The sequence below is a fragment of the Streptomyces sp. NPDC037100 genome (assembly GCF_055606225.1).
Genome location: NZ_JBVJSX010000014.1, coordinates 1 through 56,325 on the forward strand (window position 1 = coordinate 1; position 56,325 = coordinate 56,325).

Genomic DNA, 56,325 nt, shown 5'->3' on the forward strand with positions numbered 1-56,325 from the left:
AGTACCAGATCAGGCACCGCGACTGGGAGGCCGCCGAACGCGAGGGCCGCACCATCGTCCCGCTGCTGACCCGGCTCAACACCCTCCGGCGGGAGCATCCCGCGCTGCGCCGGCTCAGGAACCTCCGCTTCCACCACACCGACAACAACGAGGTCATCGCGTACAGCAAGCGCAGCGGATCCGATGTGGTCCTGGTGGTCGCCAACCTCGACCCCCACCACACCCAGGAGGCCACGGTCTCGCTGGACATGCCGCAACTCGGCCTGGACCGGCACGAATCGGTGCCGGTGCGCGACGAGCTCACCGGCGAGACCTACCACTGGAGCAGGAACAACTACGTGCGGTTGGAGCCGGGGCGGGCTCCCGCGCACGTCTTTCACGTCCAGTCCCCGCCCGCTGCGCAAGCGAACGGAGGGGCACAAACGTCATGACCGTGAACGAGCCCGTGCTGGACACCTTCGAGGACACTCCTGCCAGGGACCGAGACCCCGAGTGGTTCAAGCGCGCCGTCTTCTACGAGGTGCTCGTCCGCTCGTTCCAGGACAGCGACGGCGACGGCGTCGGCGATCTGAAGGGCCTCACCTCCAAGCTCGACTACCTCCAGTGGCTGGGCGTCGACTGCCTGTGGCTGCCGCCCTTCTTCAAGTCACCGCTGCGCGACGGCGGCTACGACGTCTCCGACTACACGGCCGTCCTGCCCGAGTTCGGCGACCTCGCGGACTTCGTGGAGTTCGTCGACGCCGCCCACCAGCGCGGCATGCGCGTGATCATCGACTTCGTCATGAACCACACCAGCGACCAGCACCCGTGGTTCCAGGAGTCGCGCAAGGACCCCGACGGGCCCTACGGCGACTACTACATGTGGGCCGACGACGACAAGGGCTACCCGGACGCGCGGATCATCTTCGTCGACACGGAGACCTCGAACTGGACCTTCGACCCGGTGCGCGGCCAGTACTTCTTCCATCGTTTCTTCTCCCACCAGCCGGACCTCAACTACGAGAACCCGGCCGTGCAGGAGGAGATCCTGGCCGCGCTGAAGTTCTGGCTGGATCTGGGCATCGACGGCTTCCGGCTGGACGCGGTGCCCTATCTCTACGCGGCCGAGGAAACCAACTGCGAGAACCTGCCCGCCACGCACGCGTTCCTCAAGCGTGTCCGCCGCGAGATCGACGCGCAGTACCCGGACACGGTGCTGCTGGCGGAGGCCAACCAGTGGCCCGAGGACGTCGTCGACTACTTCGGCGACTACGCGAACGGCGGCGACGAGTGCCACATGGCGTTCCACTTCCCCGTCATGCCGCGCATCTTCATGGCCGTACGCCGGGAATCGCGCTACCCGGTCTCGGAAATCCTGGCCAAGACCCCGGCCATCCCGTCGAACTGCCAGTGGGGGATGTTCCTGCGCAACCATGACGAGCTGACGCTCGAGATGGTCACCGACGAAGAGCGCGACTACATGTGGGCCGAGTACGCCAAGGACCCCCGCATGCGCGCCAACATCGGCATCCGCAGGCGCCTCGCCCCGCTGCTGGACAACGACCGGCACACCATCGAACTGTTCACCGCGCTGCTGCTGGCCCTGCCCGGCTCGCCGATCCTGTACTACGGCGACGAGATCGGCATGGGCGACAACATCTGGCTCGGCGACCGGGACGCGGTGCGCACGCCGATGCAGTGGACGCCCGACCGCAACGCCGGCTTCTCGACCTCCGACCCGGGCCGTCTCTTCCTGCCCGCGATCATGGACCCGGTCTACGGCCACCAGGTGACCAACGTCGAGGCGTCGATGTCGTCGCCGTCGTCGCTGCTGCACTGGACCCGCCGCATGATCGAGATCCGCAAGCAGAACCCGGCCTTCGGACTCGGCTCCTACACCGAACTGCCCTCCTCCAACCCCGCGGTGCTGGCGTTCCTGCGGGAGTACGAGGACGACCTGGTGCTGTGCGTCAACAACTTCGCGCGGTTCGCCCAGCCCACGGAGCTGGACCTGCGCGAGTTCGCGGGGCGGCACCCGGTGGAGCTGTTCGGCGGGGTCCGCTTCCCGGCCATCGGCGAGCTGCCGTACCTGCTGACCCTCGGGGGCCACGGCTTCTACTGGTTCCGGCTCACCCGAGTCGCCTCCCGCATCGGCCGGCGACTGTGAGCCTGCGCCGACGAAAGGAGGCGTGACCATGCCGAAGACCGCATTCCTCCGCCCCGACCTCCGGCGCCTGGCCGAGCCCATGGAGTCGCTCGGCGGGCTGCTGCGCGAGTGGCTGCCCCGGCAGCGCTGGTTCGCGGGCAAGGACCGGCCCGTCACGGAGCTCGGCCTGCTGTCGATGACCGAACTCTTCCCTGGCTGTCTGCATCTGCTGGTCCACGCCGGACACGCCGGACACACGGGCGTGCCCTCGCCCGGCGGGGGTCCCTCGTCAGGCGACTGCTACCAGCTCCTGCTCGGCGTGCGGGAGCACCCGTCGCCGCGCCTCGGGCGGGCGCTCATCGGACGGGTGCAGGAGGGACCGCTGGCCGGGCTGACGGTGTACGACGCGCTGCACGACCCCCGTTCGGCCCAGCTCCTGCTGGACCGGCTGCGGCAACCGGGCACCGTGGGCCCCCTGCGCTTCGACTGCGACCCGGACCAGCGGGTGCCTGCCGGACTGGTGCCGCGGCTGCTGGACGCCGAGCAGTCCAACTCCTCGCTGGTGTACGGCGACGAGTACATCCTGAAGGTCTTCCGGCGCATCCAGCCCGGCGTCAACCCGGACCTGGAGGTGCCGGGCGCGCTGGCCCGGCAGGGCTGTCACCGCGTTCCCGCGCCGGTGGCCTGGTTCCAGACCCGGCATCCGTTCAAGGCCACGCTCGGCGTGCTGCAGCCGTATCTGCGGGACGCCTCCGACGGCTGGACGCTGGGGCTCGACGCGCTGGCGGCCGGGGACGACTTCACGGCCCAGGCCCGCGCGCTGGGCGGGGCCACCGCGGAGGTGCACCTCGCACTGGCGTCGGCGTTCCCCGTCGGCGGGCCCGGGGAGAACGGGCAGACGGCGGCCGCGATGACCGAGCGGCTGGACGCCGCCGCGCACTGCGTGCCCGCGCTGCAAGCGTTCGTGCCGGGCCTGCGGACCGCGTTCGCCGCCCTCACGAGTTGCGACCCGGGTCCGCCCGCCCAGCGCATCCACGGCGACCTGCACCTGGGTCAGGTGCTGCGGGCCGGGCGCGAGTGGTTCGTCATCGACTTCGAGGGCGAGCCGTCCCGGCCGCTCTCGGAACGGCGCAGCGCCCACTCCCCGGTGCGGGACATCGCCGGGATGCTGCGCTCCTTCGACTACGCCGCCCGGCAGCGTCGCCCCTGGCGCCCCGAGTGGGCCCGGCGCTGCCGCGAGGCCTACTGCGCGGGCTATGCCGCCCGCGCCGGCTGGGACCCCCGCAAGAAACACGGACTGCTCCGCGCCTATGAGACGGACCGGGCCGTGTACGAGGTGCTGTACGAGGCACGGCACCGCCCCGACTGGCTGCCTGTACCGATGGCGGCGATCGAGCGCCTCGCTGTGAGAGGAGACTGAGCCGTGGCCCTGCGCGACACCTCAATCCCGGAGCCGTCCGGCCCGGTCCCGGGCACGACCGCCCCAGCCCTGAGCCCGGAGGACCGCGGGCGCCTGCTTGCGGGTGCCCATCACGATCCGCACGCGCTGCTGGGTGCCCACCCGGTGCCCGGCGGCGTGGTGTTCCGGGCGCTTCGCCCCTTCGCCCGCGCGGTGAGCGTGGTGATCGGCGGCAAGCGCACGGCCCTCGTCTCGGAGGGCGACGGCCTCTTCTCGGGCGTGCTGCCACTGGACGCGATCCCCGCCTACACGCTGCACGTGGCGTACGAGGAGGGCGAGCAGGAGACGCACGACCCGTACCGCTTCCTGCCGGCGCTGGGCGAACTCGACCTGCACCTGATCCGCGAGGGCCGGCACGAGCAGCTGTGGCAGGCGCTCGGCGCACAGCCCATGACCCACGAGGGCGTGACCGGTACGCGCTTCACGGTGTGGGCGCCGAACGCGCAGGGCGTGCGGGTCGCCACGGACTTCACCCACTGGGACGGGACGCAGTTCCCGATGCGGTCGCTGGGCGCCTCGGGCGTATGGGAGCTGTTCCTGCCGGGCGTCGGCGAGGGAACGCCGTACAAGTTCGAGATCCACTCCCGGTACGGCCACCGTTTCCTCAAGGCGGACCCGATGGCGCGGCGCTGCGAGGAGCCGCCCAACACGGCGTCGATCGTGACAGCATCGCACTACGAGTGGGGCGACACCGAGTGGATGGCGCACCGCGCCGACACACCCGTGCACGAGGCACCGTTCTCGGTGTACGAGGTGCACCTGGCCTCGTGGCGGCCGGGGCTGACCTACCGGCAGCTCGCCGAGGAACTCCCGAAGTACGTCAAGGACCTGGGCTTCACGCACATCGAGCTGATGCCGGTCGCCGAGCACCCCTTCCACGGGTCCTGGGGATACCAGGTCACCGGGTTCTACGCCCCGACGGCCCGGCTCGGCACGCCGGACGACTTCCGCTTCTTCGTCGACGCCTGCCACCGGGCCGGCCTCGGCGTGATCATGGACTGGGTGCCGGCGCACTTCCCGAAGGACGACTGGGCACTGGCCCGGTTCGACGGGGAACCCCTGTACGAGCCGGGCGACGACCGGCGCGCGGAGCACCCGGACTGGGGCACGTACGAGTTCGACTTCGGCCGCACCGAGGTGCGCAACTTCCTCGTCGCGAACGCCGTGTACTGGTGCGAGGAGTTCCACATCGACGGCCTGCGCGTGGACGCGGTCGCCTCGATGCTGTACCTGGACTACTCACGCGAGGACGGGCAGTGGGAGGCCAACGCGTACGGCGGCCGTGAGGACCTGGCGGCTATGCGGTTCCTGCAGGAGATGAACGCGACCGTGTACCGGCGCGCTCCCGGGGTGGTGACCATCGCCGAGGAGTCCACCGCCTGGGGCGGGGTGACCCGGCCGACCGACACCGGCGGGCTCGGCTTCGGCCTGAAGTGGAACATGGGCTGGATGCACGACTCGCTGGAGTACATCGCCCACGAGCCGGTGCACCGCAAGTATCACCACCACGAGATGACGTTCTCGATGGTGTACGCCTACAGCGAGAACTACGTGCTGCCGATCTCCCACGACGAGGTCGTGCACGGCAAGCAGGCCCTGGTGTCGAAGATGCCCGGGGACTGGTGGCAGCGGCGCGCCACCCACCGGGCCTACCTCGGCTTCATGTGGGGCCACCCCGGCAAGCAGCTGCTCTTCATGGGGCAGGAGTTCGCGCAGGGAGCGGAGTGGTCGGTGGAGCACGGCCCGGAGTGGTGGCTCCTCGACGACGGGTACCACTCCGCGGGCGACCACCGGGGCGTGCTCGACCTGGTCCGTGACCTGAACAGCGCGTACCGGGCGACGCCGGCCCTGTGGCAGTGCGACACCCGCCCGGAGGGCTTCCGGTGGGTGGCGGTGGACTCGGCCGACGACAACGTCTTCGCGTTCCTCCGCCACGACGCCGAGGGGAATCCGCTCCTGGCGGTGTCGAACTTCTCCCCCGTCGTCCGGCAGGACTACGGCCTGTGGGTGCCGGGTGACGTCGTCGCCTGGGAGGAACGACTCAACACCGACGACGCGCGCTACGGCGGCAGCGGCCTCACCAACCCGGATCCGGTCAAGCCGGAGGCCGGATGTGTCCGGATCACGCTGCCTCCGCTCGCCACGGTGTGGCTGACGCCGTTCGCCGTGTGAAGTCCCGCGGCCCCACCAGGTGTCCTGCCCGCCTGGAGGGGCACTGGGGGTCGTACCACCGGGAGGACCCGGTGGTACGACTCGGCAGGGCCAGAAGGGCGGGCATCAGGTGCGCACCGTGGGAGTGGAGGAGGAACTCCTCCTGGTGGATCCGGAGACCGGAGAGCCGCGGGCGCTGTCCGCGGCGGTACTCGCCCGGGCGGAGAAGGACGACGCGGATCAGGACGTTTTCGAGAAGGAACTCCACGAGCAGATGCTGGAGTTCGCCACCCATCCGCAGTCGTCCATGGAGAGTCTGCGCGACGAGATCGTCCGCTGCCGCAAGGAGGCCGCCCGGCACGCGGGCGAGATCGGCTGCACCGTGGCAGCGCTCGCCACCTCGCCGCTGCCGGTCAGCCCGGCCGTCGGCGTCGGCCGGCGCTACCAGTGGATGGCCGACCAGTACGGCATCGCCACCCGGGAGCAGCTCGTCATGGGCTGTCATGTGCATGTGTCGGTCGAGTCGGACGAGGAGGGCGTCGCGGTCGTCGACCGGCTCCGGCCGTGGCTGCCGGTCCTGCGGGCGCTGAGTGCGAACTCGCCGTTCTGGCAGGGCAAGGACTCCGGGTACAGCAGCTACCGCAGCCGGGTGTGGCTGCGCTGGCCGTCGGCCGGCCCGACGGAGATCTTCGGCTCGCCCGAGCGGTACCACCGGCTGATCGCGGACATGGTGGCCACCGGTGCCCTCCTGGACGAGGGGATGATCTATTTCGACGCGCGGCTGTCCCAGCGGTACCCGACGGTGGAGCTGCGTGTCGCGGACGTCTGTCTGCACTCCGGCACGGCCGTGCTGGTCGCCACGCTCGTCCGTGGGCTGGTCGAGACGGCCGCGCGCGAGTGGCGGGCCGGCCGTGAGCCGCTCGGCCACAGTGTCAGCCTGCTGCGGCTGGCCGATTGGCAGGCCGCCCGGTCCGGCCTTTCGGGCGAGCTGCTGCACCCGGCGACCATGCGGCGCATGCCCGCCGAAGCCGTCGTGCGTGCCCTGTTGGACCACGTCGAGGAGGCCCTCGACAGCACGGGCGACCTGGAGCGGGCCCGGACCGCCTGCGACGAGCTGCTGCGGGAGGGCAACGGCGCTCAGGTGCAGCGCGCGCTGATGGAGCGCGCGGGGAGCTTGCGGGACGTCGTCACCGAGTGCGTCCGTCACACGCAGGCGTGAGGCGTCCCGCCGGTTTCGGGCAGGCAGGGGCTCAGAGGATCAGGGCGAGGGCGTAGGCCAGGAAGAACGCCGCGATCAGCACCGCGAGGACGATGATCACGGTCAGCGGTGCCTTGGCCCAGCCCTTGGGCGGGTTGTGGGTCTCCCGGGGCAGCGTCTCGGGCATGCTGCTCTCCGCGGGTGGGGTCTCGCCCGGCGGTACGCCGCCGCCGGGTTCCAGACCGGGGGTGCGTTCTGGTTCGGGATCGGGACTGATGTGACTCATGCCGTCCGGGTCCCCCGATCACGCCGAGATCATCAGCGGGTCGACTTCCGTATTTTCCGACCCCGAAGGGTCTCGACTCGACTACATTCGAGCACCGCCGATGACGGTACCCGTCGGCAACGTCACACCCCGTACACGTCAGGAGCCTGTGCATGCGCGACCTCGCCCTCGCTCCCCCGGCCGTGGCGCCTCTGACCGGCGGGCTCGCCGACAGCGTCTTCGAGACGGCGGATCGCGAACCGGCCAGGCCGATGCTCGCCCGGCGGGCCGACCCCACCTCCGCGACCTGGGAGGAGGTGACGGCGATCGAGCTGCGCGACGCGGTGGTGGACGTGGCCAAGGGGCTGATCGCCTCGGGGATCGCGCCGGGCCACCGCGTGGCGATCATGGCGCGCACCCGGTTCGAGTGGACGGTCCTGTGCTACGCGCTGTGGGCCGTGGGCGCCGAGGTGGTCCCGGTCTACCCGACGGCCTCGCGCGATCAGGTCGAGTGGATCCTGCGGGACGCCGGCTGCGTGGCCGCGGTCGTGGAGGACGAGCAGGGCGTCATGACCGTCGGCTCGGTGTGCGCTTCGCTGCCGCTGCTGCGGCACGTCTGGCAGCTGGACGCGGGCGCCCTCGAGGAGCTGACGGTGCAGGGGGAGTTCATCCCGATCGCCACGGTCGACTCGATGCGCCGCATCGTGCTGCCGGACTCCACGGCCGTCATCGCCTACACCTCGGGCACCTCCGGCCACGCCATGGGCTGCGCGCTCAGCCACCGCAATCTGGCCGGCCCCTGCGACACGCTGCTGACGGGCTGGGGGCACACGGCGGCGCCGCGCGGGGAACAGGGCTCCGTGCTCGCGTTCCTGCCCTTCTCGCACGTCTACGGGCTGATGATCCAGGGGCTGTGCGTGCGCGGCGGGCTGCTGATGGGGCACCAGGCCGATCTGAGCGGGGAGGCGCTGGCGGCGGCGCTGCGCTCGTTCCGGCCGACGTACCTCTACGCGGTCCCCTCGGTCCTGGAGAAGATCTACAAGAACTTCCTGCGCACGGCTCAGCAGGGGGGTCACGGCGGGCTGTTCGAGCGGGCCGCCGAAACCGCCCGGGACTTCGCCGCGGCCCTGGAGCGCCAGCGGCTGGGCCGCGGCCGCGGGCCCGGCTTCGACCTGCGGCTCCAGCACGCCCTGTACGAGCGGACGGTGTACCGCAGGCTGCGGGCGGCCCTGGGCGGCAGGGTGCAGCGGGCGACGTCCGGCGGTTCGCCCCTCAGCCGCGACCTGTCCCTCTTCTACGAGGGCATCGGCATCTACGTGCACGACGGATACGGCCTGACGGAGACCGCCGGCGGGGTGACGATGCAGCCGCTGGGCCGGGAGAAGTCCGGGACGGTCGGGCAGGCCCTGCCGGGCATGGAGATCCAGGTGGCCGAGGACGGGGAGATCCTGGTGCGCGGCCCGTCGGTGTTCCAGGGGTATGTGGGCGACCAGGCCGCAACCCGGGCCGCGCTGCGCGGCGGATGGCTCGCCACCGGGGACCTCGGACAGCTGGACACCGAGGGCTATCTGACCATCACCGGCCGCAAGAAGGACATCATCATCACCAGCAGCGGCAAGAGTGTCGCCCCGCTGGCCCTGGAGCAGCGGCTGCGGATGCATCCGCTCATCCACCAGGCGGTGGTCGTGGGGGACAACCGGCCCTGCGTCGGAGCCCTGATCACGCTGGACCCGGACTTCCTCGCGCACTGGCGGGCCGGGCTGGCCGTGCAGGGCGAAATGCGGGAGGCGCGGGAGGAGAACGCGCTGCGGGAGGAGGTCGCGCGGGCCGTGGCCGCGGCCAACAGCGTCGTGTCGCCCGCGGAGTCGATCCGGGTGTTCCGGGTCCTGCCGGAGGCGTTCGACGTGACGAACGGGATGCTGACGCCGTCGATGAAGCTGCGCCGGGACGAGATCGTGCGGCACTACGCCTCCGAGATCGACGCGATGTACCAGTCCCGCAGGCGTCCCGGACGGCCGAGTGTCCCGGCCGAACCGTCGAGCTGGGAGGATTCCGACAATGTGTTCCGCTGAGCGGCCGCCGGACGCGTAGGCCTCGCCCCCTCGGGAACACGCAACAGTGGCGACGCATGAGAAAGGACGACAGCCCTGACGACAGCCGTAGCTGACGCCCGGGCCGGAAAGGCGATATGTCAACCGAGCCGCGTGGGGACGATGCCCTGACCTCCGAGGAGATCCCGAGCCGCACGAACAGCTTCGTGGGCGAGCCGCATGACGTGACCGGTGCGCGCTTGGCCGCGGAGGAGTTCCTGCGCGATCTCGCGCGCTCCTCCCCGCCCTCTGCCCCCGAGTACTGGGACGACATCCTGCTGGTGGTGACGGAACTGGCCGCCAACGCGGTGCAGTACGCCCCGGGTCCCTTCGCGCTGCGGATGCGCCGGACCTTCGACGGGGTGCATGTGGTCCTGCACGACACCAGCACCACCGAGCCCGCCCCTCGCCCCTTCGATCCGCGCAGCGGCGGCGGGGGCATCGGCTGGCACCTGATCCACACGCTGTGCGACCAGGTCAGCGTGGTGGCCGACGACAGGGGCAAGGACGTGCACGTGTTCATGCCCTGGTGAGCCGGAAGCGTCACGGGCGCGAGGCGCCCGTGACCGGCTCGGACCGTGGCCCTCTCAGGACGTGACCGGCTCAGACCACGGGCGTCTCAGACCGTGGTCGTCTCGCGCGGCGGCAGCCTGTCGTAGTAGTCACCCACGGCCCGGAGGTACTCCTGGTCCCTTGTCTCACTGTCGGTCTGGAAGCGGGGGGCCGCCTTGGCATCCGCCCTGCTGCAGGCCAGTGTGACCTTTCTCCCCTGGGGGTCGACACCGGTGACGACTCCGGCCGGCACCAGGACGCTGCGGCCGAACACCCAGACGCCGGTGTCGACGACCAGGTGCCGCATGGCGTGCGGGGCGGCCTCCCGGTCCACGTGCCCGATCGTGCCGTCGGTCGCGGCGACGGCGAAACCGGTCAGGTCCTGCCCCTCGGTGTGACCGCTGTCCGGCGCGTACGACCAGATTCTGTCGATGGCCACGCTGTTCCATCCTCCCTGGCGATGTGCGGATCGCGTTTTCCTCCGGCGGACGCCCGCGCCCGCCCCGTTCCACAGCAGCAATTACCCTGCTGCCGCAAGCGCATTCGGCGCACACACCTCCCACCGCAGGGGACTTCCGGCGGCCGGCCCCGGCGATGTTCGGCCGAGGAGGCATGGAGAGTGGTTTCCGGGGTAATCGCGGGGGCGCGGTGACATCCGAAGCCCGTCAGTGAAGGGAGGCGCATGACAAACGGCATTCGAGTCCGGACAACGACCGGGATCCCCTCGCACCGCGGTCATCCCCAGAGGTGACCAGCCCAGGCCGTAGCACTTGTTGGAGGTATCCGTGCCCCTCGCCCAGAACCCGCTGTCCGTGGAAGTCGAGCTGCCCCGGGAAGACGTGGCCCTGATCACGGTCGACGGTTACCTGGACGTCGACACCGCGACCGAGTTCCAGGCCCATCTGGCCAACCAACTCCACCACGGCCGACGGCACTTCCTGCTCGATCTCTCGTCCGTCCCCTTCATGGACTCGTCCGGGATGAACATCATTCTGCGGGTGTACCAGGAGACCCGTAAGACCGAGGGCAGCGTGCACGTCATCAGTCCGACGCCGGCCGTGCGGCGCATCCTCGATCTGACCGGAGTCAGCATCACGGTGCCGATATCGGAGAGTGTCGACGAGGCCCTGACCCGTGTCGACGAAGGACCGGAGCGCCCCGAGGAGCCCGGGGGGCAGAGCGTCTGACGGCCAGAGTGCCCATTCGGGCCAGGCGTCGGCGAAGACCGGCGGCCCGGTCCCTCGCTCCGCCCTGCCCGCACGACGGCTCACCCCTCGCACACCTGGCGACGGCGGTACCAACCGCCGTTCCCCTGGACGGGATCACTTGCACCGGAGCAGGTGTCGTACGAGGTCGGCGCATGGTTAGAGTTGTCGCCCGGCAAGTGTCACATCGCCGTCTCGTTGCCAGAAGCGGGCTCGGTCGACGCAACGCGGATGAGGAGAGAACCAGGTGCCGGAGCACGAAGCGGACGGACAGCTCGCCACGCCCAGCCAGGAGGTCAGGGACTTCCTGCACCGCCGGCGTGAGCAGATCGCCCAGCGGTGGGCGGACGAGCCCTTGTTCCGCACCGTGTTCACCGTCTCGCGCGACGAGGCGGTGGAAGCAGGCAAGGTCGTCGTGGACGCGCTGGCCCAAGTGGCCGACTCGGAGCAGGTGGAGGACCCGGACGCCGCGGGATTCAGCGGCGTGCGCGAGCAGCTGGCCCGGATGGGCGTGGCGCGCTCCCGTGCCGGGCTGTCCAACACCCAGGTCTCCAGTGAGCTGGCCGCACTGCGGCCGCCCGTGGAGAACCTGCTGGCCGCCGATCTGGAGCAGACGCCCCCCGAGCACCTGCGGGCGTGTTCGACCGCGCTGACGGTGCTGATGGGCACCCTGCGACTGGTGGCCATGCAGACGGCGCTCAGCGAGTGGCAGGCGCTCAGCGATCGGCAGCGGCTGCAGCTGATGGAGGTGGCCACGCCCGTCATCCGGCTGTGGGACGGCATCGTGGCCGTGCCGCTCATCGGCACGCTCGACAGCGCCCGCAGCCAGATCGTGATGGAGACGCTGCTGAACGCCGTCGTCGAGCAGCACGCGCGGTTCGCGATCCTCGACATCACCGGGGTTCCGACGGTCGACTCGCTGGTGGCGCAGCACCTGATGAAGACGGTCGCCGCGGCGCGCCTCATGGGCGCCGAGTGCATCGTCTCCGGCATCCGCCCCGCCATCGCGCAGACCATCGTGCATCTCGGTCTGGACCTGGACGTGATCACCCGCGCCAGCCTCGCCGACGCGCTGGGGTATGCGCTGCACCAGCTCGGCGCGGACATCGTGAAGCCGGGTGCAGGTCAGCGGTGAACGACGCGTACCCCCCTCCCGTGACCGGCCATGTGCCGGTGCTCCGGCTCGGCGACGTCCTGCTGGTCACGCTCCAGGGGGACCTGCACGACAGCACGGCGCAGCAGCTCCAGCAGGACCTCGCCGAGACCATCTCCCGTACCGGGGTGCGCGGGGTCCTCATCGACATCTCCGGTATCGAGATCGTCGACTCCTTCCTCGGCCGGGTACTGGCCGAGATCGCCGCGCAGGCCAAGCTGCTGGCCGCGCGCACCGTGGTGGCCGGGATGCGTCCGGCGGTCGCCATCACCCTGGTCGAACTGGGTCTGACACTGCCGGGGCTGAGCACCGCGCTCAGCACCGAGGCGGGCATGGAGCTCCTCGCGCAGCAGGCCCCGGTGCCCCGTCCCGGCAGCCCGCGTCAGGAGAGTCCGTGATGCACACCGCCTCGGGCGTGGAGGCCTGCCTGCCCATCCGGTCGGACATGGACCTGGTGTGGGTGCGCCAGCACGTACGGCAGGCCGCTGCCCGGCTCGGCTTCGGCCTGGTGGACCAGACCAAGCTCATCACCGCGGCCAGCGAGCTGGCACGCAACACCCTGGTACACGGCGGTGGCGGACGGATGGAGGCGAGGCAGGTCGGCGGCGTGGGCGCCGCGCAGGGGCTGCAGCTGGCCTTCACCGACGAAGGGCCGGGCATCGCCGACCTGGACCTGGCGCTGAGCGACGGCTACACCTCCGGTGGCGGTCTGGGCATGGGGTTGAGCGGTGCGCGGCGCCTGGTGCACGACTTCGACATCGACACCACGCCCGGATCGGGCACCACGGTGCGGGTGACGTGCTGGGTGGGACGGCCGCCGCGTCCGCGCGAGGAGGTCTGATGCCACGCGTGTGGGACGTGCCGGTACGCGACTCGACCCGGGTGCGCGACGCGCGGGTCGCGGCGGAGGGCGCCGCCGCGCTGGCCGGGCTCGACGAGCGGCGGACCGCGGCGGCCGCGCTGGTCGCGACCGAGCTCGCCACGAACCTGCTGAAGCATGCCGAGGGTGGTCAGGTGCTCATCGACGTCGTGGCCCCGCCCGTGTTGCGGGAGGGGTCGTGGGGGGCACGGGTGGTGCAGATCGCCGCGGTCGACCACGGCCCGGGCATCCCCGACGTGCCCGCGGCGCTGCGCGACGGCTTCTCCACCTCCCGCTCGCTCGGCGCCGGCCTCGGCACGTGTCTGCGCCTCTCCGACGATTTCGCCCTGCACAGTGTCCCCGGCCGCGGCACGGTCGCGGTGGCCCGCGTGAGCTCGACGCCCCGGGCCACCGAGGGGCCGGCCGGACCCGAGGGCCGGGTATCGGCAGGGGGTCGGTGGCCGGGCGGCGCACCGCCGTTCGGCGCGGTGGCATGCGGCGGCCTGACGGGCCACGCGGCGGTGCCGGCCGGTGCGCCCGGTCACACCGGACAGACCCAGGCGATTCCTGGCGGCCCCACTCAACCGGCCGCCCACGCCCGGGGCACCGACCCGGCACTCTACGCAGCCCCCGGCCACGACCTCCCGGCCACCGGCACGCCGGGAAGCGGCCCCGGGCCCCGAACGTCACCGGCCCACGGCTCGACGGACGCCGACGCCCCGAGCAACGACTCCGCGTCCCGGACAGCACCGGCCCACGGCGTCGCGGGCACCGGCACCCCGGGGACCGACTCGGCCTCCCCGACGACAACGGCCCACGGCTCGACGGACGCCGACGCCCCGAGCAACGACTCCGCGGCCCGGACAGCACCGGCCCGCGGCGTCGCGGGCACCGGCAACCCGGGGACCGACTCGGCCTCCCCGACGACACCGGCCCACGCACTCGCCGACCTCGGTGATCCGGGGACCGAATGGTCCCCCCGTACCCCGGCGGCCCACGGCCCCGCGGGCGCACGGGCCACCGGCGGTGGCCCCTGGTCGATTCCGGGAGAGCACCGCGGGGCGACGGTCCGCGGTCTTCCGGCCACCGGGGTCGCCGCGCAGAACCGTTCGTTGCCGGTTTCCGGGGTGCGGGCCGGTGGGGTGAACATTCCCTACGGCGGAGCCGAGTACTCGGGAGACGCCTGGGCCTGGGTCCGGGCCGGAGACCGCGTGACGTTGATGCTGGCGGACGGGCTGGGACACGGGCCGGAGGCCGCGCGGGCCTCGTCCGCCGCGGTCACGGCGCTGCACCGCTGGGCCCACCTCTCCCCCGCCGAGTCGCTGCGGCGGCTGCACGAGGCCCTGCGGGACACGCGGGGCGCGGCCGTCGCCCTGGCCCAGCTCGACCTGACGGCCGGGCGGCTGCGGTTCGCCGGCATCGGCAACGTCGGGGCCCGGCTGCGCACCGACGGCACCTGGCACCCGCTGCTGTCGCGGCCCGGCATAGTCGGAGTCCACCGGCCGGGCACCCTCCGCGAGGAGGAGGCCGACTGGGTGGGCGACCCGATACTCATCCTGCACACCGACGGCCTGCCCAGCCGCTGGACGCCGCCGTCCGACCCCGGTCTGCCCGCCACCGACCCGGCCGTGACGGCCGCCGTGACGATACGTGACGCCAGCAGTCCCGCCCGACCGGTGCGGGACGACACCGCCGTGGCCGTGCTGACCTCGAACCCGCCGGAACGCCCATGATGCGCACTTGGCAGATCACCACCGTCACCGACGCGGCCCGCGCCCGCATCTCGCTCGCGCGCCTGGCCGCCGCGTACGGTGTGCCCACCGTCGAACGGACCCGGCTCGCCGCCGACCTCAGCGCCCACCTGCGGCAGTGCCTCACCAAGGGCGGTACCTGGCGGCTCACCATGGACCTGGCGGGCTCCCCCGCCGAGGAGGGCCTGCTGCACGTCGTGGTGACTCCGTCTCCGGAGGCGTGCGCCGCCGGCGAGCCGCTCTGGGAAGTCACGGTCACCTGTCCCGAGTCGGCCGAGGCCACCGAGGACGGCACCGTCCCCGACGACCCGGCCGCCCTGTCGGAGGCCCTGCTCGGCGCCGACGAGGACACGGCCGTGGTGCTGGACAAGCTCACCGAGCAGGAGGACCTGGTCGCCTTCCACCGCGAGGAGCTGCACCAGACCAACCAGGGCGTCCTGGCACTGCACGCCGAGCTGGACGCGGCCGGGCGGGCCCAGCGCGAGGCCTTCGCCGCAGAGCGCAGCGCCCGCAACGAGGCGGAGAGCGCCCGGCGCAGACTGACGTTCCTCGCGGACGCGAGCGCGGTGCTGACGGCGTCGCTCAACCACGAGGAGATCGTGCGCCGGCTGCCGGATCTGCTGGTGCCGGAGTACGCGAGCAGCGTCGACGTCTGGCTGTTCGAGCACGAGGACGACAAGGGCCAGCCGACGTCGCACCCGGCCGCCGCCGTGGTCGCGGCCCGTACCGGGCGGCCCCAGTACGCCGCCGATCATCCCGGTGGCCTGCCCGGTGTGGACGACCACCCGCCGTCGACGCTCGACCCCGGGCGGCCGCTGCTGTGCGTTCCGCTGCCGACGCGGCGGGCTCCGCTGGGCGTCCTGACGCTCTCGCCGCCCGGCGAACGCTGGGACCCTGACGACGCGGTGATGCTGATCGAGCTCACCCGGCGGGCCAGCATCGCGATCGACAACGCCCGGCGCTTCGAGCACAACCGCGACATCGCCGAGACGCTGCAGCGCGCCCTGCTGACGGATCTGCCGGCCACGCCGGGCCTGAGCCTGGCGGCGCGGTATCTTCCGGCCACCCACGGGCTGAACATCGGCGGCGACTGGTACGACGCGTTCCCGCAGCGGGACGGCGGTCTCATCACCGTCATCGGCGACGTGACCGGACACGGTCTGCACGCGGCGGTCATGATGAGCCAGCTGCGCACCGCGCTGCGGGCGTACGCCGTCGACGGCGACAGCCCGGGCCGGCTGCTGACCCGGCTGCACCGGTTCCTGCACCATCTCCAGCCGGATCTGTACGCCACCGCCGTCATCGCCCGGTTCCACCCGGACGAGCCCACGCTGACCTGGGCCGCCGCGGGGCATCCGCCGCCTGTGCTGCGCCTGCCCGACGGCACCGTGCGCACCCTCGACGCCAAACCCGGTGCGATGCTCGGCATCCCGCTCACCCAGGAGATCGCCGACCACACGGAGGATCTGGAGCCCGGCTCCACCCTCGCGCTGTACACGGACGGGCTGGTGGAGCGGCGTGCCCAGGGGATAGACCCCGGGATCGAGCGGCTGGCCACGGCCCTCGCCGGATTCCGGTCCGCGGAACTGGACGCGGACCTGGAGGATTCCGCGGACCGGCTGCTGCATCCGCTGCTGAGCGATTCCGAGCGGGACGACGACGTGTGTCTGTTGCTGTGTCACGTCCAGGGTGGCGCGGACTCCTGACGGCGGGTCGGCCGTCCGGGTGTGCACGCGTTCTTCACTCCCGCCTGGTGCTTTTCGGCCACGGTGCGGGCATGGTGGTGATCGACGCGTTCGTCTGCCCGCCGCGTCCGGCTGGCGCGCCGGCCGGAGACACGGTGGGATCGAAAGGGTGCGAACCAGCGATCCATGGGCAGTCGGAAGGCGTTCGAGGCAGACCGCCTGGAGCCGCAGAAAGGGATGAACACCGTGACACGACCCAGGATCCTGGTGGTTGGCGCAGGCTTCGCCGGTGTGGAGTGCGTCCGCCGTCTGGAACGGAAACTCTCCCCGGACGAGGCGGACGTCACGCTGGTGACGCCGTTCGCCTACCAGCTCTACCTGCCGCTGCTCCCCCAGGTCGCCTCCGGCGTGCTGACGCCGCAGTCGATCGCCGTCTCCCTGCGCCGCAGCAAGAAGTACCGCACGCGCATCATTCCGGGCGGCGCCATCGGCGTGGACCTGAAGTCCAAGGTGTGTGTCATCCGGACCATCACCGACGAGATCGTCAACGAGCCGTACGACTACATCGTGCTGGCGCCCGGCAGCATCACCCGGACCTTCGACATCCCGGGGCTGACGGACCACGCGTTCGGGATGAAGACGCTCGCGGAGGCGGCGTACATCCGTGACCACGTCATCTCGCAGCTGGACCTGGCCGACGCGAGCCAGGACCCGGTGGAGCGGGCCTCGCGGCTGCAGTTCGTGGTGGTAGGCGGCGGTTACGCGGGCACCGAAACGGCGGCGTGCCTGCAGCGGCTGACGCACGCCGCGGTCAAGCGCTATCCGCGGCTGGACCCGAGTCTGATCAAGTGGCATCTGATCGACATCGCGCCGAAGCTGATGCCGGAGCTGGGCGACAAGCTCGGCAGCAGCGCGCAGGACATCCTGCGCCGGCGGGGCATCGAGATCTCCCTGGGCACCTCCATCGCCAAGGCCGGTCCCGAGGAGGTCACCTTCACCGATGGACGGGTGATCCCGACCCGCACGCTCATCTGGACCGCCGGAGTCGTCGCCAGCCCGCTCATCGCCACGCTCGGCGCGGAGACCGTCAAGGGCCGTCTCGCGGTGGCCCCGGAGATGAACCTGCCGGGCGACGACGGGGTGTTCGCGCTCGGCGACTCGGCCGCCGTGCCCGACCTGGCCAAGGGGGACGGGGCCATGTGCCCGCCCACCGCGCAGCACGCCCTGCGGCAGGGCAAGCACGTCGCCGACAACGTCATCGCGTCACTGCGCGGCCAGGCGATGAAGCCGTACGTGCACAAGGACCTCGGGCTCGTCGTCGACCTCGGCGGCACCGACGCGGTCTCCAAGCCGCTGGGCATCGAACTGCGCGGGCTGCCCGCCCAGGCCGTGGCCCGCGGCTACCACTGGTCGGCGCTGCGCACCAACGTGGCCAAGACGCGGGTGATGACGAACTGGCTGCTCAACGCGGTCGCCGGTGACGACTTCGTGCGGACGGGGTTCCAGGCCCGCAAGGCGGCGCGGCTGAAGGACTTCGAATACACGGACGCCTATCTGACGCCGGAGCAGGTGCGGGCGCAGGTCGAGGGGGCCGGCGGACCTGAGTAGGACCGGCCCGGACGGGACCTCCCGCTCGCGGCATGTCATGCTGAGATACGGATCTTGGTGTGAGTGGTGAGCAGGGAGAGAGTGCGGCGGCGTGAGGGCAGCGGGACGCGCGGTGCGGGCACGACTCCGGGACCGGATCGCAGCGTCCGACCCCGGCCTGCTGCGTCTGACGGCCGGGTTGCGCACGGTCGGCGCGATCGCCCTCACCGTGGCCGTGCTGTCCCTGTTGCAGGCCGATGTGCACCTTCTGGTGGCGGGGGCCATGGCGGCGATGGTCGCCACCTTCGCCATCCGCGAGAAACAGCTCGGCGCGCAGGCGATGACGCTCGCGCTGGGACTGCCGGTGGCCCTGGCCTCGGTGTCCCTGGGCGCGGTGCTCAACACACGTGTCGTCGTCGGTGACGCCTTCTTCGTCGTCCTGATCTTCTGCGCGGTCTACGGCCGCCGGTTCGGCGACCGGGGCACGGCGCTCGGGCTGATCGGCTTCCAGGTCTACTTCCTGTCCCTGTTCGTCGGCGCCACCGTCGCCAAGCTGCCCGCGCTGTGCGGTGCCATGGCTCTGGCGTTCTGCTGCAGTGCCCTGATGCGCTTCGCGGTCGTGCCCGCGACGCCCACGGGTGTGCTGCTGAGGATGCGGCTGGCCTTCCGTGCGCGGCTGGCCCAGCTGGTGTCCGCGCAGCTCGAACTCCTCGACGCCCCCGCGGACGAGATGGACAAGGCGCTTCAGGCCGTGCGCGACGGCACCGCGCGGCTCCACGAGACGGCGATGATGATCCAGGACCGGCTGGAGGAGGGCACTCCGGACGAGTCTGCGGCGCGGCTGGTGCAGCGCAGGATCGCGGACGCCGAGATCGCCGCGGAGCGGCTCGGTCTGCTGCTGCTGACCGCCCGCACCGCCGAACGGGCCGACACGCTGACGCTGCACCTGCCGGGCGCGCCCGCCCCGTCGGTCGCCGGGCCGGAGATGCCGGACGAGGCGGGCGCCACGCTGCGCCGCGATCTGCGGGCGCTGCACGCCTTGGTGCTGCGGGCCGGCAGCGGCGACACGGGCACCGGCCTGGCCCATGTGCGCAATCGGCTCCTCGGCTACCGGGACGAGGAGAACCTGCCGCCCGCCTCGGCCGCCGTCCAGGACGTCTTCCGCGGCATCGGAGAGTCGGCCCGCGCGGTGCTCGGGTTGCGGATCGCCCTGGACGGTCCGCAGGACGAGTCGGACGACACTCCCGCCACGGCCCGCTCCCGGGAGGAACTGGACGCCGAGGACGCCGCGATCGACGGCGGCGGCGAGGAGGCGGCGCAGGAGGAGCAGACGGGGCTGCGACGGCCCACCACGCGCGCGGCCGTGCAGGTCGCCGTCGGGTCCGCGCTGGCCATCGTGGGCGGCGAGCTGCTGTCGACGCAGCGCTGGTACTGGGCGGTACTGACGTGCTGGATCGTCTTCCTCAACACCGCTTCCACGGGCGAGATCCTGGTCAAGGGGTACCGGCGGCTGCTGGGCACGGTGTTCGGCGTGGTGGCCGGGATCGTCCTGGCGGGGCTGGTCGGCAACCACACCTGGACGGCGTTCGCCCTGGTCCTGGTGCTGATCTTCGCGATGTTCTACTCGGCGCCCTTGTCGTACACGCTGATGTCGTTCTTCGTCACCGCGATGCTGGGGTTGCTCTACACGCTGCTGCACACCTACAGCCTCGATGTGCTCGTGCTGCGCATCGAGGAGACGGCTCTCGGCGCGGCCTGCGGAGTGGTCGCGGCGGCGCTGGTCCTGCCGGTGCAGACGGACCGCCGTACGAACGAGCTGCTGGGCACCGTGCTGGAGCGGCTGGCCGAGGTCACCGAGGCCGCGGTCGGCCAGCTCAGCGGCGGCCCCACGGACGAGCTCCTGGACAAGGCACGCGATCTGGACCAGGCACTGGCCGATCTGCGGGCCGCGACCCAGCCGCTCATCCACCCGGTCACACCCCTGCGAACCCGACGGAACACGGCCCGCTACGTGGTGGCGCTGCTGGAGACCTGCGCGTACCACGCGCGGACACTGGCGGCGACCGCCGAACTGCTGCCCACACATCCCTCGATCGCGGCGGACCCGCGACTGCGCGGGGCCGCCGGGCGCACGGTGCGCAACATCGAGTCGATCGCGGCCCGGGTCGCCGACGAGCACGCGGGCGCGCAGGTCGAGACCGGGCCGAGCATCGCCTCCCTGCTGGGATCCGACGCCGGCACGCCGCGCTACGGCCGCATCACCGATCGCGTGCTGCGGCATCTGGAGCGGCTGGACGAGGCCGTGGTGGGCCTCGCCCGGCCGCTGGACGTGCCGGTGGCGGCGCCCAAGGGGTGAGAGCCCCGTGCGCGCTCTGGCGACCGGCGCGAAGGGCTTCGGCTACAAGGGCTCGTCCTTCCACCGCGTCATCCCGGAGTTCATGCTCCAGGGCGGCGACTTCACCCGCGGTCACGGCACAGGCGGCAGAGGTGAGAGCCCCCATGGGGTGAGAGCCCTCCGAGGTGGAACGGGGAGCCGCCGCCGGTCAGAAGTCCGTGGGCAGCCCGCTCACCTCGGCGATGCCCCGCAGCTCCTCGGTCTGCTTGTGCCGGTCCCGGATGTAGTCGGCTATCTCGCCGAGGCGGATCGGGTCGGACGCGGTGGTGGCGTCCGTGACGATCCTGACCGGGCCGGTGTCGTCGACGTGGAGTTCGACCACTTCGTTGTCCAGGCGGCCGGTGACGGCGGTGGCGATGACGAGCGCCACCTCGTCACGGACCTCCTGGGGCAGTTCGTCGTCGCTCCCGGAGTCGAGCGCGAAGTCGAGGCTGGACAGGCGTTCCTCTTCGATCGCCTCGAGGACCGGTTCCACCGCGCGCATCAGAAGGCGGTAGTCCTCCGTGTCCATCCGGATGCGCAGGAGGTCCAGGTACATGTCCACGGGCCGGCCGTCGCCATGCGGAATCTCGGAATCGCTCATTGGCTTCGTGTTCCCCGAAGAACGCGGCTCAGACGCGCCGCCAGCGGGCCATGGCGAAGGAGAACACTCCGAAGAGCACCAGCCCGGCCGCGACGCACACCAGCAGCCAGGGGCCGAGCGGAGTGTCGGAGAAGGTGCGCAGGGTGTCGTCCAGGCCCTTGGCCTTGTCGGGTCGGTAGTCGATGGCCGCGCGGACGGCGAAGACACCGGCCACCGCGAACACCAGTCCTCGGGCCGCGCCGCCGGCCACGCCCGTGACGTCCACCAGCTGCCGCGTCCGGTGGCTCATCTGACCCAGCCGGAGCTTGTCGTGGAACTTGCGCAGCACTGCGCGTACGGCGATCCAGCCGCCGGCCACGACGATGCCGATCCCCGCGGCGCCGACCAGCCACTGACCACCGGGTATCTCCAGAGCCCTGGCCGTGGCGTCCCGGGACTGCTGGTCGCTGGATCCGCCGCTCTGGTGGCGGCTGACCGCGAAGGTCAGCACCGAGTAGGCGACGCAGACGTAGAACGCGAAGCGGACCGTCGCCATCAGCCGCTTGCGTGCGCTGCGGCCGTCCTTGCCGATCGAGCCGAAGAGGGCTTCGGACAGCCGCCACAGGGCCATGCCGACGAGCCCGATGCCCAGCGCCCACAGCAGCACCGCGCCGAACGGCTTCTGCGCCAGTTCCTGCAGGGCTCCCCCGCGGTCGGCCTGACGGCCGGTGTCGCCGAAGGCGATCTGCAGGGCCAGAGCTCCGACGAGCAGATAGATCACGCCCCGGGCGGCGAAACCCGCCCGTGCCGCCCCCTCGGTCACCGAACCCCGCGCCATCCGCCGGGCCCGCATCCGACCGCCCTGTGCCATCGCACTCGTGTTCATGTCGACCTCCCGGAGTGCGGATGCCCCGGGTCGGCGTTCACACACCCTGCACAACCCCCGGACCAGGGGATTCCGGTCGTGTCGCCGGGTGCTGCCGCCCCGGCGACACGGCGGCGCCGCTCCCGTCACGGGCTCAGGACCGGCGCAGTCTCGTTCCGCGAGTGGCGCGGCCGAGGGCGTGCAGGTGCTCCAGGGCGTCCTGGACCACCGTGCGGTCGTGCCAGGCGAGCCAGCGGCCCGCCTGGCCGCCGACGGTGTCCAGCGCCTTGGTCTGGGCTGTCGTCAGTCCGTTCAGGGGCCGGTCCAGGTGGGCCGAGACCATGCCGACGCACAGCCCGGACGCGGTCGTCAGGGGCACGCTGTGGCACGCTCTGCTGCCCGCCGCGAGGATGGCCCGGCGGGCCGGTTCGGAGAACACCGGGTCGCTCTCCACGTCGCGGACGGTGACCTGGGCGACGTCCCGGGCGGCCTGGGCGCAGGAGGTGCCGTCCTCACCGACATGGGCGAAGAAGTCGACGAATTCGGCCGTGAGGCCGGTGTGCTGCTCGATGCGCAGACCACCCCGCACCGGGTCGGGGAGCTGCACGTTGCCCATGTCGGTCCCGGTCACCACAAGGGTGGAACGCAGCACTGCCTTCAGGACGGCGCTCCGGCTGCCGGAACCGGACCGGTGCGCCTGCGTGAACGTCAGGTGCGGTTCCGCCTCGCGGAGCCGCCGCGGGAACCACAGGGCGTCCAAGTCGTCGGGCCGCGGTGTGGTCACCAAGACGCCCGCCAGCGTGCGCAGCTTGAGGTTGTACCGCTGGGACGCCCGCTGCATCAGGGCGAAGGCGCTCTCCCCGTCCGGCAGCGCGTACCGCTCCTGGAGAATGCCTTGCGCCTGTGAGATGAGCGGACGCACGCGGGCGCGCGCCCGCAGGTCGCGCACCTCGGCGCGCAGGCGCTCAAGCTCGCCGTCGTCGGCTTCGGCTGCCGCCTCATGCCCCGCTGTGGACATGGAACTCCCGGAGTGTCGGTGTCTGTCATGGCGCGAACGGGCCCGGCCGCGGCGTGCGCCGTCGGCCGGGCCCTCGTTCGGCATCGTCCTCCCCGTCGCTCAGTGGCACACGGGGATCAGGCGGGCTCCGTGACCGGCATACGCTGCTCGGCCATCGGCGCGGCGGGTTCGCGAACCGGTGCGGGTGCGGTCGCGAGCCACCGGTGGGCGGCCTCCAGTGCGCGCTCGACGTTCCGTGTGCCGGTGGACACGCACAGCGTGTACGCCAGGTCGCGCGCTCTGGGGTTCGGCTCCGCCGGTCCGCGGGCGGCCTCGGCGGCCACCAGGGCCTCGTACTCGTCGACGAGCCGTCGCAGCACGGCGGGGTGGGGCCTCAGCATGGTCGTATTCGCTCCTCGTGGGTCGGATGGTCAGGCCGTCGTGGAGGGGCCGCCGCTGCCCCGGTTGCCCGTCCGCTGCCCCAGGACCTCGTCGCGCACACGGGCGCAGCTGCGGCTGATGAGGCGGGAGACGTGCATCTGTGAGATGCCGAGGTGGTCGGCGATGCGGCTCTGGGTCATGTCCTCGAAGAAGCGCATGTAGAGGATGGCCCGTTCGCGTTCCGGCAGGCGGCGCAGGCCTTCCTTGGCGGACTCGCGGTCCACGACGACGTCATAGGACGAGTCGGCCGCGCCGAGGGTGTCCGCGAGGCTGTAGCCGTCGTCGTCGGCCGAGAGTTCGGCGTCCAGCGACAGGGTGCTGAAGCTGTCCAGGGCCTCGAGCCCGGCGTTGACCTCTTCCTCGCTGAGGCCGGTGTGCGTGGCGAGATCCGCCACGGAGGGCTCGGGGCTGCCCGGGTTCTGGGTGAGTTCACGGCGTGCCACCCGCACCTTGTTGCGCAGTTCCTGCACACGGCGGGGCACCCGCAGGGCCCACATGCGGTCCCGGAAGTGCCGCTTGACCTCGCCGGTGATGGTGGGGACGGCGTAACTTTCGAAGGCGCCCCGGCTCGGGTCGAACCGGTCGATGGCCTTCACCAGGCCCAGTGCGGCGACCTGCCGGAGATCCTCGATCGACTCTCCGCGGTCGCGGAAGCGGCCGGCGATCCGGTGGGCCATGGGCAGCCACAGGGTGACCAGTTCGTCGCGGACGGCCTCCCGCTCGGGACCCTCCTCCAGCTCCGCCATCCGGGCGAAGAGAGCGGCGGTGTCGGGAGCGTCGTCGTGACGCCGCCGGGAAGCGGGGGTCGTCGTTTCGGGCGTGCCGGGACGATGGGTGGGCGTTTCGATGAGCATGCGGAATCGCTCCTGAACGGTGGTTTCAGGGACTGACCGCGGGAAGGACGCTGCCCGGATCGCCTGGAGGGCCTCCGGGGGCAGCCATACCGCTCCCGCTGGCGCGCCTCCGGTCCGAAGCACGAAATTGCGTCTGCCCTGCACCCGGGGGAACAAACTCCGCTTTGCAGTGCAATCTGTGGGCACCGTTTCACGGGCGTTCAGAACAGGGGCACGACGGCGGTGATGCACTTGCCCCCGGAGGGCAGGTCCGACACCCGGACGTCGCGGGCGAGCCGGCAGACGATGGGCCAGCCGTGGCCGCCGTGCCGCAGCCGTCCGTGCGGGTCGGTGCGTGGCACGGTCACGGGCAGCGTGTCACTGCGGTCGCTGACCGAGACGCGCACGCCGGGGTCGTCGACGTCCACCTGGAAGTCGGTGACGCCCCCGCCGTGCAGGATCGCGTTGGTCGTCAGCTCCGAGGCTACGAGCAGCGCGTCGGACAGGGCGTCGGTGTCGCACCGGGTGTGGGTGGCCCGGCAGCGTTCGGCCACGGCCAGCTCCACCGCCCGGCGCGCCTCGGCGGGCTTGCACGGCCGGGCCCGGTGGGCGCCGGGCGGCTCGCCTACGGGTTCGATCATGTGCTCCTCGCACATTCTGCGGCTCCCTGACAGCATGGACGGAAAATCGGGTCCGGACCGCGTTCCGGGGCGGCCCGCAGGGGCCTGCCCGGGGCCTTCGGTCCCCTTGCTTGCTTCGGCCTGCCGCGGCGTTCGGGGCGCGCATGGCGCGAGCGCCGCGTTCTCACTCTTCGGCTCACCTCTGACCGCACCTGCAAACCTCAGGTCGGGCCCAAGGGCCCGAAAACGCCTCGAACGGCCGGGTGCGGGTGCCATTTCCGTGCGCTGGGCGGGTACGCGGGGTGCATGACCGACGTGGTGGATTCGGACGAGCTGTTGCGGCGCATCCGGCGTGCGAGGGAGTGCGCGGTGCAGGAGGAGCGGACGTGGCGGTCCAGGAGCGAGGAACTGGACGCGACCGACCCGCAGGGGGCCCGGGACGCGGCCGTGCGGCGGATGTCCTACGAGGCGGTGCTGCGGGTGCTGGACGAGATCGTGACGCCGGGCAAACACGCACCGGAGGGCTGACCGGACGGACGCGGGCGGCCGTCCGGGTGAGACCGGATTGCGGGGGCACACGCCGGGAACCCGGTGCGCATGACAGCCGACCACACGCGAGCACCGGTTCTGGAAGCCCTGGACCAGTACCGAAGCAAGGGGCATCTGTCGTTCACACCGCCCGGGCACAAGCAGGCCCGCGGCGCGGATCCGGCGGTGCGGGAGATTCTCGGTGACGCGGTGTTCCACGGGGACGTACTGGCCTCGGGCGGTCTGGACGACCGGCTGACCCGTGGGCGGGTGCTGCAACGCGCGCAGGAGCTGATGGCCGACGCGGTGCATGCCGAGCACACGTTCTTCAGCACGTGCGGCAGCTCCCTGTCGGTGAAGGCCGCGATGCTGTCGGTCGCGGGACCGCACGAGAAGCTGCTGGTCGGTCGTGACGCCCACAAGTCGGCGGTGGCGGGGCTGATCATCTCCGGTATCGAGCCCGTCTGGGTCGAGCCCCGCTGGGACGCCGAGCGGAACCTCGCCCATCCCCCGTCCGCCGAGGAGTTCGACCGGGCCTTCGACGCGCATCCGGACGCGCGCGGCGCCCTGGTCACGAGTCCCACGCCGTACGGCGGCTGCGCGGACCTGCGGGCGATCGCCGACGTGTGTCACCGGCGCTCACGTCCGCTGATCGTCGACGAGGCGTGGGGCGCGCACCTGCCCTTCCATCCCGATCTGCCGTCGTGGGCGATGGACGCGGGCGCGGACATCTGCGTGACCAGCATCCACAAGATGGGCAGCGGTCTGGAGCAGGGTTCGGTCTTCCACCTCCAGGGTGATCTGGTGCCGCCGGAGCTGCTGGGGATGCGCGCGGACCTGCTGGGCACCACCAGCCCGTCGGTGCTGATCTTCGCGGGTCTCGACGGCTGGCGGCGGCAGATGGCCCTGCACGGCAAGGAACTGATGGGCGGTGCGCTGGGCCTCGCGGCCGAGGTCCGGGCCTCCATCGAGGAGATCGACGGCCTGCACGTCAACGACCGGGACGACTTCTGCGGCCCGGGTCTGGCCGACGACCTCGACCCGCTGCCCGGCGTCATCGACCTCACCGGACTCGGGATCACGGGCTTCCAGGCGGCGGACTGGCTGCGCGAGCACCGGCAGATCGACGCGCATCTGGTGGACCACCGCCGTATCGGCGCGCAGATCACCCACGGCGACGACCGGGAGACCACCGGGCAGTTGCTGGAGGCGCTGCGCGACCTGGCGCGGGCGGCGCCGGATCTGCCCAGGGCGCCGCGGGTGGAGGTTCCGTCGCCGGCCGAGCTGCGGATGGAGCAGGCGGTGCTGCCCCGGGACGCGTTCTTCGGTCCGGCCGAGGCCGTGCCGGTGTCCGAGGCGGCCGGGCGGGTCGCGGCCGAGATGATCACGCCGTATCCCCCCGGCATCCCCGCCGTCCTTCCCGGTGAGCGCCTGACGGGGCCGGTGCTGGCGTACTTGCGGACAGGGCTGGACGCGGGCATGCACCTGCCCGACCCCGAGGACCCGAAGCTGGAGACGGTGCGGGTGCTCGCGCGGTGACCCGGGCGTGAAACGGGTCACGCAACCCGGTCTTCGGGGCGCGCCAGCCCCTCCAATGGTTTACGGTTCATATATACGTGGTGACGGGGTCGACTCATGGTCCTCCGTGCACCACCGCGTACGGCCCTGGCTGGTCCCCCCGTCCAGCCAGGGCTTCTTCATGCCCGGGCGACCTGCGGAAAGAAGTCGCGTACGCCGGGGTGCCCCAGGCACCGGCAGCGGCTGAAATGGGCTTAGGGACAGCACCGCAGTCGACCGCCCGGCGAGGAGCTCCGCGTCATGACCAAAGCGATCAAACTCCTGACCGCCCTGCCTCCGCCCCAGCGGCAGCGCCTGATGACGCTCGCCCGGGAGGTGTCCTTCCCCGAGGACACCCGGATCTTCGAGGCGGACGGCACGGCCGACCGCTTCTGGGTCATCCGCTCCGGCGCCGTCTCCCTGGACCAGCAGGTCAATTCCCTGCGGCGGGTGACCGTGGCGAGCCTCGGCGCGGGCGACCTGCTCGGCTGGTCCTGGCTGTTCCCGCCGTACACCTGGGACTTCGGCGCGGTGGCGTTCAGCCCGGTGCGGGCCTACGAGTTCGACGCACAGGCGGTGCTGGAACTGTGCCAGGAGGACCCGGAACTCGGGATGATGCTGGTCCGCAACGTCGCCGAGGTGCTCGCCCACCGACTGGAGATGACCCGGGGCAAGCTGATGGAGCAGTACACGCTGCACCGGCGCGGAGCCCTGTGAGCCGTGTGAGACCTCGGGTCCGGTAGCGGCTGAGACCTAGACCCGGTAGCGGCGCAGCGCCGGCACGGCGGTGGCCAGCACCAGCATCACCGCGACGACCAGCAGTCCGCCGCCCGCGACGGCGGTGCGGGGGCCGAAGGCGGAGCCCGCGGTGCCGTGCAGCACGTCGGCCAGGCGCGGCCCGCCCGCCACGACGACCGTGAAGACGCCCTGCATGCGCCCGCGCATCTCGTCGGTGGCGGCGGACAGCAGGATCGCCCCGCGGAAGACCATGGAGACCATGTCGGCCACCCCGGCCAGGGCGAGGAAGGCCACCGCGACCCAGAGGTTGCCGCTCAGTCCGAAGCCCGTGATGGCCACACCCCAGGCGACCACCGCCCCGATGACCATCAGTCCGTGCCGCCGGGCCCGGGAGAAGGTGCCGGAGAACAGCCCGCCCAGGACGGCGCCGACAGGGATCGCCGCGAACAGCAGGCCCAGCGCGAGCCCTTCGCCGTACGGGGCGTAGGTCTGGGAGGCGAGTTGCGGGAACAGGGCGCGGGGCATGCCGAGGACCATGGCGACGATGTCGGCGAGGAAGGACAGCAGCAGCACGGTGTGGCCGGAGATGTAGCGGAAACCCGCGGCGATCTCCTTCACGCCCGCGCGTCGCACCGCCGTGCCGGCCAGGGGCGGCAGCGAGGGCAGCCGGTACACCGCCCACACCGTCACGCACAGCGCCAGCGCGTCGATGAGGTACAGCTCGGGCAGGCCGATGACGGGGATGAGGGCACCGGCCAGCAGCGGGCCGGCCACCTGGCCGGTCTGCATCACGGTCGAGCCGAGGGCGTTCGCGGCGGGCAGCTCGTCCTCGGGGACCAGCCGGGCGATGGAGGCGTTGCGGGCCGGTGCGTTCAGGCCCCAGAAAGCCTGCTGCACAGCGAGCAGCAGCATCAACGTGGCCACCGACGCCAGGCCGGCGAAGGCCTGGAGCCAGAACAGCAGGGACGTGACGGCGATGCCGCTGTTGGTGATCAGCAGCAGCTTGCGCCGGTCCATGGCGTCGGCGATCGCCCCGCCCCACAGCGCGAACACGATCAGCGGCACGAGGCCGGCCAGGCTCGCGGCACCCACCCAGGCCGAGGAGCCCGTGATGTCGTAGATCTGCTTGGGAACGGCGACGGCGGTGAGCTGGCTGCCGACGGCCGTGACGGCGGTCGAGCCCCACAGCCGCCGGTAGGCGGGGCGGCGCAGGGGTCGGGTGTCCATCGCCCAGCGCCGCCGGGGCGCCGCCGGTTCGTGTTCCCGCTCTTGTCCTGTGTTCTCGCTCGTGTCCACGCGCCGCTTCCTGGATGCTCTCTACATCTTTCCGGGCGAGGGTCACTATCTCACCGGCCCGGCGGCGCCCCGCGGCCGAGGTGTCAGCTGCCGATGAGGAGCACGGCGCCGAGCACGATCATGGTGGCGGCGACCAGGCCGTCCAGGACGCGCCAGGCGGCGGGCCTGGCGAGAAAACGGCCGAGCACGCGGGCGCCGAACCCGAGGGTGGTGAACCAGCACAGGCTGGCGAGCACGGCGCCGAGGCCGAACGTCCAGCGCAGCGAACCGTGGTCGGCGGCGACGGACCCCAGCAGGAACACGGTGTCGAGGTAGACGTGCGGGTTGAGCCAGGTCATCGCCAGGCAGGTGAGCACGGCCCGGCGCACCGATCCGGACGCGTCCCCCTCGGTCCGCAGCGCGCCCCCGTCCGGCCGGAACACCCGGCGGGCGGCCAGGGCGCCGTAGCACAGCAGGAAGGCGCCGCCGATCCAGCCGACCACCGTGAGCGCGCCCGGCCACGTGACCACCACCGCGCCGACCCCGCCCACCCCGAGCGCGATGAGTGCCGCGTCGGACAGGGCGCAGATCCCGACGACGGCGAGGACGGCCTGGCGACGGATCCCCTGCCGCAGGACGAAGGCGTTCTGGGCGCCGATGGCGACGATGAGGGACAGTCCGGTGCCGAAACCGGCGGCGCCGGCGGTGAAGGTGCTGGTCATGGCGTCGACGCTACGGACGCTCCCGGTTCGGGTCCAGCTAAAGATTCTTACGTATCATTAGCCCACATGATGATGACGGATCTCCCGCTGGATCAGGTCCGGACTCTGCTCACCGTCGTGGACGAGGGGACGTTCGACGCGGCGGCGGCCGCTCTGCACGTGACGCCGTCGGCGATCAGCCAGCGGGTGAAGGCGCTGGAGCAGCGCACGGGGCGGGTTCTGCTGCTGCGGACCAAGCCGGTGCGGCCGACCGAGTCGGGCGAGGTCCTGGTACGCCTGGCCCGCCAAGTGGCACGGCTGGAGCACGACGCCTGCGCGGAGCTCGGACTGACCGGGGCCGGGGAGCCGACCCGGGTGTCGGTGGCGGTGAACGCCGACTCGCTGGCCACCTGGTTCCTCCCGGCGCTCACCCGCGTACCGGAGGAGCTGCGGCTCTGCTTCGAGCTGCGCCGCGAGGACGAGGACCACACGGCGGCCCTGCTGCGGGAGGGCGTGGTGATGGCGGCGGTGACCTCGTCGCCGGATCCGGTGCCGGGCTGCTCCGTGCGGTCGCTCGGCCGGATGCGCTATCTGCCCGTCGCCGCGCCGGCCTTCGCCGCGCGCCACCTCGGCGGGCCCCTGGCGCAGGCGCTCAGGGCGGTGCCCGTAGTGGTCTTCGACCGTCGCGACGATTTCCAGGACGGTTTCGTCCGCGGGCTCACCCGGGGGCGCGGCGGCGCAAGCGCGCTGCGGCACTACGTGCCGACCTCGGAGGGTTTCGTCGAGGCCGTGGCCGCCGGGCTGGGCTGGGGCCTGGTGCCGGAACCCCAGGCGGATCCTCTGCTGCGCGACGGCCGGCTCGTCGCCATCGCCCCGCGCCGCACGGTCGACGTGCCGCTGTACTGGCAGCAGTGGAAGCTCGACTCGCCGGCCCTCGCGCAGGTGGCGGAGACGGTGACGGCGACCGCGGCGGAGGCGCTGCGGTCCTGAGGCCTCGGTCCGAGCATCACGGCGCCCCGCCGGTGTTCACCGTCCTCGCGTCCGGCAGGCCTCCAGCCGGGCCGCCGCGCTGTCCAGCAGCATCTCCAGGGCCGTCGGGTAGGCGCTGGTGAGCATGCGGGTGGCGAGCAGCGGCGCCGCCTCGGCGATGCGGGGGTGGCTGGCGGCGGGCAGACGGGCGTACGTGGAGCGCCACATGTCCTCGTCGGCGTGCAGCGAGTCGCTGGGCAGGGCCAGCGAGGCGGCGTCCAGCGCGGCGAAGGCCAGGGTCTGGTCGATGAAGGCGTGGTAGATGCGCACGGTGTCGGGCAGCGGGAAACCGGCCGTGCGCAGGACGTCCAGGACGGCCTCGTCGGCGGCCAGCTCATGAGCCCGGCCCGTGACGCGGTTCGTGGTCAGCAGGGCGGCCTGCGGATGGGCGAGGTACGCGGCGTGGATGCGCAGCCCGAAGGACCGCAGGTCCGCCCGCCACTCCCCCGTGCGCCGCCAGCCTTGAAGGGCCTGGCCGATGAGCGCGTCGCCGATGGCGAGGGTCAGCTCGTCCATGCCGCGGAAGTACCGGTAGAGCGTGCTCGGGTCGGCGTCCAGGGCGAGGCCGAGCCGTCGGGCGGTCAAGCCCGCGCTGCCGTGTTCGCGCAGCATGCGCAGCGCTGTCTCGACGATCAGCTCCTCGGACAGCACGGTGCCGCTCTTGGTGGGCCTGCGCCGGCGGCGTTTCTCCTCGGGCACCACGGGCTTGGGCACGACACGCTCCCTCCTTATGCCAACGCCATTGACCTTATGCGACAGGGCGGCGTTTCATCTCTCCAAGGGCGCGTCACGTTCTTCGCAAATAGGGAGTTTCTGTCATGCGTGTACTGCTCGTGGGAGCCGGTGGTGTGGGCGGGGCCATCACCCGGATCGCGGCCCGGCGGCCGTTCTTCGAAGCCATGGTGGTGGCCGATTACGACCCGGACCGGGCGCAGGCCGCCGTCGCGGCGCTCGGCCCAGACCTGCGCTTCACGGCGGAACAGGTCGACGCGAGCGACGAGAGTGCCGTCGCGCGCCTGCTCGCCCGGCACCGCTGCGACGTCCTCCTCAACGCCACCGATCCCCGCTTCGTGATGCCTCTGTTCCGCGCGGCCCGCGCCGCGGGCGCCACCTACCTCGACATGGCGATGTCGCTGTCCCGTCCGCACGCCGAGCGTCCGTACGAGGAGTGCGGGGTCAAGCTCGGCGACGAGCAGTTCGCGCAGGCCGCGGACTGGGAGAAGGAGGGGCTGCTGGCCCTCGTCGGCATGGGCGTGGAGCCGGGCTTGTCGGACGTGTTCGCGCGGTACGCCGCCGACGAACTCTTCGACGAGATCGAGGAGATCGGCATCCGGGACGGCGCGAACCTGGCCGTCGACGGCTACGACTTCGCGCCCTCGTTCAGCATCTGGACCACCATCGAGGAGTGCCTCAACCCGCCGGTCGTCTACGAGGGCGGGAAGGGCTGGTTCACCACCGAGCCGTTCAGCGAGCCCGAGGTCTTCGACTTCCCCGAGGGCATCGGCCCGGTCGAGTGCGTGAACGTGGAGCACGAGGAGGTGCTGCTCGTCCCGCGGTGGGTCGACGCCCGCCGGGTGACCTTCAAGTACGGCCTGGGCCGGGAGTTCGTCGAGACACTGCGGACCCTGCACCTGCTGGGCCTGGACCGCACCGACCCGGTGACGGTGCCCGGGCCGGACGGGCCGGTGAAGGTCTCGCCCCGGGACGTGGTCGCCGCCTGCCTGCCCGACCCGGCGACGCTGGGCGAGCGGATGCACGGCAAGACGTGTGCGGGCACGTGGGTGCGGGGTGTGAAGGACGGTGAGCCGCGTGAGGTGTACCTGTACCACGTGGTCGACAACCAGTGGTCCATGGCCGAGTACGGTTCCCAGGCCGTGGTGTGGCAGACGGCGATCAATCCCGTGGTCGCGCTCGAACTCCTCGCGACGGGAGCCTGGTCGGGTGCCGGCGTACTGGGCCCGGAGGCCTTCCCCGCCCGGCCGTTCCTGGACCTGCTGACGGACTACGGCTCCCCCTGGGGGATGCGGGAGCAGTGAACGACTGTCCGGGAACTCCCTGTTTCACCGGGCATCGACAGGTCACCCGCAAGGGAGTAAGCATCCGAGAGAGCACATTTCTACTGCGATGCAGGTGACTTCGATGGACAACTGGCGAGACCACGCTGCCTGTCGGCACGAGGACCCCGAGCTTTTCTTCCCGATCGGTACCTCCGGCCCGGCTCTGTTGCAGACGGAGCAGGCGAAGGCCGTGTGCCGACGGCGCTGCCCCGTGCAGGAGCAGTGTCTGCAATGGGCCCTGGACACGGGGCAGTCCATCGGCGTCTGGGGCGGGACGAGCGAGAACGAACGGCGTGCGCTGAAGCGCCGCACGGCCGCCCGCCGCCGTTCCGGCTGACACCGGCCACCGCCCCTGGGGGTTTCAGCTGCGCCGCAGCGGCCCCCAGGGGTTTTCCTGCCGGGCGACCACCGCCTGGGCCTCGTCGATCACCTGCCGGTCGAGCCGACACATCGGGCGGACGTCGGTGACCAGCGGTTCGTTGTCGGGTCCGCGGGCGGTCTCCTTGCCTGTGAGTACCCAGGGGTGCACGCCCGGCCCCTTGTCGTGCGGAAGATGCGCGTAGTCGTGCAGGCGGCGGGCCACCCAGACCCGCACCGGCCGGCCCTCCCACCACTCCTCGACGCCGAGCGGGTTGGCGGACAGCCCCGGCAGGGGCACGCCCGTCAGGTCGTCGGTGCTGGACACCTCGCGGAGATCGGTCTCCGGGCCGCGCGACCAGCGGACGTACAGGCCTCTGTGCCGTTCGACGAGTTCGGCGAGTTCGTCGAGTGACCGTACGACCCGCAGATCGTCCCGTGTACTCATGTCATGACCTCCTTCCTCGACTGGTCAGGCGGACGGAGTACCCGCCCGGCAGGAGCGGAACCGGCCGTTCGGTACCGAGCGGTGCGGGCGCCCGGCCGGGGTTAGGCTCGCGGCACACCCGTACCGCCGCGGAGAGGAGCCGACCATGAGCGTGCGCGTGCGCCGTGTCTACGATCCCGCCGAGCCGGAGGACGGTGCGCGGGTCCTGGTCGACCGGCTGTGGCCGCGCGGCCTGGCCAAGGACGCGGCACGGGTGGACGAGTGGCCGAAGGCGCTCACCCCCTCGACGGAGCTGCGCCGCTGGTACCACGCGGGCGAGGGTTCGTACGGGGAGTTCGCCGAGCGGTACGAGGCGGAACTCGCCTCCGACGAGGCGTCCGCCGCGCTCGACGGTGTGCGTGAGCTGGCCCGTGAGGGCGACGTGACCCTGCTGACCGCGTCGAAGACGCCCGAGCAGAGCCATGCCACCGTGCTGGCCCGCCTCCTCGAATCCTGAGAGGGCGGACCGTCCCCCCAGGTCAGGCGGTCTGCTTGGCGGCCGCCCGCCCCGCCGCCCGGCCCGAGAAGAGGCAGCCGCCGAGGAAGGTGCCCTCCAGGGCGTTGTAGCCGTGGACGCCGCCGCCGCCGAATCCGGCGACCTCGCCGGCCGCGTACAGTCCGTCGATCGGCTTGCCGTCGGTGCCGAGGGCGCGGGAGTCCAGGTCGGTCTGGATGCCTCCGAGGGTCTTACGGGTGAGGACGTGCAGCTTGACGCCGATCAGCGGTCCGGCCGCCGGGTCGAGGATGCGGTGCGGGGTGGCGACCCGGCCGAGGCGGTCGCCGATGTAGCGCCGGGCGTTGCGGATGCCCTGTACCTGGGCGTCCTTGGCGTAGGGGTTGGCGATCTGCAGATCGCGGGCCTCGATCTGACGGCGGATGCCGGCCGCGTCCAGCAGCGGCTTGTCGGTGAGCGCGTTCATCTTCTCGACGAGCTGCTCGAGACCGGCCGCGGTCACGAAGTCGGCGCCCTTGCGCAGGAACGCGTCGACGGGTCCGGGCGCGCCCTTGCCGAGGATGCGTTCCTTGAGGAATCCGGCACGGTCCTTGGCGGTGATGTCGGGGTTCTGCTCGGAGCCCGACAGGGCGAACTCCTTCTCGATGATCTTCTGCGTGAGGATGAACCAGGAGTGGTCGTACCCGGCGATGTCCTCGGTGGTGCGCAGGTGCTTCAGGGTGCCGAGGGTGTCGTAGCCGGGCAGGAAGGGTCCGGGCAGGCGGCGGCCGAGGGCGTCGAACCACATCGACGACGGTCCGGGCAGGATGCGGATTCCGTGGCCGGGCCAGATCGGGTCCCAGTTCTGCAGGCCCTCTGTGTAGTGCCACATGCGGTCGCGGTTGACCAGTCGGACGCCCGCCTCGGCGCTGATGTCGAGCATCCGCCCGTCGACGTAGGCGGGAACGCCGGTGACCATCTCGCGCGGCGGGGTGCCGAGGCGCTCGGGCCAGTAGCGGCGGACGATGTCGTGGTTCGCGCCGATGCCGCCACTGGTGACGATGACGGCCTGGGCGGTCAGTTCGAATGCGCCGATCGCGTCGCGGCTGGAGGCGACACCCCGGGGTGAGGGGTCGTCGGCCAGGACCGTGCCGCGCACGCCCTGTGCGGTGCCGTCCTCGACCACGAGCGCGTCGACGCGGTGGCGGTGGTGGAAGGTGAGCAGCCCGTCGCGGGCGGCCTGCTTGGCGTAGCGCACGAACGGTTCGACGACGCCGGTGCCGGTGCCCCAGGCGACGTGGAAGCGGGGCACGCTGTTGCCGTGCCCGTGCGCCGTGAGGTCGCCGCGTTCGGCCCAGCCGACGGTGGGCAGGAACGTGATGCCGTGCCCGTCGAGCCAGGACCGCTTCTCCCCCGCGGCGAACTCGACGTAGGCGCGCGCCCAGCGCACGGCCCAGGAGTCCTCGTCCTCCAGCCGGTCGAAGCCCGCGCTGCCCCGCCAGTCGCTCCACGCGAGGTCGAAGGAGTCCTTGATGCCCAGGCGCCGCTGCTCCGGCGAGCCGACGAGGAACAGCCCGCCGAAGGACCAGAAGGCCTGGCCGCCGAGGTTGGCCGCGTTCTCCTGGTCGACGAGGGCGACCCGCCGGCCCTTGCTGGTCAGTTCGTGCGCCGCGACCAGGCCGGCGAGACCCGCTCCGACGACGATGACATCGGCATCCATGGCGACAGTTCCCTTCTTCAGTGCTTCGTGTGATCGGGGGTGCCGCTGCCGTCGGTGAGCAGGGCCGTGAGCAGTTGCTTCAGCCAGGCGCGGGCGTGCTCCAGGTCCCGGTCCAGCAGGAGTTGCGTGGTGACACCGTCGTACGCGGCCACGACGGCGTGGGCGGCGCCGTCGATGTCGCCCAGCACGGCGGGCAGTGCGGTGTGCCCGCGGGCCCGGCCGAGCCGGTCGGCGATGGCCTGCCGCAGCCGCGCGCGGTGTTCGAGCAGGCTCCGGGCCACCTCCGGATCGCGGGCGGCGTGTACGAGGAAGTCCGTCTTCACCAGGAGCCAGTCGCGGTCGAGGAGCAGCACGTCGGTGACGCGGTCCACGGCGGCGGGCACGTCGAGGCCGGGTCCGTCGAGGGCGAGCGCGCCGGACACCTGCTCGGCGATCAGGTCGGCCCGCTCCCGGTAAAGGGCGAAGAAGAGCTCGTCGAGACTGGAGAAGTTGGAGTAGAAGGCGCCCCTGCTGTAGCCGGCGGCCTCGCAGACCTCCTCGATCGAGACGTGACCGAAGCCCTTGGCCGCGAAGACGGAGAACGCGGCCTTGAGGAGGTTGGCGCGGGTGTGGACCCGGCGCCTGGTCACGCGCCCGGTGCTTCTGGCGACAGCCATGCCCGGCCCCCCTTTCGATACATGACTGTATTGGATACACCCATGTATCGAAAGGCCGAGTCCCCATGGAACACACATTCGATTAAGGGGTACGCTGGGGACATGCACCTCCAGGGCTCCCTCTTCGACCAGGCGGACGAACTGCACCTCGGCCCTCTGGACGGGATCGGCCGCACCCACCTCGGCTTCGGCGCCTGGCTCGACGTGCTGCCCGGATGGCTCGACGGCTCGGACGAACTGTTCGAACAGCTGGCGGCCGAGGTTCCGTGGCGGGCGGAGCGGCGCAAGATGTACGACAACGTGGTCGACGTCCCCCGCCTGCTCGCCTTCTACGGCGCCGACGACCGGCTGCCGCACCCGGTGCTGGCCGAGGCCAGGGAGGCGCTCAGCGCGTACTACGGCGAGGAACTGGGCGAGCCGTTCACCACGGCCGGGCTGTGCTACTACCGCGACGGCCGGGACAGTGTGGCCTGGCACGGCGACCGGATCGGGCGCGGTGCGCGCGAGGACACGATGGTCGCGATCCTGTCGGTCGGAGCCCCCCGGGACCTGCTGCTGCGCCCCCTCGGGGGTGGCCGGGACACCGTGCGCCGTCCGCTGGGCCACGGCGACCTCGTCGTGATGGGCGGCTCGTGCCAGCGCACCTGGGAACACGCCATCCCCAAGAGCACGCGCGCCACGGGGCCGCGCATCAGCATCCAGTTCCGGCCGCAGGGCGTGCGCTGAGGGCACGCCGACCGGCCGGCCGGCCGGCCGCACACCCGCCGTAGAGGGCATACCGAACGACCCGCCGCACACCCGCCATTGAGGCGGACCCGGCGGTTCCGTCCGTCGCCGGGTCTGCTTTTCTTCTCTCGTCGGGCCGGTAGAGAGACCACACGAGGCGGGCGATCATGCGGGCGGACGTACACCACGTCGCGGACGGCACCTATCTGGTGCACGGCTCCGACACGAACTGGGTGATCCTCACGGAAGGGGACGCCGTCACGCTGGTCGACACCGGCTACCCCGGGGACCGGGAACAGGTCCTGGCCTCGCTCGCCCAGGTGGGCAGTTCCCCGGAGGCCGTCGTGGCCGTGCTGATCACGCACGCCCACAACGACCACCTGGGCAACGCCGAGTACCTGCGCGCCGCCCACGGCACGCCCGTCCATCTGCACGAGGCCGAGGTGCCGCACGCACGCCGGGAGTTCCTCCACCAGGTGTCCGTCGGCACGGTGCTGAAGAACGGCTGGCGCCCGGGGGTGCTGCCGTGGGCGGTGCACGCACTGCGCTCGGGCGGTACGGCACACGTCCCGGTCACGGCTCCGCAGGCGTTCCCCGCCGCGGGCGCCCTGGACCTGCCCGGGCGGCCGGTGCCGGTCCACACACCGGGCCACACCGACGGGCACTGCGCCTACCACCTGCCCGGCACCGGCGTGCTGATCTCCGGGGACGCCCTGGTCAGCGGGCACCCCACCTCACACGTCGAGGGACCGCAGCTGCTGCCGGACATGTTCCACCACGAGCGGCCGCGCGCCCTGGCCTCCCTGGACGTCCTGGCGGAGCTGGAGGGCGAGCTGCTGCTCCCCGGGCACGGACCGGTCCACCGCGGGCCGGTGCGGGACGCCGCTCTCCGAGCCCGGGAACGCGCCCTCTAATAATCTGATGTGACGATCCGCGGCGAGACAAGGACACCCGGCCCATGGCACTGCAGATCAGCGCGACCAACCCGGAGCACCCCGCGCTCCTGCTCGAACTGCCGTGGGACGTGCCTCTGGAGGAGTGGCCGGAGGAGTACCTGGTGCCGCTGCCGCGCGGCATCTCCCGGCACGTGGTGCGCTACTCCCGGGCGGGCGACGGGGTGATCGCCGTCAAGGAGCTCGCCGCGCGCCCGGCGCTGCGCGAGTACGACATGCTGCGCGACCTGGACCGGCTCGGCATCCCGTCGGTGGACCCGCTGGCCGTGGTCACCGGCCGCACCGACGCGAGCGGCGCCCCGCTGGAGAGCGTCCTGGTCACCCGGCACCTGGGCGGCTCGATGCCGTACCGCTCGATGTTCGAGACGACCATGCGCCCGGCCACCATGCACCGGCTCATGGACGCGCTCGCCGTGCTGCTGGTGCGGTTGCACCTGGCCGGGTTCGCCTGGGGCGACTGCTCGCTGTCCAACACCCTCTTCCGGCGCGACGCGGGCGCCTACGCCGCCTACCTGGTGGACGCCGAGACCGGTGACCTGCATCCGCAGCTCAGCGCCGGGCAGCGGGACTACGACCTCGATCTCGCCCGGGTGAACATCAGCGGGGAGCTGCTGGACCTGGAGGCGTCGGGGGCGCTGCACCCGTCCGTCGACCCGATCGAGTTCGGCACGGAGATCTGCGCCCGCTACCGCGGACTGTGGGACGAACTGACCCGGGCCTCCGTCTACCCGGCCGGCAAGTACCACTACATAGAGCGCCGCATCCGCCGCCTGAACGACCTCGGGTTCGACGTCGCCGAGATGCAGATCGAGCACGCCTCGAACGGCGACACCGTCAGCTTCGTCCCCAAGGTCGTCGACGCGGGCCACCACCAGCGGCAGCTGCTGCGTCTGACCGGGCTGGACACGGAGGAGAACCAGGCCCGGCGGCTGCTGAACGACCTGGAGAGCTGGATGGCGACCCAGGACGACTACGCCCCCGGCGATCCCCTGGGGGCACGCCCGGAGGTTCTCGCCCACCGCTGGGTCCGCGAGGTCTTCCGGCCGACCGTGCGGGCCGTACCGCTCGAACTGCGCGGCGCGATGGACCCGGCCGAGATCTACCACCAGCTCCTCGAACACCGCTGGTACATGTCCGAGCGTGCCCAGCACGACATCGGCCTCGACGCGGTGGTCGAGGACTACATCCGGAACATCCTTCCCAAGGCCAGGAAGACACTGCAGCCGACGGAGGAGTGAGGGGCCGGCGCCCTCACACCGGCGGCACCACCGCCACCGGGCAGTCGGCATGGTGCAGCATCCCGTGCGCCACCGAGCCGATGCGCGCCCCGACGGCCGTGCGGTGGGCCCGGCGGCCCACGACCATCAGCTGAGCCGTCCCGGCCACCGACAGCAGGACCTGACTCGCGCTGCCCATCTCCACGTGCTCCTCGACCGGCACGTCGGGGAAGCGTTCCCGGAACGGCCGGACCGCGGCGGCCAGGCTCTTCTTCTCGTACGGCTCCAGTCCCCCGGCCTCGTCGAGGAGCTTCAGCGAGCCCGGGCTGTAGGCGAAGACGGGCGGCAGGTTCCAGGCCCGTACGACCCGCACGGCCGCCCCCCGCGCGGCGGCCGTCTCGAAGGCGAAGCGCAGCGCGTCGGCGCTGTCCTCCGGGTCACCCTGCTGGCCCACGACGATCTCCCGCCCGGCGGCCTCGGACGGGGGCTGGTCGCCGGCCCGCACCAGCACCACGGGCCGGGTGGCCTCGGCGATCACCTGCTGGCCGATCGAGCCGAGCAGGAATCCGACGATGCGGCCGTGCCCGCGCGAGCCGAGGACCAGCATCTCGGCGTCGGCCGCGGCGGCGACCAGGGTGTCGGCCACCGCACCCTCGATGACATCGGTCGTCACCGCGAGGTCCGGATGTCGTTCGGTGACGGTCCCGACGGCCTCGGTCACCGCGCCGTGCACCCACTCGGCCTGGCTGTCCGCGTCCGTGGCGAGGGCGCTCTCGATCAACTCCGGCGTCTGGACCCGCCAGGCGTGCACGACGCGCAGCGGCCGGTCGCGCCGTACGGCCTCCCGCGCCGCCCAGGCAAGGGCCGCGAGGCTCTCCTGCGATCCGTCGACCCCTGCGGTGATCGGGCGTGTCATCCGGCTGTCTCCCCTCATCGGAACTACTACGTGCTCATGATCAGTCTTCACTACACTGCCCGCATGTCACTGGAGTGGGAACAGGTCATGGTGGACTCGGCCGACCCTGAGGCCCTGGGGCGCTGGTGGGCGGAGGCTCTCGGCTGGACGGTGGTGAACGACGCACCCGACGAGTTCGAGATCCGGCCCGCGCCGGACCGGCTGCCGGGACTGCTCTTCACGTCGGTGCCGGAGAGCAAGACGATCAAGAACCGCCTCCACCTGGATTTCCGGCCCGACGACCAGGAGGCCGAGGTGGCCCGGCTGCTGGCGCTCGGAGCGCGGCACGCCGACATCGGTCAGGGCGAGCAGTCGTGGGTGACGCTCGCCGATCCGGAGGGCAACGAGTTCTGCGTGCTGGGGGCCGCCCGGAGCTGATCGCCGTATCCGGGCGCGGCGGCGCGATCGAACATACGATGGGCTGAGGTCGGCGCGGTGCCCCCGGGACGCCGTGCCGTGAGTCGACCGCCCGGTGTGGGGGAGGTATGGCACAGGCCGCCGATTCGGCGCGGACCGTGATCATGACCGTGGACGACGATCCGGGTGTCTCCCGGGCCGTGGCCCGGGACCTGAGGCGGAGGTACGGCGCGTCGTACCGGATCGTGCGGGCGGAGTCCGGCGCGTCCGCGCTGGAGGCGCTGCGGGAGCTGAAGCTGCGCGGCGATCTCGTGGCCGTCATCCTGGCCGACTACCGGATGCCTCAGATGAACGGCATCGAGTTCCTCGAGCAGGCCCTGGACGTCTATCCGGGCGCGCGGCGCGTGCTGCTGACCGCGTACGCGGACACCAACGCCGCGATCGACGCGATCAACGTCGTCGACGTGGACCACTATCTGCTGAAGCCGTGGGATCCGCCCGAGGAGAAGCTGTACCCGGTCCTCGACGATCTGCTCCAGGCATGGCGGACCAGCGACTTCCGGCCCGTTCCCAGCACCAAGGTCGTGGGGCACCGGTGGTCGTCGCGTTCCTCGGACGTGCGGGAGTTCCTGGCCCGCAACCAGGTGCCCTACCGCTGGTACTCCTCCGACGAGCCGGAGGGGCGGCGGCTGCTGGCCGCGGCCGGCGAGGACGGGTTGCGGCTGCCGGTGGTGATCACGCCGGACGGGACACCGCTGGTCGAGCCGGAGGCCGTCGACCTCGCCGCCCGCGTCGGGCTGGCGACGACCCCCACGGCCGACTTCTACGACCTGGTCGTCATCGGCGGCGGCCCGGCGGGGCTCGGCGCGGCCGTCTACGGTGCCTCCGAGGGGTTGCGGACCGTGCTGGTGGAGCGGTCGGCGACCGGTGGGCAGGCGGGTCAGAGCTCGCGCATCGAGAACTACCTCGGCTTCCCCGACGGCGTGTCGGGGGCGCAGCTCACCGACCGGGCCCGGCGGCAGGCGTCGAAGTTCGGTGCCGAGATCCTGTCTGCGCGCGAGGTGACGGCGCTGGAGGTCAACGGCGCCGCCCGGATCGTACGGTTCTCGGACGGCTCGGCGGTCGCCGCGCACAGCGTGATCCTGGCGACGGGGGTGTCCTACCGGCAGCTGGCGGCGCCCGGCTGCGAGGAACTGACCGGCTGCGGGGTGTATTACGGGTCGGCCCTCACGGAGGCGCCCTCCTGCCAGGACCAGGACGTGTACATCGTCGGCGGCGCCAACTCCGCGGGACAGGCGGCGATGTACCTGTCCCGCGGCGCCAAGTCGGTGACCCTGCTGGTGCGCGGCGAGTCACTGACGGCGTCGATGTCGCACTACCTGATCCAGCAGATCGAGGAGTCGCCCAACATCCAGGTCCGGGCCCGCACGGTCGTCGAGTCCGCGCACGGCGACGGCCGGCTGGAGCGGCTGACCCTGCGGGACGTGGACAGCGGACAGACCGAACAGGTCGACGCGCAGTGGGTGTTCGTGTTCATCGGCGCGGCCCCGCTCACCGACTGGCTGGACGGGACGGTGCTGCGGGACGAGCGGGGGTTCATCCTGGCCGGGCCGGACCTCAGCGCCGACGGCCGGCCGCCGGAGGACTGGGAGCTGGACCGGCCGCCGTACCACCTGGAGACCAACGTGCCCGGTGTGTTCGTGGCGGGCGACGCCCGCGCGGAGTCCGCGAAGCGGGTCGCGTCCGCCGTCGGAGAGGGAGCCATGGCCGTGATGCTCGTCCACCGGTACCTGGAACAGTCATGAGCGGGCAGTCCGCGCCCTGCAACCCGCAGGAGATCGGGGCGCTGTTCCTGTTCGAGAAGCTCACGCCCGAGCAACTCGGCAGGCTGTGCGCCGAGGGGCGGGTGGAGCGCTTCGAGCCCGGGCCGGTGTACGCCGAGGGCGAGCCCGCGACCTGCTTCTACGTGATGCTCGAAGGCACCGTGGTGCTGTACCGCCGGGTGGGCGGGGACGACGTGGAGGTGACCCGGACCTCACAGCGCGGGGTGTACGCGGGGTCCATGCAGGCGTACCTGGGCGACCGGGTGCGGCAGGTCTACAACAACTCCATGCGCGTCACGGAGCCGACGCGGTTCTTCGTGCTGCCCGCCGACACGTTCGCGGAGATCATGCAGGACTGGTTCCCGATGGCGGTGCACCTGCTGGAGGGGCTGTTCTTCGGCACCAAGAGCGCCCAGCGGGCCATCGGGCAGCGTGAACGGCTGCTGGCGCTGGGCTCGTTGTCCGCCGGGCTCACGCACGAGCTCAACAACCCGGCCGCGGCGGCCGTGCGGGCGACGGCGACCCTGCGGGAGCGGGTCGGCAAGATGCGCCACAAGCTGGCGGTCATCGCGCAGGGGTCGTACTCCCCCGAGGTCATGGCGAACCTCATCGACATCCAGGAGCGCACCGCCGAGCGGGTCGCCAAGGCACCCGCGCTGAGCCCGCTGGAGGCCTCCGACCGGGAGGACGCCCTGACCGACTGGCTGGACGACCAGGGCATCGAGGAAGGCTGGCGGCTCGCGCCGACCTTCGTCCAGGCCGGCCTCGACGTGGACTGGCTGGACCAGGTCGCGGCGGCGGTGGACGAGGACATCCTGCCCAGCGCGATCGGGTGGCTCAACTACACCGTCGAGACCGAGCTGCTGATGGACGAGATCAACGACTCGACCACCCGCATCTCGCATCTCGTCGACGCGGCGAAGCAGTACTCGCAGCTCGACCGCGCGCCCTTCCAGAACGCCGACGTGCACGAACTCCTCGACTCCACCCTGCTGATGCTGTCCGGCAAGATCGGCAAGCAGATCGAGGTCGTCAAGGACTACGACCGTACGCTGCCGAGGATCCCCGCGTATCCCGCGGAGCTCAACCAGGTGTGGACGAACCTCATCGACAACGCGGTCGCGGCGATGAACAGTGCGGGCGGGGAGGGGACGCTGACCGTGCGGACGGCCGCGGAACCCGACCGGCTGCTGGTGGAGTTCCGCGACACGGGCGTAGGCATCCCGGCACAGGACCGGGAGCGGATCTTCGATCCCTTCTTCACCACCAAGCCGGTGGGCGAGGGGACCGGACTGGGGCTCGACATCTCCTGGCGGATCGTGGTCAACAAGCACCATGGCAGCATCCGGGTGGAGTCGGAGCCCGGGGACACACGGTTCCAGGTACTGCTGCCGCTGACAGCGGTCGAGGAGGAGTCTGCATGAGTGGCGAGAACGGGATCGACCCGAGTGTGCGGCCCAGCGGCAGCGGGTGCGCCGAGTGTGACGCGGCCGGGGGGTGGTGGTTCCATCTGCGGCGGTGTGCCCAGTGCGGGCACGTGGGGTGTTGCGACAGTTCGCCGGCGAAGCACGCGACGGGGCATTTCCGGGAGACCGGGCATCCGTTCGTGCAGAGCTTCGAGCCGGGTGAGGACTGGTACTGGAACTATGAGACGAACGAGTTGTACGAGGGTGGGCCGGAGCTGGCGGAGCCGGTGAGTCATCCGGTCGATCAGCCCACGCCGGGGCCCGCGGGGCGCGTACCGGTGGACTGGGCCAAGGCGCTGCGGACCTAAGGCCTGTCGTTTGGATCACGCCACAGACGCGGGGCCTGGCACGCACATCTGCCGCGTTGCCGTCGGTTTGCCGACTCCCCCACGCTCGGCCGCGCTCGCGCGGAAGGGGCCCCCATCGCGTCGACGCCCCTCCCCCGCCTTGCAACTGCACGCACCAGACCCCGCTCACCTGCATCGGCCAGTACCGTGAGTCTCCTGTGACCTGATCCGAACGACAGACCCCAGGCCCACGCGGCGAAGCCGCACCTCGTCCCTGTCCCCCGCCCCGAAAAACGAAGGTTGGTTCTGTGCCCCAGGCTTCATCCGTCACGCCGGTTGTCGGGCGGGATCCCGAACTCGCCCGGCTCTCCGGGGTGCTGGAGCGCGCCCGTGCCGGCGACGCGCGGGCCGTGCTCGTGGGCGGGGACGCCGGAGTCGGCAAGACGCGGTTGCTGGACGAGATCGCGGAGCGGGCCGGGGACGCCGGGATGACCGTGGTCACCGGACACTGCGTGGATCTCGGGGACGTCGGGCTGCCCTATCTGCCGTTCACCGAGATCCTGGGAGTGCTCGCCGCCGACGAGCGGTTCTCGGCTGCCCTGGCCGGTCATCCCGTGGTCGAGCGGCTGCTGGGAGCCGGGACCGACCCCGTGCGGGATCTGGACGGGCGGCTGCGGCTGTTCGAAGGGATGGCGGGGCTGCTGGCCGAGGTCGCGGAGGTCGCGCCGCTGCTCCTCGTGCTGGAGGATCTGCACTGGGCGGATCAGTCGTCGCGGGACCTGCTGCGGTTCCTGCTGGGCCGCGGCGTGCTCCGGCACCGGCTGGCGGTGTTCGCCTCGTACCGGGCCGACGACCTGCACCGCAGGCATCCGCTGCGGCCGCTGCTGGCGGAGCTGGTACGACTGCCCGTCGTCGAGCGGCTGGAACTGCGGCCGCTGGCCGATCCCGACGTGGACCGGCTGGTGCGGGCCCTGGAGCCCCGGCCGCTGCCGGACGCCACGGTGCGGCGGATCGTGGAGCGGGCCGAAGGGAACGCCTTCTACGCGGAGGAGTTGCTCGCCGCCACCGACACCGAGTCGGGGGGTGTGCCCAGCGGACTCGCCGATGTGCTGCTGATCCGTTTCGAGCAGCTCTCCGAGATGGCGCAGCAGGTGCTGCGGACCGCCTCCGTCGCCGGGCGCCGGGTGGAGCACGACCTGCTGCGGGAGGCGGCCGGGCTGCCGGAGGCGGACCTGGAGTCGGCGCTGCGTGAGGCGGTGGGGCGGCAGCTGCTCGTGGCCGGCGACGGGGACACGTACTCCTTCCGGCACGCGCTCGCCCGCGAGGCCGTCTACGCCGATCTGCTGCCCGGGGAGCGGGCGAGGCTGCATGGCGCGTTCGCACGGCTGCTGGCCGGGCGCGGGCGGGCCGAGAGCGCCGCCGAGCGCGCCCACCACTACCGGGAGAGTCACGACCTCCCCGAGGCGCTGGCCGCGTCGCTGGAGGCCGCCGATCACGCCCAGCGGGTCGGTGCGCCGGCCGAGGAACAACGGCATCTCGAAGCGGCCCTGGACCTGTGGTCGGCAGTCGGTCCCGGGGCCCGGCCCCCGGGCGTCGAACGGGTGACGCTGACACTGCAGGCGTCGGCAGCGGCCGCGCACGCCGGGGAGCTGCACCGGGCGGTGTCCCTCGCCCGGTCCGCACTGGCCGGACTCGGCCAGGACGCCGAGTCAGAACTCGCCGCGCGGGTCCGCTACACCCTCGCCGGGAACCTGCTGAGCGTGGACAGCCTGAAGGCGGCGTTCGCCTACAGCAGCGAGGCACTGGCGATGATCCCGGAGGAGCCTCCGTCCCCGACGTGGGTGTGGGCGGCCGCCACCCATGTCCTGGCGGCGCGCCACGTCGGGGAGAACGAGACCGCGCTCGAGGTCGCCCGTCGGGCCCTGGGGGTGGCGGAGCGGCTGCGGATGACCGACGCCCAGGCGGACCTGCTGATCTCCCTGGCCGTTTTCGACGGCGAGGGGCGGCGCGGCCCGGAGGGCCGGCAGCGGCTGATCAAAGCCCGGGAGCTGGCCCTGAGTTCGGGCAACGCGCCCGTGGAGCTGCGCGCCCTGTTCAACCTGGCCATGGGCTGTTACGAGTCCGGTGCCCTGGCGGAGTGCGTGCCCTGGCTGACGGAGGGCCTGGACCGGGCCCGGCGCGCCGGGCTGCTGTCGTCGACGTATCCGCTGGAGATGCGCTACCTGCGGCTGTTGGTGCTGAACGTGCTGGGCCGCTGGGACGAGTGTGTGCGCGCGGCGGCGGCCGACGCCGACGTGCTGCCGGCCGCCGGCGGGTACACGATGGGGCCCGCGCTGTACGTGACGCTCGCGCGCGGTGACTTCTCGGCCGCCGACAGGGCGCGTGCCCTGCTGGAGGGGCCGTTCGACTGGATGGCCACCCTCGTCGCCGGCATCGTGCTCACCGACGCGGCGGCGCTGCGCCGGGATCCCGAGGCCGCGGTGCGGTGGATGCGGTCGACGGTCGCGGCCCTCATCGACGAGGCGGGTACCCGCCCGGACGTCACGGTGCGGCTCGCCGCGCTGGCGCTGTCGGCGGTGGCCGACGCGGCGGCCGGGCTGCGGTCGGCCGGTGACGAGGCCGGAGCCCGTCGCTGGACGGACACCGCGGGCGAACTGGTGGAACTGGCGCGGACGATGGCCACCCGCGACGACGGCACGCCCCAGGGTCCCGAGGGGCAGGCGTGGCTGGCCCGGGCCGAGGCCGAGTGGATCAGGGCCGCGTCGGGGCCGGACGCGGCCGCCTGGGCGAGGGTGGTGACGGCGTTCGGCTACGGCGACGTCTACGAGCGGGCGCGGTGCCGGCTGCGGTACGCCGAAGCCCTGGTGGCGGCCGGGCGGCGCGAAGAGGCGGCGTCCGAGGCGCGAGGGGTGCGGGAGACCGCGGACCACCTCGGCGCCACGCCGCTGCGCGAACAGGCGGACGACCTGATCCGTCGCGGCCGGCTGTCGGACAGGCCCGGCAGCGACGACCGGGCCGCCGTCCTCACCGCGCGCGAGCTGGACGTGCTGCGGCTGCTCGCCCTCGGCCGCAGCAACCGGCAGATCGGCGAGGAGCTGTTCATCAGCGGCAAGACCGCGAGCGTCCACGTCTCCAACATCCTCGCCAAGGTGGGCGCGTCGAGCCGCGGCGAGGCCGTGGCGATCGCCTACCGCGAGGGCCTGATCGCCCCGGAACCGACGACGTCCGGCTGACCGCCCGAGCAGCTGAACGACGCGCCCCCTGGGCTGGATGCGCTGTCCGGACAGGTTGGTGACGCGGCTGGCTGGAGTGTGGCCGCCGAGGCCGGTGTGGGGTCGGTGGTAGTTGCCTGCATCGACCAGTACCGTGAGTCTCCTGTGGCCTGACCCGAACGACAGACCCTAGCCGGTCCCGCAGTCGAGGTCCTCGAGGTCCACGGCGTCGGCCATCGCCCGCATCCCCTGGTCGTCGGGGTGCAGATGGTCGCCGCCGTCGAAGGCGGGGCGGATCCGCTCGGGGTCGTCGGGGCTGCGCAGGACGCGGTCGAAGTCGGCGACCCCGTCGAACTCGCCGCTGTCGCGGATGAAGGCGTTGACCTGCCGCCGCACCGCCTCCCCGGCGGGGTCCCACTCCTGCCAGCCCTTGTAGGGGGCGATCGTGGCCCCGACGACGCACTTCCCGGCCTCGTGCGCCCGGTCGATCAGCCTGCGGTACCCGGCGATCAGCCCGGCGCCGGTGGCGCCGGGTTCGGCCTTGATGTCGTTGACGCCCTGGAAGAGGAACACCGTGCGCACGCCCGGCAGCGAGAGCGCGTCGCGCTGCACGCGGTGGAGGGCGCTCTGCCCGGGGCCGTCGAGGAGGACCTTGTTCCCGGCGATGCCCGCGTTGGCCACCCCCTCGACCCCGGTGCCGGTGGACTCGCCCAGGCGACGGGCCAGGAAGTCGGGCCAGCGGCGGTCCCGGTCGGTCGTGGAATGCCAGCCGTCGGTGATGGAGTCGCCGAGGGCGGCCACGGCGCCCGTCCTCTCGCGGGGCCGTACGGTGACGGCGTCGAGATAGAACCAGGAGCCGGTCCGCTGCTTCCAGTGGGCCGCGCCTTCCTCCGCGGCGTGGTCGCCGACGGTCTTGTAGGACGTCTGCATCGCCAGCCAGTGTCCGGTGAGCGCGCCGCCCGCCCGGGGCACGTGCATGCTGACGGCGAGGGTGCGCCCGGCCGGAACGCGGCCGGGCAGCGGGTCGCTGTAGACGATGCCGCCGGCGGGGACGGTGACGGAGCGGGCGCCGTCGAAGGTCAGGCGCCTGTTGCTGCCGGGGACGAGCGCGGCACCGGCCCGTCGCAGGCCCGCGTGGACGTTGGCGAACGTCACCGGCTGGGTGCCGAAGGCGTTGGACAGCCGCACCCTGAGGCCGCTGCCGCCCACGCTGGTGCGCACCATCAGCCGGTAACCGCGGCCGTCCGCCGCCTCGCCGACGTGGCCGGCGGAGGAGGCCCAGGTGACCACACTGGGCCCGGCCGCCCTCGGGGCGCTGGGCGGCGGGCTGGGCCGGCCCCCCTGGGGCACCGTGCCTGTCCCGCAGCCCAGCGCGACGCAGCAGGTGAGGGCGGCCAGGGCGGCTCGGCAGCGGGGACGGGCGGTGCGGGACATCGTCGGCGCTCCTTCGACCGGTCGGGGCGGATGCGGGCGGAGGTCGTCCCGGCTTACCACACCGTACTGGTGCGGCCGGCGGCGCTGTGCAGGCGGCCTCGACAGGCGTGCCGTTCCTTGCCGGTCGGTGAGGAGGGGTGAACCGTGGGCGGGCGAAGCGGCCTTCCGCGTGATCTTGGCGGAGGGAAACGCTCCGGGCGAGGATGCCGGTATGAAGGGTGACCTCTTTTCCAGTGAGCACATGGTGCAGCCGGCCGTGGCGCCGGGCATGTCGATCGAGAACGCCAAGTGCGTCCGGTACACGGTGAACGGCGAGATGCTCGCCCGGCAGGGAGCGATGATCTCCTACCGCGGCAACCTCCAGTTCGAGCGCAAGGGCCAGGGCGTGGGCGGCATGCTCAAGCGCGCGGTCACCGGGGAGGGCCTGCCGCTGATGGCGGTGCGCGGACAGGGTGAGGCCTGGTTCGCGCACGAGGCACAGAACTGTTTCATCGTCGATGTCGAGCCGGGCGACGAGTTCACGGTCAACGGCCGCAACGTCCTGTGTTTCGACGCCACGTTGTCGTACAGCATCGCCACCGTGAAGGGCGCCGGCATCACCGGCGGCGGCCTGTTCAACAGCGTCTTCACCGGGCACGGCAAGCTGGGTCTGGTGTGCGAGGGCAACCCGCTCGTCATCCCGGTCTCGCCGCAGTACCCGGTGTACGTCGACACCGACGCGATCGTCGGCTGGACCGCGGGACTGCAGACCTCGCTGCACCGCTCGCAGTCCATCGGGTCGATGCTGCGCGGCGGCTCCGGCGAGGCGGTGCAACTGGTGCTCCAGGGCGAGGGGTACGTCGTCGTCCGGCCGAGCGAGGCGACGCCGCACAAGGCGGGTCAGCACTGAACGCCTGTCAGGTGATCTGCGCCTCACAGGCAACCCGGTCCGTTCCGCCGACGTCTTGATCGGCAACAGGTGATGCCCTGGCCTTTGTGGCCAGGGCAGGATTCCCCTCCTCTATACACCCCATGTATACACTGCATGTATACATGGGGTGAATACGGACCGAAAGGCATCGATGTACGGCAAGGCATTCGCCCCGGAGTACCAGGGCGCGCTCACCACCCTGTCCGTCAACTCCTCGCTGACCGACGTCCTGGCCGCAGGCACCGAGCAGTTGAGGGCAGCTGAGCGCGCCGGACAGCCCGGGGAGGCGGCGCGCTCCGGACTCGCGGTGGCCGAGGCGCACCGTCGGCTGGGCCGGGTCGAGGACGCGGACCGGGCCTGGAAGGCGAGCTACCGCGCGGCCCGGCAGGCAGGGGACCTCGGGGCGATGGCCTGGGCGCTGTGGAGCGGCGGCACGCTGGCCCGGCAGCGCGGCGCGCTCCCGCTGGCCCGCAGGCTGCTCCAGTTGGCGGCCGACCTGGGCGAACGCGGCGGGGACATCGTCGTCCGCGGTTACTCGCTGGCCGGGCTGGCCGAGACCGGCCGCATCCAGGGCGACTACGAGGCCGTCGGCAGACTGCACGAGCAGTTGCTCGCCGAGGCCCGGCGCCGCGGGGAGGCGCGGCACACGGTGTGGGCGCTGGAGGGCATCGCGCAGATGCACCGCAACACCGGCCGCTACGACTCGGCGTACGCGCTGTTCGAGGAGGCCGCCGAGATCGCCGCTCGTGCCGACGACCGCCGCGGCCACGCCTGGGCGCTGCGCGGGCTGGCCGACGTGGTGTCGGTGCGCGACCAGGACACCGAGCGGGCCCTGGAGCTGCTGACCGAGGCGGAGACGACGTGCCGCGCGATGCGGCTGTCCAGCGCGCTCGCCTACAACCACAAGATGCGCGGCAACGTCCTGTACCGGGCGGGGCGTTACGAGCAGGCGCGCGAGCTGTACGAGCAGGCGCTCGCGGAATTCCGCGAGATGAGCGAGCCACGCGGGGAGGCACTGTCGCGGCTGGGACTCGCCAAGTCCCTGGCCCGCCTGGGCCGCGACCGTGACGAGACCGCGGCCGAACTGGCCGACCTCGCCGGCCTGCTGGAGCGCATCGGCCTGCAGCACGCCCGCCGGATGGTGGCCCGGGCCCACGAGGAACTCGGCATACCGTCGGCCGGGCAGGCGACGGGGGCGGCCCTGTGACGGCGCTGCCGACGTCGGTGGAGACAGCTCGAAGGAAAGCCACGAAGGCACCGACACCGGTCACCCAGGCTCCACCGTCCCGGGAAGCCGGACAAGCGCCACACGAAGGCAGAACCACACCCGCCACCCACGCTCCGCCGTCCCCGGACGCCGGACAAGCGCCACACGAAGGCAGAACCACACCCGCCACCCACGCTCCGCCGTCCCCGGACGCCGGACAAGCGGCGCACCAGGGCACGGCGGCGCCGGCCCCGGCCCTCGCGCGGCCGTCACGGCAGGGCACGGCAACCGAGGCACCCTCCCCCGCACGGACAGCACGACGGGGCGAGCCGCACGATCGCGCGGCCGGCGCCGGTGACATCCCCGCGGTTCTCGACCGCTGCCGCGCCCTGGTCCGGCCCGCCCTGGAAGAAGCCGTGGGACGGCTGCACCCCTGGGTGGGCGAGATGGCCGCGTACTCCTTCGGCTGGTGCGAGGTCGGCGGTGCTCCGGTCGTGGCCTCCGGCGGCAAGGGCGTGCGGCAGGCGCTCGCGGTGCTCGGCGCCGAAGCGGCCGGTGCGCCGGGCCGGGCCGGGGTGGCCGCGGCTGTCGCGGTCGAACTGGTGCACACCTTCTCCCTGCTGCACGACGACATCATGGACGGCGACGCCGACCGGCGACGCCGACCGACCGTGTGGAGGGCCTACGGCACGGGGCCCGCGGTGCTGGCGGGCGACGCCCTGTTCGCCCTGGCCGTCGAGACGCTGGCCGCGCAGCCCGGTGGCGCGGCGGGCGTGCGCACGCTGTCCGTGGCACTGGGTGACCTGGTGCGCGGACAGGCGGACGACCTGCTGTTCGCCGGCCGCCCGTGGACCGGCCCGGAGCGGGTGCGGCCCGACGAATACCGGGCGATGGCGGAGCACAAGACGGGCGCGCTGCTGGGCTGCGCGGCGGCGCTCGGCGCCGTGCTGGGCGGTGCCCGCCCCGAGACGGCCGCCGCGCTCGACCGGGCGGGCCGGCACCTGGGGGTCGCGTTCCAGATCGTCGACGACGTGCTGGGCATCTGGGGTGACCCCGGCGTCACCGGTAAGCCGGTCCACGGTGATCTGCGCGAGCGGAAGAAGACGTTCCCGGTGCTGGTGGCGCTCGGCTCCCCGATGGCCGGCCGGATCGCCGCGCTCCTCGAGTCGGGTGCGGCGACCGACACGACGGCCGCGCTCATCGAGGAGGCGGGCGGCCGTGCCGCGGCCGTGGCGGAGGCCCGCCGGCACCTCACCGCCGTCGAGACCTCACTCGCCGGAGCTCCGTTGGCGGCGGAGGCCGTCGGGGACCTGCGGTCGCTGCTGGAGTACCTGGTGCGGCGCGACGTCTGAGCCGCCGGGCTCGGGTGCGTCCGTGACACAGGGCATGCCCGCACTGCTTTGACCTCGGCCCCCTGAGCGCGTCAGGGTTCGATACGGCGCGCTCCGCGACCCCGCGCCGGAAGGACAACTGCCATGATCGGCATGCCGGAGATCGAAGCCGCGGCCGGGCGAATCGCCGGGCACGTCGTGCGCACCCCGACCGTGGACAGCCCGGGGCTGTCGGCGCTGCTCGGTGCACCGGTCACCGTGAAACTCGAACTGCTGCAGCGCACCGGCTCGTTCAAGGCACGCGGAGCGGCGGCGAAGCTGCTGTCGCTGGGCGAGGCCGAGCGGGCCGCCGGGGTCGTGGCGGTCAGCGGCGGCAACCACGGGATCGCCGTCGCGGTCATGGCCGCGGCCCTCGATGTGAAGGCCACGGTGGTGATGCCCCGCTCGGCACCCGCCCGTGCCGTGGAGATCGCGGAGGAAGCCGGCGCGTCGGTGCGGCTGACCGACGACATGGACGGCGCGTTCGCGCTCATGACGCGGCTTCAGCAGGAGGGCATGACCCTGGTGCATCCCTTCGACGACCCCGCGGTCATCGCGGGACAGGGCACGGTCGGGCTGGAGTTCGCCGCCGACGCCGGCGAACTCACCGACGTGCTCGTGAGCATCGGGGGCGGCGGCCTGATCGCCGGTGTCGCCGCCGCGCTGCGGGCGTGCCGGCCCGGCGTGCGGGTGTGGGGCGTGGAGACCGAGGGCGCCCAGGCCATGTCCGAGGCGCTGACGTCGGGCGGCCCGCGGCCGGTCGCCCTGTCGTCGATCGTCTCCACCCTCAGCGCCCCCTCCGTGTCGCAGCTGACGTACGACCATGTCTCCGCCCTGGTCACCGAGGTCCTCGTGGTCCCGGACCGGGAGGCCGTGCAGGGCGTGCTGGACCTGGCCGACCACGCCAAGGTGTGGGCCGAACCGGCAGCCGGCTGCCTGCTGCCCGCGGCCCGGCAGGTTCTGGAACGGGTCGGTGACGGGGCGCGGCTCGGTCTGGTGGTGTGCGGGGGCAACGCGACGACGGACGACGTGTTCGCATGGTCGCGTCGCTTCGGGCTGCGCTGACGTTCCGGCCCATCCCGGGAATCCGTCGCGAAATTGATCGGAGGGGCTCCGAGTTCGGACGTTGTACGCCTCCGCATTTACCGCCGGTTACCACCAGGCCTGACCGAATTCGCGAATCAACGGTGCGCGGCGGTCGAATTCCTCGCGCCCGCCGCGCCCCGGGGCTGCCGAGGTGAGCCGCGTCCGGGGCCGCGAAAGACCTTCGTTCTTCGCACACTTGATCCCACCTTTTGAACAAAAGACAGGAACGGAGACGGAGTTGCGATCGCTTTGAACGCAGGCCGCCTCGCCCCCCGTACTTCTGGAAAAGGTGAGAGCCAGGTTTCCAGCGAGGGATGGCCATGGGCAGGGCGCACGTCTCCACACACCAGTTGGTCGCCGGCCGGTACCGGCTGCTCGAGATCATTCATCGCGAGACCAACCGCATCTGCTGGTACGCCGAGGACACCGGGGCCGGCGAGATCTCCCGCCCGTGCCTCGTGACCCAGATCGGGCTTCCGGAGGACCCGAGCGGGGCCGAGCGCCGGGCCGCCGCCCGTCTGTTGCGCACGACCGAGAACATGGCGCTGCTGTGTCCCGGCCGGATCGCCGCCGTCGTCGCCGCGGTCGAGGAGGCCGGCGCCCTGTGGACGGTCAACGAATGGATCGACGGCACCCCCCTCGGTGAACTCCTCTCCGAGCAGGGCACGTTCAACTACGTGCGGGCGGCGCGGATCGGCCTGGGGCTGCTCGACGTACTGGACGCCGCGCACGCCGAGGGCATCACGCACGGCGAACTCAGCCCCGGCCAGGTGTTCGTGCGGGAGGATCACTCGGTCGTCGTCACCGGCTTCGGCCTGGCGGGCGCGACCCTCGCGCCCCGGCTGACGGCACCGGCGTTCGCCTCCCCGGAGCAGGCCCGCGACCAGCGCATCGGCCCCGCGGCCGATCTGTGGGCGCTGGGCGCGATCCTGTACACGACGGTCGAGGGGCGCCCGCCCTTCCGGGACCGGGGGCGCCCGGAGAACACGCTGAAGGGCGTGGACCGGCTGCCGCTGCGCACGCCGGTGCGCGCCGGGCCGCTCACCCAGGTCGTGCAGGGGCTGCTCCGCAAGGACTCACGAGAGCGGCTGACCCGCCCGGTGGTGCGTGAGGCGCTGACCCGCGCCCTCAGCGAGCACCCCGATGCCGCCCTGGCCGCGGCGGCACCGGCCCCGCGGCTGCGCGGGGCCTACGCCGCGGTGCGGACGGGCAACCCGGCGTGGAGCAGACGCACCATGGTGGCGGGAACGGCCCTGGCCGTCGTCACCGTGGCGGTCGCCGTGCTCGCGGCGACCCAGGGGCTGCCCGGCACGGACGGCGGCAGCGAAGCGGCCGAATCGCCGGCCCGGCCGCCGGCTTCCGCCGCCACTCCGGGCGAGGGCACCGGTGGTGGCAGTGCCGAACCGTCCGGGGCGCCCAGCCCGCCCGAGTCCCCCTCCCCCACCCCCACCCCGTCCTCCCCGCCGCCGAAGCCCACCCCCACACGCGCACCCTCCTCCCCGGCCGGGGCGCTGCCGCCCGGGTTCCAGCGCTACCGGGCGGCGGAGGGCTTCTCCGTCGCGCTCCCCGAGGGTTTCGAACGGCTGGACACCGACCGTGACGGCGATGCGTACCGGGTCGTCTTCGGCGCCGAGGACGACGACCGCACGCTGGCCGTCACCTACAGCGACCAGGCGGGCCCGGACCCCGTGGTCGTATGGCGGGACGACGTCGAACCCAACCTCAAACAGGCGGACGGCTACGACCGGATCGGCGCGATCCGCGCGACGACGTACCAGGGCCGCAAGGCCGCCGACATGGAGTGGACGGCGTACGTCGACGGCACCCGGGTGCACACCTACGGCCGGGGCTTCCTGCTCGGTGGAGGCCGGAGCTTCTCGCTGCGCTGGACCACACCGGACGCCGACTGGGACGAAGCCGCCAACCAGGAGGCGTTGCGCACCTTCTTCAAGACCTTCCGGCCGGGCTCAGCCTGACCGGCGCGGGGCGCGCAGGGCGGTGAGGGGGCCGCCGTGCAGCGGAGGGGTGCGCCAGTGCGCGGTGAGCGTTCCCTCCGCGAGGGAGCAGGTCAGCGCCAGACGGTGCGGGGTCTCCACGAACAGCACGTCCACGGCCAGCGTGTCGCCATCGGTCCAGCCGCCGCTCACCGCGGTCGGGACGGGCTCCTCGGCTACCGTCCAGCCCTCTCGCGCGATACGCAGGTCGATCCGGTCCGGACGGTCCGGCCGGTCCCCCTCTCCGGTGAGGGTGAGCGTCCAGCCGTCGGTGTCCCGGGTGAGCCCGGCCGAGCGGACCGGTCCGGCCGCTTCGGAGGACGTGAACACGGCGACCGCCCAGTCCCGCTCCCGGTCAGGGGGTACGGGACGGCCCGGGGCGGGCGGCAGCGCGAGCCGGCCGAGGCGCTCCAGCAGTTCCGCGTCGGCGGCCTCGCGGCCGGTGAGCGGCTCGGGGCCGAAGGCGGGCAGCAGATGCTTCCAGACCAGGTTCAGGTACTCCTGCATCCGCTCGGTCGCCGTGGTCGCCGCGATCACCGCGTCGTGCTCCGGCAGCACCAGGCAGAACTGGCCGAACGCGCCGTCGCCCCGGTAGCCGTGCCGGGACGTCCAGAACTGGTAGCCGTAGCCCCGGTCCCAGTCCTGCCGGTCCACATCGCCCATGGCGCCGGCGGTCGGTGTGCGGGGGTACGAGGCCCGGGCCGCCCATCCCTCGGGCAGCAGCCGCTCGCCCTCCCACAACCCGTCGCGCAGATACAGCTGTCCGAGCCGGGCCACCGCGTCGGTGGTGGCGTGCAGACCGCTGAAGCCGAGCTCGCGGCCGGTGCGGTCCCGCAGCCAGGCCACCTCGCCGATGCCCAGCGGAGCCAGCAGCCGCGGCCGCAGGTACGCGGTGAGCGACTGCCCGGTCACCCGCTGGACGATCGCGGCGAGCGTGTAGGTGGCGGGCTGGTTGTAGGCGAAGACGGTGCCCGGGTCGGCGTCCGGGGGCAGCAGC

At 72.2% G+C, this 56,325-nt stretch carries 51 protein-coding genes and 3 pseudogenes (1 of these 54 only partly in view); 37 read left to right on the forward strand and 17 right to left on the reverse strand.

From position 1 onward, the window contains the following. The 5 genes from ACZ7EG_RS34375 to ACZ7EG_RS34395 form a co-directional block, all read left to right on the forward strand. On the forward strand, positions 1–431 hold a 431-nt coding region (locus ACZ7EG_RS34375), incomplete at its 5' end, for an alpha-glucosidase C-terminal domain-containing protein (protein WP_471087827.1). After that, positions 428–2,146, forward strand: coding sequence for a maltose alpha-D-glucosyltransferase (gene treS / locus ACZ7EG_RS34380; RefSeq protein ID WP_471087829.1), 1,719 nt, complete (start codon positions 428–430; stop codon positions 2,144–2,146). The genes ACZ7EG_RS34375 and treS, both read left to right, overlap by 4 nt. 28 nt (positions 2,147–2,174) lie before the next feature. After that, entirely contained in the window at positions 2,175–3,545 is a 1,371-nt protein-coding gene (locus tag ACZ7EG_RS34385) for a maltokinase N-terminal cap-like domain-containing protein (protein ID WP_471087832.1), read from the forward strand. Positions 3,546–3,548: 3 nt separating this feature from the next. Continuing rightward, entirely contained in the window at positions 3,549–5,756 is a 2,208-nt protein-coding gene (gene glgB, locus ACZ7EG_RS34390; RefSeq protein WP_471087835.1) for a 1,4-alpha-glucan branching protein GlgB, read from the forward strand. Positions 5,757–5,865: 109 nt separating this feature from the next. Next, positions 5,866–6,954, forward strand: coding sequence for a glutamate--cysteine ligase 2 (locus ACZ7EG_RS34395; protein ID WP_471087838.1), 1,089 nt, complete (start codon positions 5,866–5,868; stop codon positions 6,952–6,954). Between the two features lie 31 nt (positions 6,955–6,985). Here the strand turns inward: ACZ7EG_RS34395 and ACZ7EG_RS34400 are convergent, their stop codons facing one another. Next, positions 6,986–7,219, reverse strand: a complete 234-nt coding sequence (locus ACZ7EG_RS34400; RefSeq protein ID WP_471087841.1) for a DUF6480 family protein — start codon at positions 7,217–7,219, stop codon at positions 6,986–6,988. A gap of 152 nt (positions 7,220–7,371) precedes the next feature. Here ACZ7EG_RS34400 and ACZ7EG_RS34405 point away from each other — a divergent pair, with 152 nt between their 5' ends. Next, entirely contained in the window at positions 7,372–9,270 is a 1,899-nt protein-coding gene (locus ACZ7EG_RS34405; RefSeq protein WP_471087845.1) for an AMP-dependent synthetase/ligase, read from the forward strand. 116 nt (positions 9,271–9,386) lie between these two features. Continuing rightward, on the forward strand, positions 9,387–9,821 hold the full coding sequence (locus ACZ7EG_RS34410) for an ATP-binding protein (RefSeq protein ID WP_033309377.1): 435 nt from the start codon (positions 9,387–9,389) through the stop codon (positions 9,819–9,821). 86 nt (positions 9,822–9,907) lie between these two features. On the opposite strand, the gene ACZ7EG_RS34415 is transcribed toward ACZ7EG_RS34410, so the two are convergent. Further along, a complete protein-coding gene (locus ACZ7EG_RS34415) occupies positions 9,908–10,279 on the reverse strand; it encodes a PRC-barrel domain containing protein (RefSeq protein WP_471087849.1) in 372 nt (123 codons plus the stop codon). Positions 10,280–10,625: 346 nt separating this feature from the next. Between ACZ7EG_RS34415 and ACZ7EG_RS34420 the strand changes: the two genes are divergently transcribed. The 10 genes and pseudogenes from ACZ7EG_RS34420 to ACZ7EG_RS34465 form a co-directional block, all read left to right on the forward strand. Then, positions 10,626–11,027, forward strand: a complete 402-nt coding sequence (locus ACZ7EG_RS34420) for an STAS domain-containing protein (protein WP_344459461.1) — start codon at positions 10,626–10,628, stop codon at positions 11,025–11,027. A 265-nt stretch (positions 11,028–11,292) separates the two neighbouring features. Next, on the forward strand, positions 11,293–12,180 hold the full coding sequence (locus tag ACZ7EG_RS34425; RefSeq protein ID WP_471087853.1) for an STAS domain-containing protein: 888 nt from the start codon (positions 11,293–11,295) through the stop codon (positions 12,178–12,180). Continuing rightward, complete coding sequence (locus ACZ7EG_RS34430) at positions 12,177–12,596, forward strand: STAS domain-containing protein (protein WP_471087856.1); 420 nt, start codon at positions 12,177–12,179, stop codon at positions 12,594–12,596. Before ACZ7EG_RS34425 ends, ACZ7EG_RS34430 begins: the two co-directional genes overlap by 4 nt. Then, positions 12,596–13,039, forward strand: coding sequence for an anti-sigma regulatory factor (locus tag ACZ7EG_RS34435; protein WP_471087858.1), 444 nt, complete (start codon positions 12,596–12,598; stop codon positions 13,037–13,039). The genes ACZ7EG_RS34430 and ACZ7EG_RS34435 overlap by 1 nt, the downstream gene beginning before the upstream one ends. After that, positions 13,039–13,509 (forward strand): annotated as a pseudogene (locus ACZ7EG_RS34440) (anti-sigma regulatory factor); the annotation flags it as partial. The gene ACZ7EG_RS34435 and the pseudogene ACZ7EG_RS34440, both read left to right, overlap by 1 nt. A gap of 585 nt (positions 13,510–14,094) precedes the next feature. Then, positions 14,095–14,790, forward strand: a pseudogene (locus ACZ7EG_RS34445) (SpoIIE family protein phosphatase); the annotation flags it as partial. Next, entirely contained in the window at positions 14,787–16,514 is a 1,728-nt protein-coding gene (locus tag ACZ7EG_RS34450) for a PP2C family protein-serine/threonine phosphatase (RefSeq protein WP_471087862.1), read from the forward strand. The pseudogene ACZ7EG_RS34445 and the gene ACZ7EG_RS34450, both read left to right, overlap by 4 nt. Before the next feature lie 216 nt (positions 16,515–16,730). Then, on the forward strand, positions 16,731–18,101 hold the full coding sequence (locus tag ACZ7EG_RS34455) for an NAD(P)/FAD-dependent oxidoreductase (RefSeq protein WP_471087865.1): 1,371 nt from the start codon (positions 16,731–16,733) through the stop codon (positions 18,099–18,101). A gap of 91 nt (positions 18,102–18,192) precedes the next feature. Further along, entirely contained in the window at positions 18,193–20,436 is a 2,244-nt protein-coding gene (locus ACZ7EG_RS34460; RefSeq protein WP_471087868.1) for an FUSC family protein, read from the forward strand. A 7-nt stretch (positions 20,437–20,443) separates the two neighbouring features. After that, a pseudogene (locus tag ACZ7EG_RS34465) lies at positions 20,444–20,566 on the forward strand (peptidylprolyl isomerase); the annotation flags it as partial. 57 nt (positions 20,567–20,623) lie between these two features. Here the strand turns inward: ACZ7EG_RS34465 and ACZ7EG_RS34470 are convergent. From ACZ7EG_RS34470 to ACZ7EG_RS34495, 6 genes are all read right to left on the reverse strand, one after another. Next, positions 20,624–21,058 carry a hypothetical protein gene (locus ACZ7EG_RS34470; RefSeq protein WP_344459449.1) on the reverse strand — a complete coding sequence of 145 codons (435 nt, stop codon included), beginning with the start codon at positions 21,056–21,058 and terminating at the stop codon, positions 20,624–20,626. Between the two features lie 28 nt (positions 21,059–21,086). Next, positions 21,087–21,923 carry a DUF1206 domain-containing protein gene (locus tag ACZ7EG_RS34475; protein ID WP_471087871.1) on the reverse strand — a complete coding sequence of 279 codons (837 nt, stop codon included), beginning with the start codon at positions 21,921–21,923 and terminating at the stop codon, positions 21,087–21,089. Positions 21,924–22,056: 133 nt separating this feature from the next. Next, positions 22,057–22,920 carry an ANTAR domain-containing protein gene (locus ACZ7EG_RS34480; protein WP_471087874.1) on the reverse strand — a complete coding sequence of 288 codons (864 nt, stop codon included), beginning with the start codon at positions 22,918–22,920 and terminating at the stop codon, positions 22,057–22,059. Positions 22,921–23,036: 116 nt separating this feature from the next. Further along, the gene (locus tag ACZ7EG_RS34485) at positions 23,037–23,300 is read right to left on the reverse strand and encodes a DUF5133 domain-containing protein (protein WP_471087877.1); all 264 of its coding nucleotides are present in this window, start codon (positions 23,298–23,300) and stop codon (positions 23,037–23,039) included. Between the two features lie 30 nt (positions 23,301–23,330). After that, complete coding sequence (locus ACZ7EG_RS34490) at positions 23,331–24,194, reverse strand: RNA polymerase sigma factor SigF (protein WP_402702956.1); 864 nt, start codon at positions 24,192–24,194, stop codon at positions 23,331–23,333. A gap of 200 nt (positions 24,195–24,394) precedes the next feature. Further along, positions 24,395–24,829 carry an ATP-binding protein gene (locus tag ACZ7EG_RS34495; protein ID WP_471087880.1) on the reverse strand — a complete coding sequence of 145 codons (435 nt, stop codon included), beginning with the start codon at positions 24,827–24,829 and terminating at the stop codon, positions 24,395–24,397. 270 nt (positions 24,830–25,099) lie between these two features. On the opposite strand from ACZ7EG_RS34495, the gene ACZ7EG_RS34500 reads away from it, so the two are divergent. The 3 genes from ACZ7EG_RS34500 (at position 25,100) to ACZ7EG_RS34510 (ending at position 27,595) form a co-directional block, all read left to right on the forward strand. Next, positions 25,100–25,321, forward strand: a complete 222-nt coding sequence (locus tag ACZ7EG_RS34500) for a hypothetical protein (protein WP_351641105.1) — start codon at positions 25,100–25,102, stop codon at positions 25,319–25,321. A gap of 69 nt (positions 25,322–25,390) precedes the next feature. Then, entirely contained in the window at positions 25,391–26,860 is a 1,470-nt protein-coding gene (locus tag ACZ7EG_RS34505; RefSeq protein WP_471087883.1) for an aminotransferase class I/II-fold pyridoxal phosphate-dependent enzyme, read from the forward strand. A gap of 279 nt (positions 26,861–27,139) precedes the next feature. Further along, entirely contained in the window at positions 27,140–27,595 is a 456-nt protein-coding gene (locus ACZ7EG_RS34510; protein WP_471087886.1) for a cyclic nucleotide-binding domain-containing protein, read from the forward strand. A 36-nt stretch (positions 27,596–27,631) separates the two neighbouring features. Here ACZ7EG_RS34510 and ACZ7EG_RS34515 read toward each other — a convergent pair whose 3' ends face one another. Together ACZ7EG_RS34515 and ACZ7EG_RS34520 are read right to left on the reverse strand one after the other, a co-directional pair. Beyond that, positions 27,632–28,912, reverse strand: a complete 1,281-nt coding sequence (locus ACZ7EG_RS34515) for an MFS transporter (RefSeq protein ID WP_471087889.1) — start codon at positions 28,910–28,912, stop codon at positions 27,632–27,634. A gap of 83 nt (positions 28,913–28,995) precedes the next feature. Further along, positions 28,996–29,613 (reverse strand): LysE/ArgO family amino acid transporter, encoded by a 618-nt coding sequence (locus tag ACZ7EG_RS34520; protein ID WP_471087892.1) that lies wholly within the window; start codon positions 29,611–29,613, stop codon positions 28,996–28,998. Between the two features lie 69 nt (positions 29,614–29,682). On the opposite strand from ACZ7EG_RS34520, the gene ACZ7EG_RS34525 reads away from it, so the two are divergent. Next, a complete protein-coding gene (locus ACZ7EG_RS34525) occupies positions 29,683–30,582 on the forward strand; it encodes a LysR family transcriptional regulator ArgP (RefSeq protein ID WP_471088162.1) in 900 nt (299 codons plus the stop codon). A gap of 36 nt (positions 30,583–30,618) precedes the next feature. Here the strand turns inward: ACZ7EG_RS34525 and ACZ7EG_RS34530 are convergent, their stop codons facing one another. Beyond that, positions 30,619–31,335 (reverse strand): TetR/AcrR family transcriptional regulator, encoded by a 717-nt coding sequence (locus ACZ7EG_RS34530; RefSeq protein ID WP_471087895.1) that lies wholly within the window; start codon positions 31,333–31,335, stop codon positions 30,619–30,621. A gap of 104 nt (positions 31,336–31,439) precedes the next feature. Here ACZ7EG_RS34530 and ACZ7EG_RS34535 point away from each other — a divergent pair, with 104 nt between their 5' ends. Then, entirely contained in the window at positions 31,440–32,657 is a 1,218-nt protein-coding gene (locus tag ACZ7EG_RS34535) for a saccharopine dehydrogenase family protein (RefSeq protein ID WP_471087898.1), read from the forward strand. A gap of 103 nt (positions 32,658–32,760) precedes the next feature. Continuing rightward, positions 32,761–33,015, forward strand: coding sequence for a WhiB family transcriptional regulator (locus ACZ7EG_RS34540; protein ID WP_030844076.1), 255 nt, complete (start codon positions 32,761–32,763; stop codon positions 33,013–33,015). Positions 33,016–33,039: 24 nt separating this feature from the next. Here ACZ7EG_RS34540 and ACZ7EG_RS34545 read toward each other — a convergent pair whose 3' ends face one another. Then, complete coding sequence (locus ACZ7EG_RS34545) at positions 33,040–33,483, reverse strand: DUF6098 family protein (protein WP_471087901.1); 444 nt, start codon at positions 33,481–33,483, stop codon at positions 33,040–33,042. A 145-nt stretch (positions 33,484–33,628) separates the two neighbouring features. Between ACZ7EG_RS34545 and ACZ7EG_RS34550 the strand changes: the two genes are divergently transcribed. Beyond that, a complete protein-coding gene (locus ACZ7EG_RS34550; RefSeq protein ID WP_471087904.1) occupies positions 33,629–33,979 on the forward strand; it encodes a DUF488 domain-containing protein in 351 nt (116 codons plus the stop codon). Positions 33,980–34,001: 22 nt separating this feature from the next. On the opposite strand, the gene ACZ7EG_RS34555 is transcribed toward ACZ7EG_RS34550, so the two are convergent. Both ACZ7EG_RS34555 and ACZ7EG_RS34560 read right to left on the reverse strand, forming a co-directional pair. Beyond that, positions 34,002–35,675, reverse strand: a complete 1,674-nt coding sequence (locus ACZ7EG_RS34555; RefSeq protein WP_471087906.1) for an FAD-binding dehydrogenase — start codon at positions 35,673–35,675, stop codon at positions 34,002–34,004. A gap of 17 nt (positions 35,676–35,692) precedes the next feature. Then, positions 35,693–36,331, reverse strand: a complete 639-nt coding sequence (locus ACZ7EG_RS34560) for a TetR/AcrR family transcriptional regulator (protein ID WP_471087909.1) — start codon at positions 36,329–36,331, stop codon at positions 35,693–35,695. 102 nt (positions 36,332–36,433) lie between these two features. Between ACZ7EG_RS34560 and ACZ7EG_RS34565 the strand changes: the two genes are divergently transcribed. From ACZ7EG_RS34565 to ACZ7EG_RS34575, 3 genes are all read left to right on the forward strand, one after another. Then, positions 36,434–37,057: an alpha-ketoglutarate-dependent dioxygenase AlkB gene (locus ACZ7EG_RS34565; protein ID WP_471087912.1), complete on the forward strand. Its 624-nt coding sequence runs from the start codon at positions 36,434–36,436 to the stop codon at positions 37,055–37,057. Between the two features lie 167 nt (positions 37,058–37,224). Continuing rightward, positions 37,225–37,971: an MBL fold metallo-hydrolase gene (locus ACZ7EG_RS34570; protein ID WP_471087915.1), complete on the forward strand. Its 747-nt coding sequence runs from the start codon at positions 37,225–37,227 to the stop codon at positions 37,969–37,971. Between the two features lie 44 nt (positions 37,972–38,015). Beyond that, positions 38,016–39,248 (forward strand): DUF4032 domain-containing protein, encoded by a 1,233-nt coding sequence (locus ACZ7EG_RS34575; protein ID WP_471087918.1) that lies wholly within the window; start codon positions 38,016–38,018, stop codon positions 39,246–39,248. Between the two features lie 13 nt (positions 39,249–39,261). Here the strand turns inward: ACZ7EG_RS34575 and ACZ7EG_RS34580 are convergent, their stop codons facing one another. Then, positions 39,262–40,143, reverse strand: coding sequence for a universal stress protein (locus ACZ7EG_RS34580; RefSeq protein WP_471087920.1), 882 nt, complete (start codon positions 40,141–40,143; stop codon positions 39,262–39,264). Between the two features lie 63 nt (positions 40,144–40,206). On the opposite strand from ACZ7EG_RS34580, the gene ACZ7EG_RS34585 reads away from it, so the two are divergent. The 5 genes from ACZ7EG_RS34585 to ACZ7EG_RS34605 all read left to right on the forward strand — a co-directional run bounded on the left by ACZ7EG_RS34585 (position 40,207) and on the right by ACZ7EG_RS34605 (position 47,348). Then, positions 40,207–40,560 carry a VOC family protein gene (locus ACZ7EG_RS34585; protein WP_471087923.1) on the forward strand — a complete coding sequence of 118 codons (354 nt, stop codon included), beginning with the start codon at positions 40,207–40,209 and terminating at the stop codon, positions 40,558–40,560. A gap of 107 nt (positions 40,561–40,667) precedes the next feature. Further along, entirely contained in the window at positions 40,668–42,344 is a 1,677-nt protein-coding gene (locus ACZ7EG_RS34590; RefSeq protein ID WP_471087926.1) for an NAD(P)/FAD-dependent oxidoreductase, read from the forward strand. Continuing rightward, positions 42,341–43,786: an ATP-binding protein gene (locus ACZ7EG_RS34595; protein WP_471087929.1), complete on the forward strand. Its 1,446-nt coding sequence runs from the start codon at positions 42,341–42,343 to the stop codon at positions 43,784–43,786. The genes ACZ7EG_RS34590 and ACZ7EG_RS34595 overlap by 4 nt, the downstream gene beginning before the upstream one ends. Continuing rightward, positions 43,783–44,136, forward strand: coding sequence for a UBP-type zinc finger domain-containing protein (locus tag ACZ7EG_RS34600; protein WP_471087931.1), 354 nt, complete (start codon positions 43,783–43,785; stop codon positions 44,134–44,136). The genes ACZ7EG_RS34595 and ACZ7EG_RS34600 overlap by 4 nt, the downstream gene beginning before the upstream one ends. Positions 44,137–44,423: 287 nt before the next feature. Beyond that, a complete protein-coding gene (locus tag ACZ7EG_RS34605) occupies positions 44,424–47,348 on the forward strand; it encodes a helix-turn-helix transcriptional regulator (RefSeq protein ID WP_471087934.1) in 2,925 nt (974 codons plus the stop codon). Between the two features lie 168 nt (positions 47,349–47,516). On the opposite strand, the gene ACZ7EG_RS34610 is transcribed toward ACZ7EG_RS34605, so the two are convergent. Then, positions 47,517–48,761: an SGNH/GDSL hydrolase family protein gene (locus ACZ7EG_RS34610; RefSeq protein ID WP_471087937.1), complete on the reverse strand. Its 1,245-nt coding sequence runs from the start codon at positions 48,759–48,761 to the stop codon at positions 47,517–47,519. A gap of 211 nt (positions 48,762–48,972) precedes the next feature. Between ACZ7EG_RS34610 and ACZ7EG_RS34615 the strand changes: the two genes are divergently transcribed. From ACZ7EG_RS34615 to ACZ7EG_RS34635, 5 genes are all read left to right on the forward strand, one after another. Then, positions 48,973–49,650: an AIM24 family protein gene (locus ACZ7EG_RS34615; protein WP_471087940.1), complete on the forward strand. Its 678-nt coding sequence runs from the start codon at positions 48,973–48,975 to the stop codon at positions 49,648–49,650. A gap of 172 nt (positions 49,651–49,822) precedes the next feature. Further along, positions 49,823–50,878 carry a tetratricopeptide repeat protein gene (locus tag ACZ7EG_RS34620; protein WP_471087943.1) on the forward strand — a complete coding sequence of 352 codons (1,056 nt, stop codon included), beginning with the start codon at positions 49,823–49,825 and terminating at the stop codon, positions 50,876–50,878. A 416-nt stretch (positions 50,879–51,294) separates the two neighbouring features. Then, a complete protein-coding gene (locus tag ACZ7EG_RS34625) occupies positions 51,295–52,230 on the forward strand; it encodes a polyprenyl synthetase family protein (protein WP_471087946.1) in 936 nt (311 codons plus the stop codon). Between the two features lie 123 nt (positions 52,231–52,353). Continuing rightward, positions 52,354–53,313, forward strand: coding sequence for a threonine/serine dehydratase (locus ACZ7EG_RS34630; protein ID WP_471087948.1), 960 nt, complete (start codon positions 52,354–52,356; stop codon positions 53,311–53,313). A 341-nt stretch (positions 53,314–53,654) separates the two neighbouring features. Then, positions 53,655–55,310 (forward strand): serine/threonine protein kinase, encoded by a 1,656-nt coding sequence (locus ACZ7EG_RS34635; RefSeq protein ID WP_471087950.1) that lies wholly within the window; start codon positions 53,655–53,657, stop codon positions 55,308–55,310. Here ACZ7EG_RS34635 and ACZ7EG_RS34640 read toward each other — a convergent pair. After that, on the reverse strand, positions 55,302–56,325 hold the 3' portion of the coding sequence (locus tag ACZ7EG_RS34640) for a serine hydrolase domain-containing protein (RefSeq protein WP_471087952.1). It continues 428 nt past the right edge of the window; the window shows 1,024 of its 1,452 coding nt (coding positions 429–1,452); its start codon lies beyond the right edge, outside the window; the stop codon is at positions 55,302–55,304. The two genes, ACZ7EG_RS34635 and ACZ7EG_RS34640, sit on opposite strands and share 9 nt — an antisense overlap.

Coding starts and splice junctions, on each gene's coding strand:
- ACZ7EG_RS34450 (WP_471087862.1), top strand. CDS start 14,787: ATGATGCGCACTTGGCAGATCACCACCGTCACCGACGCGGCCCGCGCC.
- ACZ7EG_RS34585 (WP_471087923.1), top strand. CDS start 40,207: ATGTCACTGGAGTGGGAACAGGTCATGGTGGACTCGGCCGACCCTGAG.
- ACZ7EG_RS34595 (WP_471087929.1), top strand. CDS start 42,341: ATGAGCGGGCAGTCCGCGCCCTGCAACCCGCAGGAGATCGGGGCGCTG.
- ACZ7EG_RS34510 (WP_471087886.1), top strand. CDS start 27,140: ATGACCAAAGCGATCAAACTCCTGACCGCCCTGCCTCCGCCCCAGCGG.
- ACZ7EG_RS34615 (WP_471087940.1), top strand. CDS start 48,973: ATGAAGGGTGACCTCTTTTCCAGTGAGCACATGGTGCAGCCGGCCGTG.
- ACZ7EG_RS34550 (WP_471087904.1), top strand. CDS start 33,629: ATGAGCGTGCGCGTGCGCCGTGTCTACGATCCCGCCGAGCCGGAGGAC.
- ACZ7EG_RS34500 (WP_351641105.1), top strand. CDS start 25,100: ATGACCGACGTGGTGGATTCGGACGAGCTGTTGCGGCGCATCCGGCGT.
- ACZ7EG_RS34480 (WP_471087874.1), bottom strand. CDS start 22,920: ATGTCCACAGCGGGGCATGAGGCGGCAGCCGAAGCCGACGACGGCGAG.
- ACZ7EG_RS34635 (WP_471087950.1), top strand. CDS start 53,655: ATGGGCAGGGCGCACGTCTCCACACACCAGTTGGTCGCCGGCCGGTAC.
- ACZ7EG_RS34555 (WP_471087906.1), bottom strand. CDS start 35,675: ATGGATGCCGATGTCATCGTCGTCGGAGCGGGTCTCGCCGGCCTGGTC.
- ACZ7EG_RS34525 (WP_471088162.1), top strand. CDS start 29,683: ATGATGACGGATCTCCCGCTGGATCAGGTCCGGACTCTGCTCACCGTC.
- ACZ7EG_RS34455 (WP_471087865.1), top strand. CDS start 16,731: ATGAACACCGTGACACGACCCAGGATCCTGGTGGTTGGCGCAGGCTTC.
- ACZ7EG_RS34475 (WP_471087871.1), bottom strand. CDS start 21,923: ATGAACACGAGTGCGATGGCACAGGGCGGTCGGATGCGGGCCCGGCGG.
- ACZ7EG_RS34535 (WP_471087898.1), top strand. CDS start 31,440: ATGCGTGTACTGCTCGTGGGAGCCGGTGGTGTGGGCGGGGCCATCACC.
- ACZ7EG_RS34560 (WP_471087909.1), bottom strand. CDS start 36,331: ATGGCTGTCGCCAGAAGCACCGGGCGCGTGACCAGGCGCCGGGTCCAC.
- ACZ7EG_RS34565 (WP_471087912.1), top strand. CDS start 36,434: ATGCACCTCCAGGGCTCCCTCTTCGACCAGGCGGACGAACTGCACCTC.
- ACZ7EG_RS34410 (WP_033309377.1), top strand. CDS start 9,387: ATGTCAACCGAGCCGCGTGGGGACGATGCCCTGACCTCCGAGGAGATC.
- ACZ7EG_RS34405 (WP_471087845.1), top strand. CDS start 7,372: ATGCGCGACCTCGCCCTCGCTCCCCCGGCCGTGGCGCCTCTGACCGGC.
- ACZ7EG_RS34400 (WP_471087841.1), bottom strand. CDS start 7,219: ATGAGTCACATCAGTCCCGATCCCGAACCAGAACGCACCCCCGGTCTG.
- treS (WP_471087829.1), top strand. CDS start 428: ATGACCGTGAACGAGCCCGTGCTGGACACCTTCGAGGACACTCCTGCC.
- ACZ7EG_RS34490 (WP_402702956.1), bottom strand. CDS start 24,194: ATGCTCATCGAAACGCCCACCCATCGTCCCGGCACGCCCGAAACGACG.
- ACZ7EG_RS34575 (WP_471087918.1), top strand. CDS start 38,016: ATGGCACTGCAGATCAGCGCGACCAACCCGGAGCACCCCGCGCTCCTG.
- ACZ7EG_RS34545 (WP_471087901.1), bottom strand. CDS start 33,483: ATGAGTACACGGGACGATCTGCGGGTCGTACGGTCACTCGACGAACTC.
- ACZ7EG_RS34470 (WP_344459449.1), bottom strand. CDS start 21,058: ATGAGCGATTCCGAGATTCCGCATGGCGACGGCCGGCCCGTGGACATG.
- ACZ7EG_RS34590 (WP_471087926.1), top strand. CDS start 40,668: ATGGCACAGGCCGCCGATTCGGCGCGGACCGTGATCATGACCGTGGAC.
- ACZ7EG_RS34620 (WP_471087943.1), top strand. CDS start 49,823: ATGTACGGCAAGGCATTCGCCCCGGAGTACCAGGGCGCGCTCACCACC.
- ACZ7EG_RS34570 (WP_471087915.1), top strand. CDS start 37,225: ATGCGGGCGGACGTACACCACGTCGCGGACGGCACCTATCTGGTGCAC.
- ACZ7EG_RS34505 (WP_471087883.1), top strand. CDS start 25,391: ATGACAGCCGACCACACGCGAGCACCGGTTCTGGAAGCCCTGGACCAG.
- ACZ7EG_RS34610 (WP_471087937.1), bottom strand. CDS start 48,761: ATGTCCCGCACCGCCCGTCCCCGCTGCCGAGCCGCCCTGGCCGCCCTC.
- ACZ7EG_RS34520 (WP_471087892.1), bottom strand. CDS start 29,613: ATGACCAGCACCTTCACCGCCGGCGCCGCCGGTTTCGGCACCGGACTG.
- ACZ7EG_RS34580 (WP_471087920.1), bottom strand. CDS start 40,143: ATGACACGCCCGATCACCGCAGGGGTCGACGGATCGCAGGAGAGCCTC.
- ACZ7EG_RS34485 (WP_471087877.1), bottom strand. CDS start 23,300: ATGCTGAGGCCCCACCCCGCCGTGCTGCGACGGCTCGTCGACGAGTAC.
- ACZ7EG_RS34630 (WP_471087948.1), top strand. CDS start 52,354: ATGATCGGCATGCCGGAGATCGAAGCCGCGGCCGGGCGAATCGCCGGG.
- ACZ7EG_RS34540 (WP_030844076.1), top strand. CDS start 32,761: ATGGACAACTGGCGAGACCACGCTGCCTGTCGGCACGAGGACCCCGAG.
- ACZ7EG_RS34600 (WP_471087931.1), top strand. CDS start 43,783: ATGAGTGGCGAGAACGGGATCGACCCGAGTGTGCGGCCCAGCGGCAGC.
- ACZ7EG_RS34435 (WP_471087858.1), top strand. CDS start 12,596: ATGCACACCGCCTCGGGCGTGGAGGCCTGCCTGCCCATCCGGTCGGAC.
- ACZ7EG_RS34385 (WP_471087832.1), top strand. CDS start 2,175: ATGCCGAAGACCGCATTCCTCCGCCCCGACCTCCGGCGCCTGGCCGAG.
- ACZ7EG_RS34495 (WP_471087880.1), bottom strand. CDS start 24,829: ATGTGCGAGGAGCACATGATCGAACCCGTAGGCGAGCCGCCCGGCGCC.